This is a genomic window from Portibacter lacus (assembly GCF_021533215.1).
Classification (GTDB): domain Bacteria; phylum Bacteroidota; class Bacteroidia; order Chitinophagales; family Saprospiraceae; genus Portibacter; species Portibacter lacus.
Window position 1 is genome coordinate 1 of sequence record NZ_JAJNKA010000012.1, and the last position, 57,671, is coordinate 57,671.

Genomic DNA, 57,671 nt, shown 5'->3' on the forward strand with positions numbered 1-57,671 from the left:
TTGACCTTTTTTTTCTTAAACGTTTCACTAAATCTTCGACGTTGCCGCTCTGTCTGATTTAATCCAGAATGTTGTTTTCCACTCATAATTCTTTTAATTTGTGGTCAACTTATTTCAGGCAATGACAATAACCCCGAAAGATCTGTAAGCTGAGCGAGGGAGAAGTGTGTGAGGAAAGATTGCAGAGCTGAAGGTGTGCATTCATATGGTTAATATTCGAAAAACATTCATAGCCTCACTAGATGTGAGACGATGAGTTTTTCACAAGCCTGATTAAATGTAACATTCCTAGCCTTCAGTTGGAAAACGGACACGCGCTGAATGTGAGACCATGAGTTTTCCTCTCTTTAAATGTAAAGTAAGATCTGTAAGCTGAGCGAGGGAGATGAGTGTGAGGAAAGATTGCAGAGCTGGAGGTGTGAGTTTTTCTTTAAAATTCAATTCATCACATTTGAAAGAAAATGATATTATCTTCGCAATCAACAAAGCTTTTTTAACGAACTTTGTAAAGCAAAGAGAAATAAATGATTATTAAGTTAATAGGAGATCGTAGCGGCATATCGAGAAGCCAAGTAGAGAAAGTAATCACCCTATTCAATGAAGGTGCAACCATTCCCTTTATTGCCAGGTATCGTAAAGAGCACACAGGTTCTCTAGATGAAGTCCAGATTTCAACCATTCAAAGCGAGTACAAGAAACTTCAAGACCTGATCAAAAGAAGAGAAAGTATTCTTAAGTCCATCGAAGAACAAGGTGAACTTACTGCTCAACTCAAATCCACAATCAACGATTGCTGGGATGAGAAAAAACTCGAGGATTTATACCTTCCCTTTAAGCGAAAAACCCAGACCAAAGCAGCAATCGCTAGAAAAGCTGGATATGAAGGACTTGCTAAAATTATCATGTCTCAGAAATCAGACAACATCAAAGAGCAAGCAAGGAGATTCGGTAAAGTAGAAGAAGCCATAGAAGGCGCTCAACACATCATTTCTGAATGGGTCAGTGAGAATCCATCGGTCAGAGATATCATCAGAAATACATTTTCCAGAAAAGCCATGCTATATGCGAAAATGGCAAAAGGAATGGAAGAGAAAGGAGAAAAATTCAAAGACTACTTTGACTTTCAAGGTTATCTCAATAAAACACCTTCGCATAGACTCCTCGCAGTATTAAGAGGTGAGCAAGAAGGCATTTTGAAAGTGAAAGTCGATGTGGATTTCGAAGACGTAATGGATAGAATCTGTCGATATTATATCAAAAGAAATAGCGATGCTGTTCCCTATCTTGAAGATGCGATCCAAGATGCATTAAAGCGATTAATCTTACCGTCTATCAGAAATGAAGTCCTCAAAGATGCGAAGGAAAAAGCAGATGATGAAGCGATACGAGTATTTACTCGAAATGCTGCTGAATTATTGCTTTCTGCGCCGCTCGGAAGTAAGCGAATTCTAGGAATAGATCCAGGATTTAGGTCGGGCTGTAAGGTCGTATGCCTAGATGATTCAGGAAACTTATTGTACAACACAGCCATCTATCCACATCCTCCTCAGAGTCAGATTGCCGCAGCAGAGGAAGTGATATTGAAATTGGCAAAGAAATATAAAATAGAAGCAGTAGCAATAGGCAATGGTACAGCAGGACGAGAGACCTACCAGTGGCTCAGGAAAACCTCGCTAAATGATAGTGCTGAAATATTCTTGGTCAATGAAGATGGAGCCTCTATCTATTCTGCCTCAGAGGTAGCACGTGAAGAATTTCCGGATAAGGACTTAACCGTTCGAGGATCCGTTTCTATCGCTAGAAGATTGATGGACCCATTGGCAGAATTAGTGAAAATAGATCCGAAATCTATCGGTGTTGGTCAATATCAACACGATGTCAATCAAAAGAAACTTAAAGAGAGCTTAACTGAGACTGTTGAATCTTGTGTTAATAAAGTAGGCATCAATGTGAATACAGCAAGCAAGCATTTATTGAGTTATGTTTCTGGATTAGGTCCTACGCTAGCATCGAATATCATCGATTATAGAACAAGCAAAGGCAAAATTGATAGCATTGAATCTTTGAAAGAAGTGCCAAGACTTGGAGATAAGGCTTTCGAGCAGTGTGCTGGATTCTTAAGAGTAAAGGAGGGGCGAAATCCATTAGATAATACTGGAGTGCACCCTGAAGTATATGGATTAGTACGCAAGATGGTTAAGGACACGGGGAAGACCATCAGTCAAGTAATCGCAAACGAAGAAGTACTGAAATCCATTGACCTAAATAAATATACTACAGCAGAAATCGGACTGCCTACACTGAATGATATTCTGAAAGAACTAAGCAAACCTGGACTAGATCCAAGAGAAAGTGCGAAACCAAGGGAGTTTACAGAAGGACTGGAAAGTATTAGTGATCTAAGATCGGGTCAAGTCGTTAGTGGCATTGTTACGAATCTAACAAAGTTCGGAGCATTTCTAGACATTGGCATAAAAGAATCTGCGCTACTTCATATTTCACAGATTGTGGATCGGTACATTTCGGATCCAGCAGAAGTCTTGTCTATTAATCAAGAATTGCAGGTAAAAGTACTGGAAGTCGATGAATCTCGTAAACGAATTAGTGTAACGGCTAAAGGATTATGACCCAACTTGAGCAATATATTAAAAGTTATTTCGGAATTTCTGAAGCACATCTCAACGCTATTTCTAAGATGTTCAAGGAAGAGCGAATTGAAAAGAATGACTTTTACCTCAAGAAAGATCAGTTCTGCAATAAACTGAGTTTTATCACTGAGGGCAATCTTCGAATCTTCGATATCGCGGCTAATGGAAAAGAAATTACACAATGGATATCTACACCAGGAGATTTTATTACCGATCTATCCGGATTGATTTTTCGAACAAAGGCCCGTCGTGATATTAAAGCATTATCGAACACAAAATTATACACGATTTACAGAACCGATTATGAACTTATAGGAGGTGAAGTTCCAAATTGGGATAAGTTAGAGAAACTATTTATTGCCAAGTGTTTCATCACCTTAGAAGACCGCATCTTTTCTTTTTTGTCAATGTATTCTAAAGAACGATATGAACACCTTTTCGCTTATAAGCCATCTTTGTTTAATGAAGTTCCTCTACAGTATCTCGCTTCCATGCTCGGCATGTCACCTGAAACTTTAAGCCGTATTCGTTCAAATTCTTGATTTATATCAAGAGACCAACCTGAAGATGTCTGCAACTTTGTAAAAAAAGTTATGAGACATTCATTAAGAACAGAAATCAAAATCAATGCAGCGCCATCAAAGGTGTGGGCAGAATTAACAAACACGGAGTCTTACCCAAGTTGGAACCCATTTATCAAATGGATAAAGGGAGATTTGGCAGAAGGAAATAGAATATCAGCCATGATAGGAAATATGAAATTCAAACCAATGATACTGAAGTGTGAGAAAAACAGAGAATTAAGGTGGATAGGTAGACTTTTGATGCCTGGAGTTTTCGATGGAGAACATAGATTTGAAATTATCGATCAAGGTGATGGAAGTTGCACTTTGAAACACAGTGAAAAGTTCAAGGGAATATTGGTGGGGATGTTCAAGAAGAAATTGGATACTGAAACGTTAGATGGTTTCAAGGCAATGAACGAAGCGCTGAAACTAAGATGTGAAGAATAAAACAGCAACTAAGCAGAATCAGTTCTCTGAAGAGGCTCCTTTCGCAACATGTCGTTTGATTTTTCTGGAATCAAATCTGGTGATGCTTTGGTAGTCTCCATTGTTGTACACATGTGACAGTCCCCAATCCATAATACCTACAGGATCATCATCAGAAGTAAGCCCTCGATTAAGACCGATGGCATGTGGAGCGCCTTTGATAGATGCTTTAATGTCGAAATTAATACCGTCGGGAGACCACTGAATGGTATTTTTCTCTGGGCCATCTGTAGTGATTAAAGAAGCGATTCCGCCTTGATATGGCCAGACACAAATTTCATGACCGCTATTGCTGATCGGATTATAAGGTGATTTAACATATGGGCCTTTAGGATGATCAGCAATGGCAACACCGTGGCGGATTTGGCGTCCTCCGAATGTGATTTCTTCACCCATTTGTTCGCCCTTATAATAAAGGTAGAACTTGCCTTTGTAAGGGATGATGCATGGATCATGTACTTTGTGACTATCGAAATCACCTTTCTTTTCTACGGCAAATCTGTTCTGACTTTCGCCTTTCCATACACCATTGTCAGCAGGACTCAAAATGGGTTCTTCACTTTTAGTCCATGGTCCATCAGGAGATTCAGCCCAAGCCAATCCGACTTGATTCTTCACTCTCACATTGTATGGAGATTTTACGGTTTGGTAGCACAGATAGTACATACCTTCGTGCTCCATAATTTCAACGGTGAACACAGATCGATCATCATAACTACCACTTGGGCCTCTTTCGACTGCTGGCCCTTCTTCTTTCCAAGTCCAACCATCCTCAGAGGTGGCATACCAGATATCGCATCTGTCCCAAGGAAATACTTTATCCTTATCGATGTCTCCACCGAAACCTTGAGTGGGCCCAATACTTCTTGAATACCACACATAGTACTTTCCGTTAATTTGTATAAGTGCACTTGGATCTCTTCTCACGATACCTTCCTCATAAGCCAGATCACCTTTTAGCTGCTTCATTTGTCCGAATTCTAAAAACCACTCATTCCCTATATTCGGCCATTTCAATGCTCGCTTAGTCGCTGCGCTTAAATGCTTAGCATCTGTAATTCCAAGTCGATCCATTTCTTCTGGAGTAGGAGTAGATGTTACAGATGCTTCCTGGTTCTTAGAATTGTAGCAGGAGGTAGTCAGTAGAAGGAAGGATAGAATAACGAAGTTTCTCATCGGGATTAAAATCTAGTTTGCCAATATTAAGCGGTTACATTTTTTACTATCATTAAAATAAGAAAACTGTTGATTATTTCTTTTATAATTGGGTCACTAAAGAAAAAGAAACAATTTTCTTTTAAACTTTTAACTTTACTGGACCGTTGAAAAAAGAAACAAAAATGGAAACTACGAGAAGGAAATTTATTCAGTATTCGGGGCTTGGAGTAGCATCTTTGTTATTCGCGCCGAAGGCATTTGCAAGTAGTTTCTCTACAGGTGAATTCAAACTACTTCGTAACAACGTAGGTTATTTTACCGGCAGTGGAGGGACGATAGGATGGTTAGTGAATAAAGAAGGAATTGTGGTAGTTGATTCTCAATTTCCAGATACGGCGAATGAATTGATCAAAGAAGTAAGAAAGCAAACGGATCGTAAAGTTAATTACTTGATTAATACGCACCACCATGGTGATCACACCGCAGGAAATATTGCCTTTAAAGATATCGTAGAGCACGTGTTCGCCCATGAAAACTCTAAGAAGAACCAAGAGCGAGTAGCTAAAGAAAGAGATATTCAGGATAAACAACTTTATCCAGATATGACCTTTAAGAAGGAATGGTCAACGAAGGTGGGAGATGAAACGATTTCATGTAGTTATCACGGTAGAGGACATACGGATGGAGACATCATCACTCATTTTGAAAATGCGAATGTAGTGCATATGGGTGATTTGGTGTTTAATAGAAAATTCCCATACATAGATAAATCGGCGGGTGCACACATCGGAAATTGGATCTCAATTTTGGACAATGCAGTTAAGAAATTTGATGATGATGCAAAGATCATTTGCGGACATGCTGGAGATGGTTATGATATTGTTGTTAATAAAGAGGATATTAAAGCATTTACAAATTATCTTGAGCAATTAATGTTGCAAGTTGAAAAAGGCATAACTGCTGGAAAATCATTAGACGATATGAAAAGTGAAATGTCTATTGTGGCAGGCGCACCTGATTGGAAAGGAAAAGGCATCGGAAGGAGTTTAGATGCTGCATATATAGAATTAACAGAAGAAAAATGACAAAAATAAACATGAAGCGCGTTAATGACAAAGTTCATTTTCGAGCATATAATAGTAGTGGAAACATAGCTTCCATGGATGGATCTCCAGGAATAGGTGGTGAAGGAAAAGGTGTAAGGCCGATGGAATTATTACTGATGTCAATGGCAGGCTGTAGTTCTATAGATATTGTTTCTATTTTAGAAAAGATGAGACAAGGCCTCGAAACTCTAGATGTTCAGGTAGAAGGTTTCAGAGAAGAGGGAGCAGTTCCGGCCGTGTTTACTAAGATACATATCCATTATGTATTAGGAGGAAAGTTAAAGGAAGAGAAGGTGAAACAGGCGATAGATATGTCCTTAGGTAAATATTGCAGTGTTTCTAAGATGCTTGAAAAGGCGGTGGAAATTACGAGTTCATACGAGATTGTCTAGGCAATAACCTGTCGCTTTTAGGAAGGTATCGAGAAAAGTAAAGCTTTCCAGGTGAAATGCAATACGCTCTGTTTTCCTAAAAGACCTTTAATAAGTGGTATCATTTTTCAATGAAGAGGTTATAACTTGTGTAGGAAATAGTGAATTAATTATCTACAGGGAGGTCATATCAAATCATGATAATCTAGAACATTTTGGTAAGCTTATCTTAATCCTTTCCATTTAGCATTCTTTTTAGCGAATCTAATTACAAGAATATCCTTTTTGATGCTTTAGCGTTAGCATTAACATTTTGTAATGCATACAATGTTATCTGGATATTTAACCAATCTTAATTTCATTTAAAAAAAATTGACCACGAGTCAGCTTTTAATTCTTCAAATTGGTCTAAATTAAAAACAAACACTTGCAATGTCATATCAGATATAGAATGTAATTCTCTTTTACATTTCGTCGCCAAATAATTATGATATTTCATAAAAATTTTACTAGTATTGTCCAAGGATTAACACCCATTAGATTTTTACGGATAAAACAAAGCACTATGAAAAACCGCTTTTTGACTAGCATGTTTATGCTATTGTTTGTTTATGCCTCCTTCGCTCAAGTTGGAGAAACAAAATCAATTTCAGGAATAGTTAAAGACCAAGATGGAATTGGGTTGCCTGGTGTAACCATTTATACACTGAATAATATCAGTAATGGAACCATTGCTGATGTTAATGGTGAATTCCAAATGACCGCCGCTGTCGGAGATACCTTGTCATTTTCATTTATAGGGAAGAAAACAGTTACTAAGGTTGTCTCCTCACAAAATGTATATGATATTGAGATGTACGATGATGGAAAACTGTTAGATGAGGTGCAGGTCGTTGCCTTTGGTACACAAAAGAAAGAGAGTGTAATCTCATCTATACAAACTGTTCGGGTCGGTGACTTGAAACAGCCCTCAACCAACTTAACGAACACCTTAGCAGGGAGAGTTCCAGGGATTATTTCTTATCAAACTTCTGGAGAGCCAGGTAGGGATAATGCTCAATTTTTTATTAGAGGTGTAACTACTTTTGGGTACAAAACAAATCCACTAATACTAATCGATGGTTTCGAAGCATCCACTAATGATCTTGCAAGATTAGAACCGGATAATATAGAAAGTTTTTCGATTCTAAAAGATGCCTCCGCTACCGTGCTTTATGGTCCTAGAGGGGCGAATGGAATTATTCTAGTTGTCACAAAATCAGGAGCTGAAGGTCCAGCAAAAATTAATGTAAGGTTTGATTATCAAGTAGCTTCACCTACTAGAACTAACGAATTAATCGATGGTGTTAGTTATATGAAGCTTTATAATGAAGCAAGAGTTTCAAGATATCCATTGCTAGGTACTTATTATAGTGAGCAAAAAATCCAATCTACAGCAGATAATGTTGATCCTAATATTTTTCCAAATGTAGATTGGTATGATGAGTTATTTAAGACTTCTACACAGAATACAAGAGGGAATTTTAATATTTCAGGTGGAGGAAAGGTTGCTACTTACTTTGTAGCAGGAACTGTCCAAAACGAAACTGGACTTCTAAAAGTAGATCCGAAAAATAATTTCAATAACAACATCAACATTAACCGAGTTCAATTAAGAAATAATGTCATTTTTAAATTGACACCAACGACTAAACTGGATACTAGATTACAGGGTCTTTTCGAAAGATATACTGGACCTCAAGCACCGGCAAACGATATTTTTAATATGGTTATGAACTCTAATCCTGTTGATTTTCCAGCAGTTTTTGAGCCGGACTCAGCTAACTTATACACGGATCATATCTTATTTGGAAATACATTTGTAACTGGAAATCTTAAGCAGAATCCTTATGCTGAAATGGTGAGAGGATACGAAGATAGAAATGTTAGTTCTATAACAGGTATGGCGACGCTGTCACAAGAATTAGATTTTGTAACGGAGGGTCTGAAAATGCAGGCGAAAGCGTCGGTTAATACATGGAGTAGCTACAGTAGTACACGTTCATATGATCCGTTTTACTATGATCTAGAGTCTTATAATCAGATTACAGGCGTTCACGAATTGTTTCCTCTTAATGCAACATCAGGAAGACAATATTTAGGAGATGTTAATCCAGGTAGAGATGCAACAGCGCATTATTATTTCGAAGTAAGAGCGAACTGGGCAAGAGAATTCGGAAAGCATAATGTAAGCTTAATGAATGTGGGAACAGCGGAAGAATATTTGTTGACAGGTGGAAATAGTCAATCTATTTATGAGACGCTTCCACAGAGAAATATGGGAACATCAGGAAGAGCTTCTTATAATTTTGATAGTAGATATTTTGTTGAATTTGCATACGGATATAATGGATCTGAGAAATTTAACGGTGACAGACGTTTCGGATTTTTCCCTTCTATAGGAGGTGGATGGATTGTTTCAAATGAAAAATTTTGGACACCACTGAAAGAAGTGATTAATACTTTAAAATTCAAATTGACATATGGTCTTGTAGGAAATGATGCCATCGCAGCAAACGCAGATCGATTCTTCTACTTATCTGAAATTTCTAAAGGTGGAAGAGGTTACCGATGGGGATCGACATTTACCAATGCTTATGGTGGTTTCGAGATCAATAGATATGCTAATCCAGATATAACATGGGAGGTTTCTACTAAGTCTAACTTGGGGATAGAACTTGGCATGTTTAACGGAGACTTGAATGTACAATGGGATGTTTTCAATGATGACCGAAGACAAATTTACCTAACAAGACAAAATTTCCCATCAACGGTTGGTTTAGAAGCAACAATAAATGGAAATGTGGGAAGAGTTGCTTCATGGGGTCATGAGGGTTCTATAGATTATCAAAAATTCCTAAATAAGGATTTATGGATTTCTATAAGAGCTAACTACACTTATGCCGATAATAAGTATGTAGACTTAGATGAAAAGAATTACGCTGATGAATACCTGAAGAGAGAAGGACATTCTATCAATCAACGTTGGGGACTTATCGCTGAAAGACTTTTCGTGGACGAAGAAGAAATTAGAAATTCTCCTAAACAAGATTTTGGTACATACCAGGCGGGAGATATAAAGTATAAAGATATCAACGGAGATGGAATTGTGAACGATAATGATCAAGTTCCGATTGGTCTTCCTGCTATACCTCTTATTCAATATGGGGTTGGGTTTTCAGGAGGATACAAAGGATTTGACGCTTCCTTCTTTTTCCAAGGAAATTCACAAGTTTCCTTATTTATCAACCCAGGAACTGATGATAATGGTATTGCACCATTTGCCAATAGAAGAAATGCACTTTCTATAATTGCTGACGATTATTGGAGTGAGACCAACCCTGATGTTTATGCATTCTGGCCGCGTATTTCGATCGATCCATTGGATAACAATATCCAACCATCTACATGGTGGCTAAGAGATGGATCTTTTGTGAGGCTTAAAAGTGTAGAGATCGGATATAACATTCCGCAAACCTTATATAAATCATCTGCCTTACAAAACTGTAGAGTGTACTTAAGTATGCAAAACATGTTTGTATTCAGCAACTTCGATTTATGGGATCCAGAGATGGGAAGTAACGGCTTAGGCTATCCGCCGAATAAGCTTGTTAACGTTGGCGCACAAATTTCATTTTAATATTCTAAATCATCTGATAGTGAAAAAATTAATAGGATTAATAGTCGTAGTATTTACCATTTTTTCTTGTTCTGATTATTTGGATGTGGTTCCAGATAATACCTTGACATTACAAGATTTATTTAAGCAGAAAGAGGAAGCATGGGATGCTTTAGCAAAAGTATATAGTTATCTTCCTAACATAGATCAGACACATAGTTCTGAATGGATAGCAGGAGATGAATGGTTAGGTCGGTTAGACCTGAATTCAGAAACAGGAAATCTAAGAGGGATTAGACTTATGAGAGGCTTGCAAACGGTTTCAGATCCATTATTAGGATTTTGGTCAGGAACTGGAGGAGCTCAGCCATTATATGCTGGGATTCGTTCGGCGAATATTTTTCTCGAGAACATTAATAATGTTCCCGACATGACTGATGAAGAGAAGAAGAACTGGTCAGCTCAAGTCAAATTTTTGAAAGCGTATTATAGCTTTATATTAGTTCAGCATTATGGACCGATTGTAATCGCTGACGAACTTATTCCACCTGATGCGAGCAAAGACGTATTATTCCAGAACAGATCATCTGTAGATGAATGCTTCGACTACATTGTAAATTTGATAGATGAGTCGATTCCGGATTTAAAAGAAAAGTCAAGTTCTGAAGAATTTGGACAAGTGAATCAACTAGCCGCTAAGGCGATTAAAGCAAGAGTTTTATTGTTTAGAGCAAGTCCATTCTTTAATGGAAACAATGAATACTTCGGAGATTTTGTAGATAAAAATGGAAGTCCTTTCTTCCCACTGAATAAGGACAACGAAAAATGGAAAGCTGCATTAGATGCGGTGAATGAAGCGATCAGCTCATGTGAGTCTAGCGGAGTTCAGTTGTATACTTATGATAAAGAACCATTTCCATTCGATGCAAGCGCATATAATTCGAATAATGAGGCAATGCAAACATTGTATGACCTGAGAATGGTCATTACAGATCCTTGGAATGAAGAATTGATCTGGGGTTATTCTAATATCAATATTTACGGCCAAGGAGAGTTAGCTCATTCATCTAATATTAGACTTCCAGAAGGTTATGGAGGTGGTGTGACTAATACTCCTTCATATTCATGGCAGTGGATGGGAGCAACTTACCGAATGGCGGAAAGATATTATACGAAAAATGGACTTCCTATAGATGAAGACAAGACTTATAACCTAGAAAGGAAGTGGGATATTGTAATCACTCCTGGTGTAGAAGATTCCACTTATAAGTCCTTAGATGGCTACATGCAACCAGGTTCTGAAACCATTAATCTTTACTTAAATAGAGAGCCTAGATTTTATGCAAATTTAGGGATAACTGGTGGTTACTGGAGAAGTCACGGTGTTCGAATTAACACGATGATGTATGGCGGAAGTGACGGTGGATATAATTCATCCCAACACTCTACGGATTTTATTGCAACTGGAATCGGTGTGAAAAAATTCGTTCATCCTGAATCTAAATCTGGAGCATGGCAAAGAACGATTAAGTTTCCATATCCGATTATCAGAATGGCTGATCTATACTTAATGAAAGCAGAAATACTCAATGAATACAATGGTGGACCATCTCAGGAAGCTTATGATGCAATTAATAAAGTAAGGAGAAGGGCAGGAATTCCAGATGTAGAAGCAGTATGGTCTAATAATGATTTGGTTAATACATTGAACAAACACACCACACAAGAAGGATTTAGAGACATTGTTCTACAAGAAAGAGGTATAGAATTAGCTTTCGAAGGTCAGCGGTTTTGGGATATGATAAGAACGAAAAGAGCAGTATCGGAATTCTCATCTGCTGTATGGGGATGGACTCATACTGGAGAAACAGGTAGTTCTTTTTTCAATTTGGAATTAAAGCAGCAAAGAAAGTTCAGTATTACAGAGAATCTGTGGCCTATTGACTTAAATGAAATTAACACAAACTCGAATTTAGTCCAAAACCCAGGGTGGTAATTTAGGACAGAAATTATTTGATAAATGAAAAACAAATCAAAATGAAACATTCTATTTATATCGTATGTGTCATGCTCTTAATAGGAACTTTGTTAGGTTCTTGTTTTAAAGATCCGGAGATAAATAATCCCGATAGCACTCCACCGTCGCCTCCTACTGATATTACGTATAAGGCGTTATTAGGTGGTGCGAGAATATTCTACACTATTCCTAATGATGAAGACTTACTAAGTGTAAACGCTTCCTATACAAATGCGGGTGGTAAGAAATTTTCATTTTCAGCTTCCTATTTTAGAGATTCTTTAGATGTTATAGGATTCGGAGATACGGCACCTAAGAAGGTCGAAATTTTCTCTTTAGACAGAGCAAATAACAAATCTGAAGTTGTAACCTTAGAGGTGGTTCCATTAGAATCTGCTATTTCTAGAGTTGCTAATTCTATTGAACTCAAACCTGCATTTAGTTCTTTTTTCATTGATTGGGAAAACGAGCTGGAGCAGAGTATAAATGTTTATGTAAAATTCAACTACAACGATGGCGGAACAAACAGAGAATTTACTTCTGTTTTCTCTTCTAATTTGCCTGTTGAGCGAAGATTTATAGACAACTTGAATTTGCCTGAAAACGAACAAGTTAATGTCAAAATTCAAGTTGCAGATATCTATGGGAATTTTTCTGATTTTAAGGACTTCGGATCTATTTCTCTTCTAAGTGATGATGAATTACCTAAGTCGGGTTGGTATTTGCCGCAAGCGAACGACTCGATAGGAGGTGTTCCACAAGGCTTTGGTGATGGATTAGAAGGAAGACTAAGATATTTAGTAGATGGGATTATCGATAGAGGTGATAATTTGAATTTCATGCATACACACAGTAGAGGAAGAACAGGAAACTCAGCTGATGGTAACATGCCATGGAACGTAATCATTGATCTAGGTGCTGAATATAAATTGAGCAGAATTTTAACCCATCAGAGACACTCTGGAGGTGTCGAAAATATTAGTAGGGGACAGTATTATCAGTCAGAAAATGTCGGAATATATGAAATGTATATCTGGGATGAAGATGCTCAAGCGTGGGAATTAATTACAGAGCACAAGATCCCTGTTCCTGTTGGAAAAAGTGAGCTGGAATTTGTTAAGCTTGGTGAAGCAGGTGACTTAGCTTATATGTTTCCTGATGAGCCTCAGTTTACAAAGCCTACCCGTTATTTCCGCTATAGAGCGATGAAAAGTTTTAACGCTAATTATACAAGAGAAGATGCAAATTGTCTTTCCGAAATCACACTTTACGGTAAGAAAGTAAATTGACATTTAATTAATAAATAAGTATTTAAAAATTATGAACAAGGTTTTATATTTTACGGTTGGATTAATTTGTGTGTTATTTTCTTGTGAAGATATTTATGATGAGCATGCTGAATTTCGAGGAGAAGTAGTTTATCCAGCGAGATACGACACAATCATCGGTAACATCGGATATGAAAGAGTCGAGCTTGACTTATTTAAAGCAGGTAGAATTCCAAGTAGTCAACTCAATCTGGGTAAAGCGGTTTCTACAAGAATAGAGTATGAAGATAAAGAGATTCTCATTGATTCTTTAGTTTCTTACGTTAACATCAGTGGTCTGACACAGTCTAAGTTGTATAGATTTGATGTATTTACGGTTGATGAATTTGGAAACAATTCTGTGCCTCAGAATATAGCATTAATACCATATACTAATGAGGATCTAAATAATTTAGTAGTTGCTCCACCTAGAATTGTAGCATCTCCTTCTGCAGCTGTAGTAGAATGGCCATTAGGCTTGTCTTCTGTTCTGATGGAATACTTGAGTTTAGAATATTCGTACGTGGATAATGATGGTGTTACGAAAAGTGGCACAGCTGGAGAGACACCAAGATTCTTTATTGGAAACATAAAACCAGGTCAGCCTATAGATATTAATATGACTTACCATGTAGTTCCTAGAATAAACCAACAGAATATATTAGATACCATTGCTTTCGATGACGTAATTACGATTAATATGCCGCTGGAAACAACTGAGTTTTCACCTGCAGAAAGACAGATTCTAATTGATAATGGAATTACAACATTTACAGCTCAGGCGATTTCGTCAGTTGAAAAATTAGTGTATCCGGTTCATACCAATTCACTTCAAGATATTTTCTATTTTCCTAACATTAAAGAAATTGACTTAACAGGTGGAGATTTATTTGATCTTCCTAGTTTGATTTATGATAGAAATGATGTTGTAGATGAAGTAGGTGGCGGAAAGTATGTTCCATTTATCAAAAAATCAGGTGGAATTAGTGTAAGTGATTATCAGGTTTTAATCGATTTTTTAGATGCTGGTATTTTAGAGAAAGTAACCTATTATGCTAATTCTATGGGATTAGATGAAGCTCTTGCACCTTATGTGGAAACTGGAATAGTTGAAATTATCGAAAATCCAGCAGAGTCCTTAATTCCGAATGAATTCCATCTAGATGGAATTGTACAAGATCATAACTGGAGCGTGGAAGTGGATTACCCAGTTACAGATGCACCTAATCCGAATGGAGCAGACTTAAGTGAAGTGTACAAGGTAAACTTGAGAGCGAGGAATGCAACTTTTGTATTTGCATTGCCAGCGGAATATGAATTTAAAACGGATGATTATAAGTATTTGAAAATGTCAGTTCTTGCGCCAGAGAAATCATTTTTTGCTGGCAAGTTTGAGCCTTATCAAAGATTGTGGCCTAGATTTATGAATAACATGTGGTCATTCGGTCAGAATAGTAATTTTGGTCAGGAATATTGGGCTAAGGATCCATTTTATATTCCAGATGAGGCTTTGAATACTTGGCATGAAGTAACGATAGATTTAGCAGATGCAGTAGGAAAGCATAACAGAGTAATTGTTTTAAATATCGGGGGAGAGCCAGGAGGCATAGGAGACTGGGATCCACCTGCAGATATTGTTTACTACTTTGCTAATATGAGATTTACGAAGGAGTAGGATGATGAACCTCAGGCAGCATTGCGAGAGGAAATTAGACATTGGATTTTAGTCCGAGAGAAGAAATAAACAGATGGATTAGCATTCACAATTATATTAGGTGATTGCTAGTCCATTTCTATTTTATTTTCATTTGTAGAATTAAGATTTTCGACCCTGAGAGTGTAGCCCTAGAAATACATTTTATATTAATTGAATGTGGTTAATTTACTTCGTTTACTAGTTAATCGTAGTATTCGTACTCATAATTCGTGATGAAAAAGAGCTGGTCATTTACAAATTCCTTAAGCTCAATTACAAGACCACTTTCACCACGTTGCACTTCCATTTTATAGTGATCTCCTTGCTTCAGAAACAATTTTTCAGATAATCTATAACCCTGTTTTTGAACAAAAATCTCCTTTCCAGTAAATAGACCTTTTTCATTATAAGATTGTATCTGATTGAGTGCCCAATCTTTCTTTCCTTGTGAGACAAAGAAAGACATCGTATGAATAGATGGGTCAAATTCTATTTTAAGATTATTTTCTTTCGTTTTATTTCTTTTTCTCTTTCCATTGATCCACGTTTTGGATTCAGATTGTAGAATATGTTTACCATTTCTCATGGACTCTTTATATGAATATTCATATTTAAAGTACATACTAGAATTGGTTTTCTTCTTAACTTCTAAAGAACTGTCAAGAGAATCTTTATTATCGTGGAATGTTGTATCATATTTAGCAACATGATAAGCAACCAAAGGTTTGCGCTGTTTATCAAGATCGAAGGGAGGTTTCATTACCGCGTAGGTAGTAGGTGTGAATCCATTATCTAAAGTTTTATACAATTTATTATCATCTTCAGACCATACGAGATCGTAGCAATTTTCTATAAGATTACTTGGAATAGAAGTGCAGACACGAACCTTAGAATAAAGTGAACTGTATTGATAAGTGTGGGTTACTGAAGCTTGACCATCAACATATTGTGTATTGGATTGCTCACGACCATCCTTTCCATATGTCCTAATGACAATACCATCGTTTTGTAAAGAATCGATGGGACTTTTAAATGAAAGCGTTTCCTTTGCGACCTTATTTTTGCTAATGACTTCCATTTTTTGACCAACTGTAATAAAGTCAAAGGGTTTGGAATTTTGTGCGAAGCATAGATACGCATTGACAAGAAAAACAATAAAAATCTCATATTTTAGGTGAAAATTCATGTGTTTGAAGTATGAATTTGAATTATCGTATAGTCCTAAAAGTGTTTCCAGCCTTGAGCTTTCATTGTATGAAGGTTTCCACTAGTTGTTTTTAGCTTGATTCCACCTTCAGCTTCCACCATTTCTCCAATGATGAAAATATCATCCATTGTTCTCACTTTTCCTAAGTCGTTAGGATCTATCGTGAAAAGCAATTCGTAATCTTCGCCTCCGTTCAGTGCACAAGTCACTGGATCCAGTTGAAATTTCAATGCCATCGTTTCCGTATCTGGATGAAGCGGAATTTTTGATTCCTCTACGATTGCTCCAGTTTTCGATTGCTTACATAAGTGAAAGATTTCAGAAGCTAAACCATCTGATACATCGATCATAGAAGTAGGAATAAGTCCTGAATCTCGGAATGCTTTTATAATATCCCACCTTGCTTCTGGTTTTAATTGTCGACCTATGATATATTGCTGGTCCTCTAGATCAGTTTTCAAGTTCGGATCATCAAGAAACAATTGCTTCTCACGTTCTAGAATCTGGAGTCCTATATATGCTGCACCCAGATCACCTGAAATACAGATTAAATCACCTGCTTTTGCTCCATTTCTATACACTAAGTTTTCTTTAGGCGCACTTCCTATGGCCGTTACAGAGATAACCATTCCTTTCGGAGAAGAAGTCATGTCACCACCGACTAGGTCTACTTTATAATATTCGCATGCAGCCAATATTCCTGAATATAATTCATCTAATGCTTCTACTGAAAAGCGGTTAGAAATAGCAAGAGAAACCGTAATCTGTCCTGGAACTGCATTCATTGCATAGATATCAGATAGGTTCACAACAACAGCTTTATATCCAAGGTGCTTTAACGGACTGTACATTAAATCGAAATGTATTCCTTCGACTAGCATATCTGTAGAAACCACTGTCGTTAGATTATTATTATCGATCACGGCAGCATCATCGCCTACACCTTTCACGGTTGTCGGGTTCTGATCTACGAAGTATTTAGTTAAATGTTCTATAAGGCCGAATTCGCCAAATTCGTTTACGTCTGTTCTTGTTTCCATTTCTCGTATTTATTTTCGCCAATTTCTGGAAGAATTTCCTTAAATGCTTCCCACACAGGTTCATTAGGAATAGCAGCTTGTAATTTTATCAACTCATTATCGTAAAGAAGATGAAAAGACAATTTATAAGAATGAAGGTTGATGCTTCTATCCTTATTTCCTCTACGTGCACCATATTTCACATCTCCTTTAATCGGAGAACCGATAGATGATAATTGGGCTCTAATTTGATGAAACCTACCAGACTCTAAGGATACTTCTAGTAAGGTATAATTTTCTATTTTGGTCAATGTTTTATAGGTCAATGTTCCAATTTTCGCTTGCTTATTAGCTTCCTTGGAAATAAAACACTTTTTCAATTTTGTATCATGGTAGAGGTAATTCGTTAATTCACCTTCAGGTTCTTTAGGTGCGTTCTTAACTGCAGCAAGGTATTTTTTCTCGGATCCTTTCTGCGCCATTAATTTACTAAAATGAGCAGCTGCTTTGTTTTTCTTAGCAAAAACCATTACTCCACTAGTCGGCCGGTCAAGTCTGTGAACGACGAACAACTTCTTAGTGCTGAAAGCTTCTAACAATTTATGAAATGATTCACCATCGCTCAGGTCATCTTGAGCACTTATACCAGCAGGTTTATTAGCAATTAAAAAAGATGCATCTTGATAGATGATACAGTCTTGTATTTCTTTATTTGTCATTCTAATTCTTCATAATCTGTGAAATCTTCCAATTGCTCTTCTTTCACCCTTGGTTCAGGGAAATCACTTACCCTTTTCTTTCTTTGATCTTGCTTATTATAAAACTTATAAATAAAATAAATGATACCGATTAAAAGAATGTACTTCATAATGTAAATGATTGCTGTAAAGGTATAACATAAAAACTAGGTAATAACAATTTAGATTGAGAATGTTCATTCACCATAGAAACACAAAGTCCACAGATCCCTTTTATTGGAGACTGCGGACTTGGTTATATTATTCTTGAAACTTTGTTAAGCTTGTTGATGTCTTTTTTCTTACTGGACAACCACTTTTTTAGTAATAACACCTTCTTCAGTATTTATTTTAACGAAATAAACGCCTGATGGAATGTCAATGTTAATTTTTGAGCCTAATCGAGGAGTATCAAAATTAGAAACAATCTTGCCACTCACACTTAAAAATTGGATGCTGTTTATGTGTAGGTCGTTTTCTGAAGTGACCATAAAGTAACCATCGGAAATCAAACTTGGTTGAATAGAAAGATTACTTGAAATCGTATTTGCAACAGAAGATACACCTTCTAAAGCAACCACTACTTCACCGTCATCGCCTAGAACAACTTCCATTTCCGTGCTTTCTCCATCCTTGGTTACCGTAATTTTATGTGTACCTCTGAAGGCTCTTAATTCTGCAATACCATTCTCATTAGACTGAACCGTTTCATCCGTCCACCATTCTACGAAAACTTTATCAATAAAGGCTTGTCCGGAAGGCTTTAGATTCCAGTTCATGTCAAACATTGGCGCATTTCCTTTCCAGTGATTTCCATCCCAGAAACCCCACATGATGAATGCGTCCATAGATGGATGACTGAAGGTTATCGTCAAGAAATCCGCTAAGTATTTAGCCTGTATTTCAGGATCTACTAAGTCACTGATGTCATATTCTGTAACACTTTGCCGCGTACCATATCTTTCATAAAAATCATCGAATACACTCTTGATTTTTGGAATTGATGTCGGTGTGGAGCCAATGTGACCTTGGAATCCGATTCCATCAAATGGCTGATCACTATTATAAATTTCGTCTAAGTATTCTTTGTATCGGTTAACAACACTTGTACTTGTTCCGCCACCTGAAAGGACTACGTAGTCATTAATGTATAATTTTAGATCAGGATCTAACGTCCTAACATCCTTGATTATTTCTTGGTAAATTTCTCTGCCAGTTGTAAAGTTTGGATCTTCATCGAAGGCAAATTCCAGATCTCTATTTTGAGTAATTTCATTGAAAATATCCCATTCTCTGACAATAGGAGCCATAACAGGATGATTAATCATTTCATCAATTCTTGTCGCAATTCTATTTCTAAGATAGTTAAGATCAGTCTTGTTCTCTTGAATATCATCAGGCATTTTATCATATCCTGGCCAGAATAATGTGTGACCTCTCATTTGAACACCATTATCAGAAAGGTATTTTACGGCTGCAGCTGTTTGGTCAGGTGTACCGATCCATTCTTCTTCCCATCCGTCCCACTTCATTGCATTTTCGGTTACACCTGCATTGAAGCCATGACCTTTTCCATCTAGATCGAATATTTTGTTAACGTATTTTGAGTTATAACAACGATTTCCTTGAAACCTGCAAGTTACGAAAGCAGAACCAAATTGGAATTCATGAGATTGCATTTCCACGTGTACTTCTGCGTCAGGTAGTGGATTCCCATTCATATCTTGCACAAGAATTTTTAGATTTGATTTTCTTATACTTTCTATACTTTCTGCTGCTTCTGCTCTCCATGGAGCATCTTCTTCCACACCTTCATATCCACCGGTACTAAAGCTAGAAGGAACAGATTCTATGTCTATTTGACCAAAATTAAAAGCAGTAAATCCTGCTAGTTCGAAGTCTTGTGCAATGCCTGCTAAGTGAAAGCCTGCTACTAGTTTTGCAATACCATAATCTTTAGACGCAGTAATGGCAATGTAATATTGATTCCAGTCAGGTGAAAAGCTGATGGATTGGTAGAACTCCTTTTCATAAGTTCCAGTATCTTCTATAAAAAAATGGGTTTCAGAATTAGTACTTGACTTTCTGGCCCAAAAAGTGAAAACAAGCACATCATTCGTTTTCACACTTGTTTTACTATTAATTCCCGCACCGGAGTCCCAGGCATTAGCACCAGCAGTAGGAATGGAGAATGAAGTTTGACGTTCGAAGTCAAATCCTTCTACGGTTTTAGTGGAAATCGAAGTGGTTCCATATATATACATTCTAGAAAGATTAGCCGCTTCGTTATCTAAAAACAAATATGCTGGTGCTTCCAGATTATAATCTTCTTGAAAAGAAGAAAGTAGCTCAAGATGATAATTATCTTGTGTATAGGCGTTGCCTAAAAATAATAGGAAAAAAAAGGTAAGGATTCTACTCATTATTTGATTTTACATAAAAATAAGATGGATGCCCGAAAGCACCCATCTCTATTAAAAATTACACTTATTTAACAAACACTTTCTGGTAGAAAGCTTCTTTATTCGCAATGGTTATTTTTAGGAAATACATTCCTTCTACTAATTGATCAAGTCTTACTAATTTATGGTTACTACCTTTCGTTGCATTACCTAGAGACTGAACTTTAACAGTTTTTCCAGAAATGTCAATGAAACTTGCTACCATATTTCCAGCAACCTTAGCATCTAGTTCAAGGTAGAATTCTCCTTTTGCCGGATTAGGATAAACTTTAGCTGTTTTAACAACTTCCGTTTCTAATACACTAGAAGTAAGAGGTTCTCCGAATGAAATCCAATCAATTTCTAAGTCACCAGCATAGTTTCCTTCACCAGCATCAATATAAAGTTGGATATGTGAAATCCTTTCTGGATCTACATTACATGGACCACTTTCACAAGTAGTTCCGCCGTATCCACCATCTTTATATTTTCCTGTGAAGTCATATTCATATACTTCGAATTCAGTACTCAAAGTTTTCTCAAGTCCAGCTTGAGTTGTGTGGTAACCTCTATTGTCATTAAGATCTACTCTTAATGTTGTCGTATCTGTGCTAGCTTTCATTCTGATGAAAACTTTGTTATCGTTATTTGCAGCATTTACAATTAATGAATCTACGCCATCATTGATCGTATAACTAGTCGGCGCATAAGCACCAGAAGTTCCATCTCCAGATATTTTTAAAACACCATCTGTTGCACTTAATGCATTTCCTTCTCTTGTGCTTAAGAAAGCTAAGTCATTCGTCGTGAATTCCTCAGCAAAGTCATCTATACCTGCAGGACCTAGATCAACAGTATCCGTTTCTAGAGGATCAATTGTACTAATCCAGTCAATAGAAATCTCTCCATCAAACATGCCCGTTCCTGGCTCGATAAAAAAGCTAAAAGAACTAATTTTTGTTCCATCTACGGCACATGGTTTGTTTTCTTCATTACATGAAGTTCCACCATAAGCACCATCTGTATACGTTCCAGCGAAGTCAAACTCTATGATCTGATATTCCTCCGTTATAGAAACAGAAGTTGCTGGCTCAGTAGTTGCGAACCCATCAGAATCTTTTAAATCTAATCTTACTGTAACTGGAGTAGTAGATTTCGCTTTCATGTAGATTTTATCTGTAGGTGTGATGTCTAAGATATAATCTTCGAATGTCTCCGCATTGTGTGGTGTGTATACCATTGCTGCCCATGCAGATGAAGTTCCATCACCTTTCCATGTCATTACGCCTTCCGACTCTGTAATTTCTACACCAGTAGCCATTGTTATTTTAGAAATGTCTCCATCTTCGAATTGGTCCGCATATTTAAATTCTACAACTTCCTCTCCTAATGGCTTTCCGAAAGAAATGTAGTCAATTTCAATAGTTCCTGCGAATCCTCCATCTGCTGGATTAGGATATAAGTACATCGTCTTAATTGCAGTTCCATCTACATCACATGGACCACTTTCACAAGGAGTTCCTCCGTAACCTGCATCGGTGTATTGATTAGAGTAGTTAAGTTCGATTACTTGGAAGTCTGTGCTCAATACTCTTGTAAGAGAAGGTTGTGTAGTTGAGTAGCCTACTGAATCTAATAAGTCTACTCTTAGAAGTGTGTTAGGTTCTGTTGATCTTGCTTTAATAAATACTTTATTGTTACCAGTTGCATTAATTGCTATACCAGTTTCTTCATCATTTAAACTGTACGCGATGTTAGAATAAGCAACATCTTCTCCACTTCCTGTAATAGAAAGAATAGAATTTTCTACTGCTATTTCATATGTTCCACTAGAAGATACATAGTCAGTTGTTGCACTAAAATGATCTCCATATACTAATTCATCATTTGTATCTATGATCTCTAAAGCAGTTCCTACAGAAATATAATCGATCGATACTTCTCCAGCGAATGCTTCAGTTCCTGGATTAATAAAGAAGATCATATTTGCTATTCTTTCTGGGTCTACATCACATGCTGGTCCGCCTTCTGTACATCCTGTTCCACCATAAGCTAAATCTTGGTAAGAACCTGCATAGTTGAATTCATATGTCTCAAATTCATCAGTGATTACTTGAGTAATACTTCCTCCTGTTGTTGCAAATGAATTAATATCTTGGACATCTATTCTAATCGCAGTACCAGGAACTGTAGATTTCATTCTCACAAATAGTTTATTTTCACCATCAGCAAGAGAGATATCTACGGTGTCTTTTGTTGCTGGATTAAATGTAAGCATACTTACTACATCCCACATTCCATTAGTACCGTCACCTTTGATTTTCCATTGAGAATCTTCAAGGGTATTCGTGTAACCAGTTGCTTCAGTCATGATAAAACCTCTATCTTCTGGATCATCAAAATGTACTTGAAAAACATCTGACATAGGACCCACTTGAGGTTCAGAACCTACAGAGATGAAATCTAGAATCACAGTACCAGCGAAGCCTCCTTGATCAGCATTGATGTAAAATTGGAATTCAACGATTTTTGTTGGATCTACATCACAAGGCTTTGTATCTTCAGTACATGATGTACCTCCATAACCTCCATCTTGAAGTTTTCCTGAAAAGTCAAATTCATAAACGGTGTAATTAGCAACCATAAATTTGTTAAGACCTGCAAGAGAAGTGGTATAACCATCAGCATCTTTTAAATCCAGTCTAAGCTGAGTCCCGTTATTACTCGCTTTTACTCTAACATAAATTTTGTTGTTTCCTGAAACATCCAGTGCAGTAGGTACTCCGTCTGCATCTCCTGGAAGGTAAGCGAAGATGCTGTATGCTCCTGCTGTACCGTCCCCTGTAATGGTCCATTCTCCATCAGCAACGGAGCTAGTGTAACCATCACTTAACCAGAATTGGCCTTCAATGTCTTCATCGAATTGCTCGATATATTCCTGACCAAATGTCATAAAACACATGGATAGGAATAAAAGTGTAAATGTAATCTTATTCATAATTAATTTAATTGATTTGAACGAATTTTAAATTGTCAACATTAACCTGAAGCCTTTTAGTTACTCCTAGTTCGTTGTATAAATGTAATTTTATGTTTTTTATTTTACTGGGGTCAATGCTTGCGCCTGAAACGTCGTTGAACCTGTTTAAAGGCACACTAAATTTCTGCCAGCCATCCCAATCCACATGAATTGTTTCTGTGAAATCATTAGGGGAACCTCCTCTTTCTGTAAGCACGATTATCAGATAAGTATCTTTCGCATTGTTGCTATTAAGATCCATTTCGAAGAAGGTGTTATTAATGTTGCTCTCGATATTGAACACATCGAAAACATCCACATCATTCGCATTGCTTTCAGTTCCTCCGATCCATATAGATCCTGGGTCTACACCTGATATTTTAAGGAAATTACCGTCTATCGGCGCTGGATTCGACTGATGAATAGCGCTTCCTGCATTCTGGTCTATGTTTCCGTAAAATAACCATTTATCTGTTTCTGAACGAACGCCATTTCCATCAAAATCATTGATCAGTATGTTTTTCGTCGTAAAGAATACTTCAGATGTATAAGCATCTCCTCCATTTGCTTTAACTTTTAATCTACCCTTTGTAACACCAGCAGGAACTTCTACTTTAATGGAATCAGGAGACTTAAAAATGATGTTTCCTGGAATACTATCAAAAAATAGTACTTCTAGCGGTTCGAAAAAATTCTCTCCTTGAATGGTTACAATATCTCCAGTATTAGCTGAAGTAGGTCCGAATTTTGTAATTTCTGGTGGCTCTAAAGTCACTCTGAATGGGAAGTGTGTTTCACCGTCCAAGGTAACGATCTTAACCATGTTCTCACCTAAGGGTGCCTTTTCAGGAACTCTAAATAGTAGCGCCGTCTCTGTTCCATAAGATGGATTAAAATCAGCAGGCACATCATCATTAAAGTTGATAGCGATCACATCATCAAAATTCATTCCTTCGACAACTATAAGCGTCTCTTCAAACCCGAAATCTGGTTCAAAAGTAGTAACTACTGGAGGTTCTCCTTTGCCACAGCTGATCAGAAGAACAAGTAATACGATATAATTTAAATTTTTAGTCATATTAGTACCCTTCATTTTGTGTTAAATTTGGATTAATCGCCAGTTCCTGTGTTGGAATAGGGAATAGTATATTGTGATCTTGCATTTGCTTTCCATGAAGTTGCATTGTTTTCTGGATATTTCCTTCTCTGAGCAAATCGAACCATCTATGATTTTCGAATGCGAATTCTAGTCTTCTTTCTTTGTACACCATTTCAGTTGTAATGACTTCTTCTTTGCTTAAGCCAGCTCTTTCTCTTACTTGATTAAAAGCACTTACTACTTCTGGCGTGACACTTAATCCACCATTTCTTTTGCAAGATGCTTCTGCTAACATGAGTAGAACATCAGCATATCTAATGACATGGTAATTCTGAGGTGTGCTCATAAAGCAGACATCATTTCCTCCACCGATTACATATTTCTTTATGTTCACTTGTGCTCTAGAGGCTCCTTGAGATGGGTATTTATATCCTCCTTCAGAAGGGTTTATCATTGGATACTCATCTCCCGCAGTCATAATCGAATGGTACTTTCTTAAATCCTCCGATTTGAAAGCATCCTTAATCGTTGTTCCCGGATTATCTATCGTAGGTGCTGTAGGAATCTGAGATCCCCATCCATCAGAATTTTGCGTAATTCCTTGTCCCCATGGAGCGAAGAAAGCTTGTAGCGCATTTCCTGTTCCAAGTGGTCCACAACCGACGTATTGCACTTGCCATATAGCTTCTGCATTGTTATCGCTGACATCTCTAAGCCAGTTATCTGCAACCGGCACTAACTTATACTGATTCGAATTGATTATATCAGTACATAGTGTTATGCTTTTATCATATTCCCCTGTAGTTAAGTAAACTTTAGAGAGGATTGCTTTAGCTGCGTAAGATGTTGCTCTACCCATGTCAGATGAAGGTCTAGTGTCAGGCAAGTTTTCTGTTGCAAACAATAAATCGTCTATGATTAATTGGTAGACTTCTGAAACAGGCGATCTCGGTATTAAAAGATCTTGACCTAATTCTGGAAGTGTGGTAACAATAGGAACATCGCCATAAATCCTGACCAAGTCAAAGTATGAAAATGCCCTCATAAAATATGCCTCTGCTAGATATCCAGATTTTATTTCTTCATCCATTTCAATTCCAGGAACATATGTTAAAACTTGATTCGCTAATGTGATCAGTTTATAGTGTTGCTGCCAATATTGAGTATTAGGTGAGTTATCAGCGCTAATCGTAAAATTGTCTATCGGTGAAAAATCTGGATCATTTCCACCTACTGTGGTATTATCGGTAGGAATTTCAGTAATCATCCACGATAATCCAAACCAATTGATACTTCCTGTGACAGAATACATCGATATAGTAGCAAGATTGGCGTCTGAAGCGGTCTTGTAAAAATTACCTTGTGTAATTTGGTCTAAAGGTTCTTTATCCAAAAAATCTGAACAAGAAACACTTAAAAAGACTAGACTTAATATTATAAGTTTTCTCATTTCTTAAAAATTTATGTTTGCCCCACAAGTAATAGACCTTCCGACAGGGAATCGGCCATTATCTACACCATTAATAAGTGGGTTTTGATTAAAGGATCCAATTTCAGGATCATAGCCTGAATATTTAGAAAATGTAAATAAGTTTTGGCCACTAGCATATAGCCTTATCAGCGATATTTTATACTTATTCGTAAGTACTTTGGGTAGTGTATATCCAATGCTTGCATTTTGTAATCTGATGTAAGACCCATCTTCTACAAACCTAGAAGAAATCCTTCTGTTTGAATTAGGGTCATTACCATTTGCTCTTGGAACTTCTGCGTCTAAGTTGTCAGTAGTCCATCTATCCAGAACCACTTGTGATTGATTAACCCAAGCTCCAGTTCCTTCTATATCTCTTGCAAGCATATTAAATACTTCATTACCGTAAACACCGCGTATGAAAATACTAATGTCAAAGTTTCCAATATTGATATCGTTAATAACATTTACCGTGAAATCAGGATGTGGACTACCTATAAATGTTTTATCAGCATCATTTATAACACCATCACCATTTATATCTCGAAATTTAATGTCACCAGGTCTTGTACCTGTTTCTTGGAAAGGCGCTTCAGCGATTTCTGATAAATCATTAAAAATCCCATCAGCAATATGGCCATAATATTGACCTATAGGAAGACCTTCTACTGTTCTGGTAATAGGAAGTTGTTGGATAATACCCGTTAAAGAACCAGTAGAGCCAAGATTAACCACTTCATTTCTATTGATAGAGAAGTTTGCAGAAGTTTTCCAATTCGTTTTTCCTGTTAAATTTTGAGTGTTTAATGTTAATTCTAGTCCATTATTTCTCATCTCTCCTATATTGATAAATGGAGGATTTAAACCTCCCGCTGTCGCAGGCAAAATCGCTGGCAAAAGCATATCTCGAGAAGTTTTATTGTAAATGTCTACGATGAATTCTATTCTATTGTTAAAAAGACCTAAGTCCATTCCGAGGTTGAACTGAATAGAGCTTTCCCATTTCACATCTTCATTCGCAATGTTATCTGGTGCAAATGCAGTTAATAATTGGTTACCGATTACCGCATTAGTCGCTCTTAAATTAGAAGCAAATGAATACAATCCGATTTCCTGGTTTCCTACAGCTCCATAACCGACTCTAAATTTCAAGTTAGAAAGTTGCTTAACATCCTTTAGGAAATTTTCTTGAGAAGTTCTCCATGCGAATGCTAAAGATGGAAATAAACCATACTTATTATTCGCTCCGAATCGGGACGAACCATCGGCTCTAAGTGTACTTGTTAATAGATAGCGATCTGCGTAACCATAATTCAATCTCCCGAAATATGATAGTAACGCCCAGTGTCCAGCTCCTCCGTTCACTACTTGTGTACCAGCATCTCCTAAGTTTAATTCCATAAGATCATTCGATGGTAAGTTTTCTCTCGAAGCACTTAACCATTCATAAGTCCCTTCTTGAGCTTCGAAACCTGCCAAAACTGTTACGTTGTGATCTTTCGCTATGGTTTTCTGAAAAGTTAACAGATGTTTGTTAAGCCAGTAAAGACTGTTGTTGTTATTTCTTCTAACTTTTGATTTTCGGCTTACTGTTCCTCTATCGTATGCTGGCCAGAATGTATTATGGTTAGTATACAATACGTCTGTAGCTAACTCCATTCTGTATTTTAACCAACTCGTTACATCGAACTCAGCATAAATACTTCCTAGAAGTCTAGATTTTCTATTGATATCTTCTATTTCTACCGCGTTAGCAAGTGGATTGTCAAACTGGAGTACAATGTTATTCCCGTCTGGTGGAGCACCAAAATTACCGTCCAATGTTTTCGCAGGCACTAATGGTGGAGTAAGTAAGGCAGTGTATATAACACCATTACTATTATCATTAAAGGTTATGTTCTCCTTCGTTCTAGAAGCTAGAATATTTGCTCCAATTCTGACCTTCTTATTAAATGAGTGATCAACGTTTAATTTGGTTGAATTTCTTGAAAAATCAGATCCGATGACGATTCCATTTTTCTTATGAACGCCAGCCGTAAAAGAAAATCTTGTTTTTTCAGAACCACCTGTTAGTGAGAACTGATTATTACGCATAAATGCATTCCTGAAAATAACATCCTGCCAGTCCGTTCCAGGTCCTAGTAAATCTAGATTCTCAAACTCTTCTACATTTGTTCCAAGCCCAATATCTTGAAGATACTCTGCATATTGACGCAAGTCCATAACAGGGATCGTCTTATACAATTGTTGCATTCCGACATAGCTGTCAAACGAGATAGTCTGAGAACCACTAGTTCCTTTTTTCGTAGTTATTAAAACAACTCCGTTAGCGGCTCTTGCTCCATATATTGCAGTTGCTGATGCATCTTTTAGGATTTCTATAGATTCAATGTCATTCGGATTAATCGTTGTAAGTGCACTGCTATATTGTCCACCGCCATCTCTTTCGAACGTTGCCGATGTTCCTTGATTATCATTTACAATCGGAATTCCATCTATTACATATAATGGCTCTGCAGTTAAAGTAGATCCCGTTCCTCTAATTCTTACACTCATTCCTCCACCTGGAGCACCACTATTCTGTGTGATAAAAACTCCAGCAGATCTACCTTGTAATGCTTGTTCTAATCCAGTAGAAGGCAGTTGCTCTAACTCTTTTAGGCCAATGCTAGAAACAGCACCTGTAAGGTCACTTTTCTTTTGCGATCCGTATCCTACGACGACTACTTCATCCAGTATTTTAGCACTTTTAGAAAGAAAGATGTTCATCTCTCCAGCGCTTTTTGCAATTACTTCTTTAGATTCATAACTGATATAACTAACATCTAGGACTGCGCCTTCTTCTACTGTCAATTCATAGTTTCCATCTATATCGGCGATGGTTCCTTGTTTAGTTTTCGCTTCTATGATATTCGCTCCGATTAAAGGTTCTCTTGTTTCGGAATCCATGATGACACCATAGATTTTAATTTTTTCTATTTTCTTAATTTCAGTTGTCTTGTTTGAAATAGAAGTCGAACCATCTTTCTTTAGTTTAATGACATAAGTCTGGTCGTTTAATTTTTTATAATCTAGTCCAGTTGTTTTTAGAACTTTCTTCAGAATTTGGTCAATAGGTTGGTCGTAAGATTGTTTTTCTACCATTAACTTGTCGACTTGTTCCGCGTCGAAGATTATTCCTACACCATAATGTTTCGAAATTTCATTAAGCAGATTACTCAACTTAACTTTTTGTGTGTCGTTTTGGGTAGAAACATATGAAGTTTTACCTAAGGCGAGGGAGATATTTTGAGAACTACTTATTAAGCCTAGAAGGATTAATAAAAATATATTTTTAGTAATTTTTTTCATACTATTTTAAAACGATTTTACCATTTTGATGAATGAGTCTAATGTTATATATCTCAGCTATTGCATTAAGAAGTAATAGCGGATCATTTTGATTTATGGTCGTTGTGATTTTTCTGTCCTTTAGTTTGGGGTTACCAAGGCTAACATCTAATTCATAAGAATTATTTATAGTATTAATTACCTCCTGTAGGGGCATATTTTTAAAAGCCAGCGAATTTTTCATCCAAGAATCAAAAATTTGGATATCATTATTGGATTGCATAGCTACTTGGCCATTAGATAAAGTAAGCAAATCACCAGGTGCCATTTCAAAGGTTCTGTCATTGTTCTTGAAATTGATTTTGCCTTCTTCTAGAATTACTCGAGTATAGATGGAATCTGACTTAACAAGAAACTTAGTGCCTAGTACTGTAATGGATCCATTCGGCAGATTCACAATGAATGGTTTACTTTTAGTAACTTCAAAGTAAGCTTCCCCGGTTAACCAGAGTTCTCTTTTTTTACTACCACTCCACGATTCTTTGTAGGTGATGGTTCCTCCCTTTCTTAGATGAACTTGGGTTAGATCAGAAAGGTGAACTTCTAAATTCTGAAAAGTTGCTTCTTTCGTGATCATTGGGTAATCCTCCTTTAAGTACTGATTAAAAACAGCTACTGTTCCTAATGCGAATACAAAGACAGCGCAAATTTTCAAAAGAGGATAAATTTTTCTTTTCAAAAGTGATGGCTGTGTTACCTTGCTCTTTGGCGTGAACATCATTACCAAGAATTTAGCGTCCATTATTTCATCTTGCAAATGGGGATACCTTTTTATAATATATTCCCATTTTTTAACGGAGGATCTAGGACTTCCCTGACAGTATTCCTGGAAATCTTCTTTTGCAGCAATCTCTTCTGCAGTAGAATTTTTTCTAATAAAATGCTTTTTTCGTAACATTACTATTATAGAGCATCTCAGAATTGTTTTTTACTATAGAATCAAAATTTATTTTGTAGATAAATTTAGTAAGCTTTAATAAGTCTTTGTTTATAGCCGTTTCAGCGAATAATATTTTTTAAGAGCTAATCTGGCTTCGAGGAGGTTCTAATCGTGTAGTTATAGCTTGTAGATGTGCTACTTGTACTAGAAATAGTATAAGAGTTGTTGCTAAGCTTAGGATCTTGATTTGGACCTTGCTTAGGAAGTGACTTCGGAAGTGGAGTGACCACTTTCTTCAGTCGGAAGTGAATATTTATTTTTTTCTGAAAACCAATCTTTTTCTTGTACGACTTCGGAACTTCATATTTAAGATTAGAAACTATTCTGATAGCTTCTTCATCACATCCATGACCGATACCAGAAATCACTTTTACACTATGTACTTTGCCCTGATAATTGACATGAAACTTTAGATTGACCGTCCCTTGGATTCCTTCTTTTTTCGCTAATTCAGGATATTGTAATTCATTTTGTATAAAGCGTTTTAAGGCCTCCATGCCGCCTTTGTAAAACGCTCTTTGTATAAAATGTTTTTCTTTTTTTGATCTTTTCAAGTTTCGTTATTAAACATCAAATTCAATGGTATCTCCAGTATTTAAATCATCATCCTTTTTTGGTGGATCTACACTGCCGAATAAGTCAACCTGCTTCGGTTCTTCTTCAGATTTATTATCTTCAGATGATGTATCTTCTACTATAATTTCAGGGGAAATATCTTTGGTCGATAATAATTTATAATCTCCTAATTTATTTCCAAGTGCCTTCCATCCTTTAATATCGATAAATTCTTGAAGAACAAGATCTTCTTCGAATTTCTCATTTTGGGACTTATAGGTATAATGTAATGTTGCTTGAGGATGAGTACTTACATAGAATAGTTTAGAAGACCTATGTTCTGTAATAAAATGGAACCTTGTGGATAAGGTAGAAGTTTCAATCTGAAACCGCTTCACCATAGTCCATCCTTTTTCACCTTCATAATAAACGACACTTACGGGAGCATCCGGATTAAATTTCTCGATGATTTCTAACTCTTTTACATCATACTTAAGAAATTCGTCTGGCTCCTTAAGCTCGTAACTTCCATCTTTGTAAATAGCTAAAATTAAGTCTCCAGTATCAAATTGACCTAAATACTTACCTCTTTCTTCTTTATTAAGTCTTCCACTTACTTCGTCCATGTAGTATTTCAATGCACCTAACGAAGATTTACCAACTTCAATTTGCGTAACTTTCTTAATCGGATATTTAGTAACGATATTTCCACCTGCTCCTCTTCCTTTAATCGCAATATCATTAAAATCAAATTCGAAAACCTTCTTTTTCGCACTACAACCAGGAGAAAGTTGAACAGAAACGGTTTCTATTTCACCATTAGGATTGCTTGTAAAATATAAGACTTTAGAACCTTCGCCGCCTTTTGTAAGGTCGTATGATTTATCACGTGTGATGCTCTGAACTTGGAATCTTTTCGCCATGGTACGGCCCGTTTTCGAGTCCACATAGAACATATTATAGGTAGTCCGGTCATCACCTTTTTTCCATACGGCTGCGTGGATGATATTCTTCCCTACGAATACTTTATCACTTACTCTTGAAACCTGGAAGCTTCCATCTTTCTTGAATGCAATGATGTCATCGATGTCTGAACATGGTCCGATAAATTCGTCCTTCTTTAATCCTGTTCCAACGAAACCTTCTTTGTAATTCACATACAATTTCGCATTATTCGCTACTACCTGACGTGCTTCTATCGTTTCTAAAGTGGTAATGGTTGTTTTTCTTTCTTGATCCTTGCCATACTTAGACAAAAGTCTTTCGAAATAAGCGATCGTATATTCCGTCAGTGTTGCAAGATTCTGCTCCACCTCACTAAGCTCTTGCTCAATATTCGCGATCAGTTCGTCCGCTTTGAACGTATTAAACTTAGAAATTCTCTTGATTTTTATTTCGGTCAATCTAAGAATATCGTCTTCCGTAATATCTCTTGTTAATCTAATCTTCCCTGCAGGATCGGCATCCGTCATTCCAGGTGTGATGATGTATTTCTTAAGTCCGACATCGATTGCTTCGATAACTTCCTCCCAAGTTTCACACTCTTCTATATCTCTGTATATCCTATTTTCAATAAAGATCTTCTCAAGACTAGCAAAATGCCATTTTTCTTCTAGTTCACCCTTACGAATTTCCAGCTCTTGTCTAAGTAAGTCCTTAGTGTTAAACGTCGAAGTCTCTAGAATTTCCTCAACGGTTAGGAAATGGGGTTTGTTGTCAATGATTACACAAGCATTAGGTGAGATACTTATTTCACATAATGTAAATGCATATAAGGCATCCATGGTGACCTCAGGAGAAACGCCTGAAGCTAATTCTATTAAAACCTCTACATCTCTTGCGGTATTATCTATAACCTTCTTGATTTTTATTTTTCCCTTATCATTCGCTTTGATAATACTGTCTATAAGGGAAGTTGTTGTGGTTGCATAAGGCAACTCTTTTATCGCAAGGAAATTTTTATCTGTTATTTCAATTTTAGATCTTACTTTAACTTTTCCACCTCTTTTCCCGCCATTGTACTCTGAAACATCTATCGATCCGCCTGTATCGAAGTCTGGGTAAATGTTTACTTTTTTCCCTTGAAGAATTTTTATAGAAGCTTTTATTAATTCGTTAAAATTGTGGGGAAGAATTTTTGTAGATAATCCTACTGCAATTCCATCAGCTCCTTGTGAAAGAAGTAGTGGAAATTTAACTGGAAGGTTAATCGGTTCTTTATTTCGACCGTCATAACTTAATTGCCAGTTTGTTGTCTGGGCATTGAAACCAACTTCTAGGGCAAACTTTGTTAATCTTGCTTCTATATACCTTGCTGCGGCTGCAGAGTCACCAGTCCGAGTATCTCCCCAGTTACCTTGGCAATCGATCATCAAGTCTTTCTGCCCTAGCTTTACAAGTGCATCTCCGATTGCTGCATCACCATGCGGGTGATACTGCATAGTGTGTCCGATGAGGTTAGCTACTTTATGATAACGGCCATCATCTTTTTCCTTCATAGAATAAAGAATCCTACGCTGAACTGGTTTCAGACCATCATTAATCGTAGGAATTGCTCGTTCTAGGATTACGTAAGATGCGTAATCCAGAAAATAATCTTCATACATTCCTGAAATAGAAACGATATTTTCATCAGAGTTTGCTTCGCCTTTAAGGTTACCGTTGTTCTTATCTTCTTCCATACTTGCTTTAGTGGTAGCTGCAAAAATATGAAAGATTATTTACATATATTAATTACTTGGGATTATAGCAGTAATTACTTAACAAAATTTTAAGAATAAGGGCAGATTAAGCAGCGTAGGTTGTTAAAAAAGCGTTATGGAAATAACTTTAATTAAATAAGTTGGAGCTAAATGGTTAATTTAGTAGCATGGATGTAGTATTGGATTTACAACATAATGAAGAAAGCTTTATACAGGCTTGTGTTCGCAATGAAAAGTGGGCACAGAAAAAGCTGTATGAGGACTACTATGGTGCTATGATGCCGCTTTGCATGCGATATACGAACAATAGGGAAGATGCGCTCGATGTTTTGCATGAAGGATTTATTAAAGTATTTAGAAATATCAGCAAGTATAAGCCTGGGACATCATTAAATTCTTGGATAAGAAGAATAATGGTCAACACATCCATCGATTACTATCGAAAGATGTCAAGAAGGAGAACAGAAGATCTAGATGCTGTTTTTGATGTGTCGTCTAGTGATCCAGATGCACTGAGCGAGATGTCAGCACAAGAGATTATTGATGCGCTTCAGTTGTTAACTCCTGCTTATAGAACAGTATTTAACCTTTATGTAATAGAAGGTTATCCACATAAAGAAATTGCAAAAATTCTAAATATTACAGAATCAACCTCCAGATCAAACTTAGTTAAAGCAAGAACAAAATTAAAAAATATACTATTGGCGAAGTCCAAGATCTATGGAGAATAAGTCATTCGACGATATCATCAAATCAAAATTGGAATCCTTTTCTTCGGAAATAGATCCAAATGCTTGGGATCTGTTCCAGGAAAGTGAAGCTGATGCTACATTTGATGAATCTGTTGCGAGCAAGCTTGATGCATTTGTATTAGATGAAGTTCCTGCAGAATTTGATTTCTTAAATGAGGAAGTGGAAGGTCCAATTAGTTTCGATGCTTTAATCGGAGCTAAGCTTGCAGGACTCAGTGTTAATGATAATTCTGATTGGGATCAATTCGAAAAAATATTAGATCAAGACCTTGCTTTTGATCAAGAGGTGTCTAACAAGGTTGCCGGCTATGAAGCTCCTTTAAGCGAGAGTCAATGGCCTAAACTAGCCGCTCATCTGGAAAAAGTAGAGAAGAGAAGAAGACGTATCGTTATTACTAAACTAATAGAAGCTGCTGTCTTTATTCTGTTCATTCTATCAATAATGCAGCTGTATCCTATCCATAATATTACTAAGAAATCAGTATATCGAACGCATGGAGTTGTTCAGGATTTAAACAATAGTAAGTCTAATGCACTGGATGCAGTTAATTCTGAAAAAGAAGAACTACTGGTCAGTCATTCGAAAATAAACGCTAACAATATAGCAAATGATGTTATTGCAGCATCAACGGCTTCAAATATTTCTTTAGAAGGCAGTAATAATTCAGCTAATATCGTTTCAGCAGAAGGTGCAAGTTTTACTGGTATGAATGGACGACAGGCTATTGTTATGTCTCAGCCATTAGCAAAAAGAAATATAGCCTCCTTAGTTTACACAAGAGATGAAGAGGTTAGTTTTAGACAGAAAGAGTCGAGTAATTACATATCCTTAATTGATATTCCTGAAATTCCGATTTTGGAAAGAGTAATTGCAGCACCAAGTTTCGATTTAGGAAAGTCTGTTAAGAAAGATCAGTATTGGTTTAATGTATACGGATCTCCTGAATTGAGCATAATCAATACTCCATACGATAAGTCATATAACGATGATCGGTTTATTAATACAGAGACACAAGATGTAGAAGCGTATTCGCGCATTACAGATAGTTATAGTTTAGGAGCTAGTGTATCTAAAGAAACTGCAAATTGGGAAATAGAAGGTGGAATCGAATATACCTCTCTTAATTATTTTCCTAAGCAAGTAAAGGAAGTAACAGGAAAGGCAAGTACTGGATATAAAACAACATTACTAAAAGAAATAATTTTTGATATTGTTGAAATCCCTGTTAATCTAAAGTATAGTTTATTTAGGAAGAAGGGGTGGAAAGTATATGGTACAAATGGTTTTTCAGCAGGTATCGTTGCATTTGCTAACTATGACATAGATGAAGATCCTTCTAAGCCATTATCAGCGGCATTAGCATCATCAGGTTTCCAAGGAAGAGTTGTAAGTGAAGAATCATTTGTAGATCGTAAGACATTCGATGAGGGATTTTTAAAGACAGAAAATTTCAAGGAGAATATTTTTGCAAGTGTTAGTGCTGGGTTTGGTGTGAGTAAAGAAATATCAGATAAGATAGCTTTCTATGTACAACCTACTTATCACTATAATCTATCTCAAAGTGGGCTAGGCCCTAATAATGATGTTCATCACAGGTTAGCTCTTCAGTTCGGAACAAAAGTTAGAATCTAGTTATTAGTTTCTGGTTTTTTGTTTTTAGGGATAAAAGAATTTCAAGCTCATTATGGTAAGAGGACATTGGACTTTAGTCCGAGCGAATTGGGTAATCATGGATAAGTCATTCTGAAATAAAGCATACACTCATGTTGTCAGTTTCCCCCTTTTCAAATAAAACATTCACAGGCTCCGGGCAACTTCTTTAGTAATCCACGTTCTTAATCTTTTCAGCTTTATTATTCCAAAGCGTAATTTTTCCTTGACTACTAGAAGTGATGACCTGTTTTCCATCCGGTGACCAATCAACACCCCACAAGTAATCTTCGGAAGAAATAGATGCGTTTATAAGTTCGCCATCTTTAGTGTAAATACCTAACTTATCCGTTGCAGTGGCCAACTTATTGCCATCAGGGCTCCACCTAATATTTCGGTACTCACCTTTGCTTCCAGTGACTTCATGAAGTTTTTCTCCTTTAACATTCCAAAACCTTAATGCTTTATTTTCTGCTTTCTCAAGGTCTCCATAATCGCCGATGACAAAGAAGTCACCGCTAGGATGCCATTCAACACAAAGCATGAATATTTCCTTTTCTGTTGGATAAAATGAATTGAGTGTATCACCTTCTAGATTGTAGATTCCTATTTGCGAACCGACAGCTACCAACTCATTTTTCAAAGGGTGCCAATCCAGGTCAGTAACGCCCTTTTTATCTCCCCTAAAACTGCTTATGAGGTTTCCTGAGGTATCAAATATGGAAACAATCCCTTCTAAATCAGAAACAGCAAGATATTCACCAGTATAGTTCCAGTCTACGGCGCGAGAAGCACTGTTTAGTCCAGAAAGTGCTGTCCATTGATCATGGTCTAAATCTAATATTTTAGCCTTGAATGTTGTGGATTGTGTGATAACGGCCAATTTATTTTGAGTCGGATGCCATTTCACTCTGCTGAGAATTACATCTGGGACTTGATAGGTTTTTACTGTTTCTAGCGATTGGGCATCTAGTATCGTTAATACGTCTTGATAACCGCCTGTTGCAATGTACTTTCCATCGGGGCTGAACATAATGGTCCAAAGTGTTTCTTTCGGATTTTCATTTTGGCTAGATAAAAGTACGGGGAGTAATAAGAGAAAGATTGACTTACATAAAATCTTCATTTTTTTTTGTTAAACCTAAGACGAAATCTCATGATCATAGCAATCAGAAATGCAAAAAGAATGTAAAATATGATGATTACATTTAATAGTGAGATCGTCGAGCCCAAGAAAAGAACGAATAATCCTGAACTCAAAAATCTATAGCTTAATTAATGTTAACCGTTCGATCAGCATCAACATCTTTAAATTCAAACGAAGGAATATGTAGGCTGATTTTTTCATAGAAATAGTAGGTCTCTGTATCTTCATTATATTCAATAATATAACGATGATGAATATTAACTGGAATATTGAGTTTTTTCCCATTCGGAAAAGTTATGGCCTCGTCTGAAATGGAAAATTCTTGTGCAGATATCCCAATAGATAAGAGTAGAAAGAACATTAATTTCGCTTGTTTCATTTGCTTTATTTTTACTTGCTAAGTAAATACAAACATAATGGTTAAACCTCTATTTAATCATAGGTTTTCACTCAGAAACCCAACTTTTAAATTGACCGATAATATCCCTGTTTGCTTCACCCGTCAGATAGCGAAAACGCCCATCCTTGCCTATTATTTCGTAAAGAGGAATGGAGGAAATGGGATATTTTTGAAACAAACTATCTTTAGGAACAATGGTATTTACCCCATTTAGATCCAACTTCTTAACCGCTTCCTTCCATTTTTCAGCTGAGTCATCGATAGAAACATTTAGCAAGACAATTCCCTCGGATGCTAATTGGGATCGTATCTCTTTATACTTTTTAAAGTTTTTAATACATGGCCCGCACCAGCTAGCCCAGAAACTAATGTAGACTACGTGATCTTTGTAATCACTTAAGCGAGCAGTACTTCCATCCTGAAATTTCATTTCAAAATCTGGGGCATAATCAGTCTGCTGGGCGGCAACATTGAAGGAAAAAAAGAAAAATAAGATGTAGGTTATGACTTTCACTTACTTGCTAATTGACGAAGCTTAATTTTAAATCCTGCGAAAATTAAGGTCATAATTGGACTTAACCAATTGAAAATTGCAAATGCAAAATACTCACCGACACCAACACCGAGCACCCCCGATTGATATGCACCACAAGTATTCCATGGAATCAATACAGAGGTAACCGTCCCGGAATCTTCAAGTGTTCGACTTAAGTTTTCAGGTGCAAGACCCTTGTCCTCATACGCTTGTTTAAACATTTTTCCAGGTATAACAATGGCTAAGTATTGATCGGAAGCGATGACATTTAATCCAAGGCAGCTCAAAACAGTGCTTGAAAAAAGTCCGAAAACAGAGCTCGCTACAGAAAGTAAGGCTTTTGTAATTCTTGATAAAGCGCCGATTCCATCCATAATCCCACCGAAAATCATGGCACATATAATTAGGTAGATGGTCCAGAGCATTCCTTTTATTCCACCTGCTGTAAACAGATCATTCAATGTTTCATTGTCCGTTACAATAGCGGTATCTGTAAATATTGCATTAATAATTGAAGAAATTTTAGAACTAGATAGCTCACTTAATATATCTGACTGAAAAATAACAGCAAATATTGCAGCCACAACTACTCCTGCACCTAAGGCAATCAACGGTTTGGTTTTCATAACTATTAAGGCAACTACTAAAAGTGGAACTGCGAATAACCACGGATTGATATTGAAAGTAGTATCCATCGTCTGAAGAAGACCACTTATATCGGCACTTCCACTGGTCTCAATATTTAAACTAAAAAAAGTAAAGACCATTAAAGTTATTAGAATAGTAGGCACTGTCGTATAAGTCATGTACTTGATGTGCGTGAACAAATCCGTACCGGCCATCGCCGGAGCAAGGTTTGTTGTATCACTCAATGGAGACATTTTATCTCCGAAATAAGCTCCTGAAATAACCGCACCAGCAATCATGCCTGTAGGAATTCCCAGTGCAGTTCCGATGCCTATCAAGGCAATACCTACGGTCGCAGATGTAGTCCATGAACTTCCAGTTGCAATAGAAATAATGGCCGCAATCACTACAGAGGCAGGCAAAAAGATTCCTGGACTCAATACTTGCAATCCATAATATACCATTGCTGGAATAACGCCACTTACTAACCAAGTTCCAGCAAGGGCTCCTACCAGAATAAGGATGCAGATCGGAATGAGTACACTTTTTAAGTTCTCGAAGACCTCGCTTACCATGGTGCTTACTGTAGATTTATTAAAAAATCCAACAATTGCTGCAATGGCACCACCGATTAGAAGAATAATCTGGTTCGAATAGTCACCGAGCCATGCACCATCTTTAAAGAATATATTGTAGGCAAGTAGTCCCATTAAGAGAATTACTGGAATCAGTGCTTCCCAAAGATTTAATTCTCTATTATCAACGATATGTTCATCGGTTCGGAATTCATTACTTGCCATTACTTCAAATTTGGTAGACTGTAATAATACAATTTTAGGATTTCGTTTGCAAGTAAAAAAGAATGGAAGTAAATCAGACCTAAATGTATAAGCCTTGCTGAAATGGGTTCATTGAATTACTGTAAGTGGTATCACGAAGCATAAATTAATCCCATGGATCAAAAGATGTTTTAAATAAAATAGCTTCCTCTGGAGCAAAATGGTCTACTCCAAAGGTACCAGGTGATTCAGTTAGTTTCCACTTAATCTGTCCATCACCATAAGGCTCTATTGTAGCTTTTCCTTTTTTCATCGCATAGCAACTCACAACTTCTAACTCGAGAATTTTTTTGCCCACTAAGTATGGACTTTTCAGATAACACATGTTCACCTCATCTTGGGTGCCACAATCTATCCTAGAAGCATCTTCATTCATCGCGCAATATTGGCCAGAGACATAGCCGTCCTCCACATAAAACCAAGTACCGAAAGAGAACCCATTTTGATCTTCAGCTTCCCATTTACCAGAGATGAAATCTGGGTCAAATGGATCCATATACGTATTTGGTTCCTCCATAACGGCTACAAATTCTTCTGCAGCATCTGTAGTTTCTTTTTCACTTTCAATGTTTTTATTTTCGCTTGATTGTAATCCATTTTTAGGTGAATTGCAACTCATGCACAACAATAAAGAGAGTACAAAGAGGGAAATTAATTGATTCATATTGCTTGGTTTTTATTTCTTCTAAAAATATGGATTACGACCTTTATCCTGACAAGTGGATTCGTAGTTGTACATTTCCAATGAGCAAATGACACTATCTGGATAAATCTTTAATCATGTCTTTGTTGCTTCGACTTACAGGGATATTAGAGTTGTCTTCCAGGATAATCTGACCACCATTCCCACGGATATATTTTTTGATAAATTGAAGGTTTATGATATGCGAATTATGTGGTCTTATGAAAAGCTCTTCAGGCAACTTCGCAGCAATTTCCTTCATGGTTTTACTAATCAATAATTTACCACCATCAGCAGTATAGACTTCTGTATAATTGCCGCTAGATTCTAGCCTAAGAATATGTTCTGCTTCTATAAATTCAAGACCTTCTGCTGTGGGAAGTGCGACTTTATTGAACGAGTACCCAGAATTGCTAAGTTTGGCGACTAGTTCTTCTAATTTTTCTTGTTTAGAATCGTAATTGAGCATTTTCTTTACCTTTTCTATTGCTTCAGTAAGTCGTTCTTCGTCGATGGGTTTTAGCACATAATCAATTGCATTCGCATCAAAAGCTTTAATGGCATACTCATCATAGGCAGTGACAAAAATGACTTGAAATTTTCGATCCTTGATTTTATTGAGCATATCGAAGCCAGTCATTCTAGGCATTTCGATATCTAGAAAAACCAATTCGGGTTGATGTTCCAGAATTGCAAGCAATCCTTCTGTAGCGGAAGAACAGGTATCAATGATTTCCACTTCTTCTGCTACCCAAGACAATAGCTTGGTTAAGGATCGCTGTGCATGTTCTTCATCATCAATAATGATGGATCGGATGGTTTTCATAGATTATACAGGGTCATTTAGTTTTGCCATAGGTGCCGTTTTCTATTCTAATCTCTTTGATTTCTAGATTGTTAAATTTACCCATTTTGTCTGTGATCAAAAATTTATTCGCCTCGAAATATTTCTTTAATTTTTCAGGTTCATGGGTAGGAATCCCGAGCACGATTTCTTTTCCCGACTGGAAGACAACAAGAAAACTTCCCCACCCTTTATATTTTTTACCTGGTTGATACCGGTCTCCGAGGCTGATCATCGGACTTTTTAATTCCTTACTTTTGTTTCCTAATTTTGAATGAACTGGAGTAAGTCTTAGCGAAAGAAATGGCGTATCAGCAATAATCTTATTAAGATCGTTAAACGACTTAATGGAATTAAATTGTTGAACAGTCATAGATTCGGGAGCTAAGGACACACTTGCTTTAATGTCCGTATGTTTGAACTCTGGTGAGATAATCCACATTTCTTCAAAGGTAGACAGACTGCTGCTTTGAGCAAAGCCTGAAATAGATATTCCTAGTGTTAATAATACCATTAAGATTTTCATTTTTTTTGTTTTTTGTAAGATGCATTTGGTGGGATTGTTCTTAAATGGCATCTAGGTTATAAAAATGGTTCGTTAGAGATTTTCTTAAGTTTTAAAGATTTAGGAACTAGGTGATCTTTCCCATATTCTCCAGCAGATTCGACTAATGTAAGCACGATGATGGAGTCTTGTCGCTGGATTTCGCCTTTGCTGACTTCAGCAGTTATGCAGCTTTCCATACCTATTTCGATGTTTAAGGAATTTAATGGTCCTCTGACAGAACAATATTCACCTCCGTCATCTCCTGCACAATCTTCAAGGAAAAACTTAAGTGCTTTGGAGCAGTATTCACCAGCGACGAAATCTTTGTCTACATTCAGATTAAGAATGAAATTGATGTCTTTATGGTCAATGTTTTGCCAAGTGCCAAGGATGAACTCTTTGTTCATCCGAGTTTCAACAGGAGTTTTTGCTTCCACAATTTTTTCAACTTGAACTACTTGCTTTTCTGCGATTTCGCTGTCAGATTCAACCGTCTGAACTTGCTTGCAAGCGCTAAAAATTAGGATTAATGTCAATATTTTAAGGACGACTTTCATGTATGTCTTGAGTTTAAGAAGTTATTTTATTGCTAATGAATTCTGCTGTGCTTCCTGTAATGCCTTAATCTGTTTTCCTTGCATTTCTACTATTTTCATGAGCTGTTCGATCTGTTCTTGTTGCTCTTTTACAGCATTAACAAGCATAAAACTAAGGGAGTGATAATTCACAGACTTATAAGTTGTGGATCTTTTATGCTCATCCACATGATCCCATTCAGAAACCATGAATGGTGCAACTTTCTCTAAGTCCTGTGCTACAGTACCAACAGTTGTTCCTTCTGGAATGCCAGCAGCGCCTGTGTAAGTGAACCAGACTGGGTTAATCTGTTGGATGCTTTTTAGACCTTGATTGAATGGTTTGATATCTCGCTTTAGTCTCCCGTCGGAGGGTACTTCCCAAGTAGATGTTCCTGGCTTCATTGCAGAATCTGAACCTAAATGTAGAAGTCTCTCAGGTGCATAGTTTCCAAATCCTATCTTACCATTATCAACGGTCATTACATGATCATATTCATCAAGAATAGTAAAAACATTATCATCCGGACTATAATTTAAAGAGAAACCCCATTCGCCTTGATTCTGAAACCTAATGGCTTGATTGTAACCCTCTAAAACTAAAAAAGTACCATTTCCACGTGAAAAGTCATAGTTTCCTATTCTTATACCTTTACCTGTATCATTGAGACTAATGTCTAATGCATACTCTGGACTGTTCCTATTAATCCCAGTTTTCCCATCCTTTTTAATTACAAAGGCATTATTAGCGCCAAATAAGCTTGAGTTCCCATTCCCTATGCTGAATGCATTGTCATCAGCCATCCATTCTGTTTCACTCCCTCCTGTAGCATTATAGCGCCCTAAGGCAAGTTCACCAAAAGAATGAGCTCTAGCATGTGCGCCAATGGCCATAGAATAATTACCCTCTGCAGAAGATCTATAACCAGTAGCTGTGGCGGCTCGTCCAGAAACAGAATTGTCATCCCCCCAAGCAGTCGCATAAGCTCCTGTTAAGAAATTACCATTCCCCCAACTGGTAGTTAAGGAATCACGCAGGTTATTGTTATTTCCCCAAGTAGTAGAATTATATCCAGATACTTTGTTGCGGGTTCCCCATGCAGTACTTAAACTATCCGCACTGACCGTATTATTTGAACCCCAAGCGGTAGCAAAGTGTCCACTTACAAGATTCTCCTTTCCCCATAATGTACCAAAACTAGAATTTTGATCAGATGTATTGCCATACCCCCAAGTTGTTGAGTAATCCCCATTCGGCCTATTTTCAAAGCCCCATCTTGTTGTATATTTTCCTGTAGGAGTATGCTCGCTTCGATCCTTTCCCCATGAAAGATGACCATTTCCACCTTCATATTGAAAATACCCAATAGTACTTACGGCTGATCCTATCGTAAAACTGGTTCCTGTTGTAAGGTCAAGACTATTTTCATTCATTTTTAATGATTTCCCACTATCATTAGATAATGCTAGAATCCTTACTTGGTTTCCATTCGAGATATCTAATTTGTTATTAGTCGTTCTGAAGAGGAGCGTCTGAGTTGCATCTCCGACCTGCTGATCAATTTCAGACCTTAGATCAACCCAAGAAGTATTTCCCTGAGCATCTGACTGAAGAATTCCACCACTCATCTGTGTTCCATCTTCTATTTTAAAAGCTGGATCCGAATGATAAGTTACCATAATTTGATCTAAGTAAGTCTCTGCATTTTGGCTGTCTTTTAAACCCGAAAGTTTGAAATAGATGATGGATTGAGAAGAACTAGCAATAAAACTAGAGCTACCTATTTTCCAGGTCAATGTATGGCCGATTTCTTTTGATTCACTAGGCGTGAAGATTTCGAATTTAACCTCATTGTTAGAATGATCATGTTTATAAGCAAAATTAACGCGAATATCCTTTCCTACTGGAGTGTTCAAAGTGATTTCAATAACCGCTTCTTCATCTGTCAGAAGTTTTGTTGGTGCTTGGGCGCTATAATTACCATCATAAAATTCCACATTATTAATTTGCCAATTTTGATCGCCCATTAAATAGGAAGGAGGAATAACCCCTTCATTAAACCCTTCATTTTTAATCGAAATGGTATTGTTATCACCCTTTACGTGTAACTTAGCAGAAGGATTACTGGTTCCTATACCCACATTTTGCCCAATAAGACTAATTATACTTATAAAAATCAGGATGATAGTGTAAAGGATTGCTTTCATTTTAAATGGTTAATTAGTTCTATCCAAACATAAGTTGAATAAGTCATGCTGTCAAAGTCCAGCGACTGGATGGTCAGTTTCGATGAGTGGATGGTAGCTTTTTACTTAGAGCCTCTACCTTTGCCTTAAGTTCATCTAATTCAGATTCTAAGTTTTCTACTTTGCTTTTATATTCAATAATCTGTTCTTGCTGCTCTTTTATCGCATTGACCAATATAAAATCCATTGCACCATAATCAACAGCCTTGTATTTTTCTCCGTCACGCTCCCAATCAGTTACCATGTAAGGCACTACTCGTTCTAATTCTTGTGCGATGGTTCCCACGCCTGTTTCTTGTGGCATGGATGCTCTTCCATTATAAGTGAACCACACAGGATTAATTTTCTGAACGAGGTCAAGACCTCCCTCGAAAGGCTTGATGTTTTGCTTTAGTCTTCTGTCAGAGGCAACGATCCAAGAGGAAGAAGAAGGTTTTGCAGCGGAGTTGTATCCTAAGTGGAGGTCATAGCTTGGGCTTGATTCATTTATTCCAATTTCACCTGTTGATGTAATTGTTAGAATATTATCGTCATCATTTTTGACATAAAGTTTTTCAGTATCTGTATTATGCAAAATTTCAAAATCACGAAAACTGTTTTTTGCATCTAAAATTATAGATTGTCTTTCCCCTACTAACTTAATAATTGCTCCAGAAGTAGAATTTCCATTATAGTCGTTAGTGATTCGAATTCCTTGATACCCTTTTTCATCAGTTTCGATATCCAGAAAATAAGCTGGAATATTTTTGTTAATTCCAACATACCCGTTTTTAAGTATTGATAATGCATTATGTCCATATTCTTTTCCGTAGCCATTACCTACACTTAGTAGCATATCATTACTGTCCCAATAATTTACACCTTCGACATTTCTTCTTGCATTATTATAGCCAAGGGCTATTTCGCCGAATGATTCGGCTCTTGCATAATTTCCGATGGCGGTTGAATATTCACCAAATGCTTCAGCTTCATAACCTGACGCAAATGAATTAGTACCATAAGCATAACTTTTATAACCAAATGCGCTAGCAAATTTTTTAGTAGCGGTATTATATTGCCCCCAAGCAGTCCCATAATTTCCGAGAACTTTATTGTTATTCCCCCAAACCGTTCCAAAACTATCAGATTCTATTGTATTATTACTACCCCAGGCCACCGATCCATATCCTGCAACACTATTGTCCGTGCCAGATACAGTAGCGTTCTTTCCAGTGAATGTGATGATATTATCCTGCCCCCAGACACTACCATATTCTGCATATACTTTATTATTCTTACCCCATCTAACGGAATGTTGAGCATTCGTTATTGAATTACTGATCGGATCAATTCCCCAAGACATACTTCCTCTATCTGCATCATAATGGAAGTTGGACTGGTCATTCTGTGATGCAGGAATTTTAAAATGCATTCCTGGAGAAGAAATGATTGAATCAACCGATAATGTAAGTTTTTTCGATTGAAGATTTGAAAGGCCAGGTAGGTTTATAATATTTCCATTTTCTATGCTAAGTCTGTTCGTTGATGTTATAAATGATAAATCTTGATTAGATTGATTAACCTGTTGATCAATTTCTGATCTTAGATCCACCCAAGAGGCGTTACCAAAAGCATCAGACTGTAATATTCCCCCACTCATCTCAGAACCATCTTCGATCATTAATGCTGGATCTGGGATATAGGTAACTTTAATTTCATCGAGAAAAGTCTCTGCAAATTGTACATCTTGCTCTGCTTCTAACTTAAATTTTATGGTCGATGGATTGGTGGTTGCTATGAAATTAGTGGTATAACTTTTCCAAGATGGTTGGTGGTCTATGTAGAATGTGCTGCCTGGCTTTACTAATGTGAAGCTTAAATAACCTCCTGGATCATTATGATTAGCACTAAAAGCGATTCGAACGTCTTTGCCAATTGGAGTATTAAAAGTGAGTGAAAGTATGGCTGTTTCATTATTTAACATTGCGCTTGGAGCGCCTACTCCATATGAGCCAACAGGAGGATCATCGGTGATAATCTGCCATTTTTTATCCCCCTCATGATATGCTGAGTTTATAACTCCTTCATTAAATCCATCGTAGAAAGCTGTTACTAATCCTTGATCTGATTTTACATGCAACTTGGCTTTTGGGCTGGTGGTCCCTATTCCCACATTTTGAGCATTAAGTCCGAGTAGGCTAGCTAATAAAACACAGAAGGAAATTGTAAATGCTTTCATTTTAGATAGTTAATTAGTTCTATCCAAACTTAAGCCGAATTAGTCATGCTGTCAAAGTCCGTCGACTGGATGGTCAGTTTCGATGAGTGGATGGTAGTCGACTCCTGATGTTATCGCTTTCCGCGATGACATCAATATTGCAAGTAGAGATCAAACATCGCTAAAAAAGCGCTGTCAGATCAAAGAAAGCGGTGTCAGATCAAAGATGAGTGGATGGTAGTCGACTCCTGATGTTATCGCTTTCTGCGATGACATCAATATTGCAAGTAGAGATCTAACATCGCTAAAAAAGCGCTGTCAGATCAAAAAAAGCGCTGTCAGATCAAAGATGGCGCTGTCAGATCAGGAGAAGCGGTGTCAGATCAGAGTTGTGCATTAGATTTGGAAAACGATGCTGTTAGATCAAGAAAATGTTCCTGCATCATCTGAAGTAGAGGTGTCTAAGTTTGTGTATCTTCGCCAAAAACAAGATAGATATGTTATTAAGGATTTGCGCTTTTTTTATAATACTTAGTTTTTCTCAAAATTTATTTGCGCAGATTGACTCTTCAGAGGTCACGACAAACCCTTACACCGTTATTTATAATCATCTCTACTACCTTCAGTCTGATAGTTACGATCCTGGCAGAGCAGCACTTTCTCTTCCCGAGAATGTAGCTGATCGTGTAGAATTAAGCATCAAGTTGAAGCAGATCCTGGATGGAAAAGGGTTATACATTGACCTAAATAGAATTCCACAGAATGAACTTTATACCGATACAGTCAGGCAAGAACAGGTTTATTTTCTAAGCAAAACAGAACCGTTAATATACGTAGAACGGATCAATGGAGAATGGAGATATTCTCGGACGACGGTAGAAGCTATACCTGAATTACATAAAGGCGTTTACCCTTTTGGGACGCAAATAATCAGTTACTTTCATGCTCCATTTTGGCAAGTGAAATTGCTGACTATTAAGTTGTGGAAGTGGTTAGGAATCTTTGTGCTTGGGATTCTAGCATGGATTGTTGCCGGCTTAACCAGTAAGCTTTCTCAAGGAATTTTCAGAAATTTTATTAGGAAGAGAATTGATCTAAATGAAGTCGTAGAAAAAGCGATACATCAGCTTGCTAGAATCATCTCTATTCTACTTGGAATCCGACTGTTTTTATTTCTAGCACCGATGCTTCAGTTAGCGCCTTTAAAAAATGCTTACATCATCAAAGGGCTAAATATTCTAAGTCTATTTTTGATTATTCTTGTCATTAAGAATATTGCAAATATCGTATTTCAGTTTTTCAAAAAAGCAGCTGCAAAAACGGAAAACACACTTGATGACCAATTGTTACCTGTAGCGGAGAAGTTGGTCATGATCATATTGTGGTCATTTGGAGTTATTTACATTCTTGACTATCTGAATGTCAATGTTACAGCATTATTGGCAGGGATATCTATCGGTGGTCTTGCATTAGCATTAGCTGCTCAAGACACTGTAAAGAATTTTTTCGGATCTATTATGATCTTTCTAGATCGTCCATTTCAGATTGGTGATTGGATTCACTTTAAAGATGTAGATGGAACGGTAGAGGAAGTTGGGATAAGATCTACAAGAATTAGAACGTTTGCGAATTCACTGACATACGTTCCTAATGCTTTGTTAGCCGATAGTGTGGTGGATAATATGGGACTTCGGGTATATAGGAGATTCAAAACGGACATTGGAATCACCTATGATACAAAGCCTGAAATTATAGAAAAATTTGTAGAGGGCATCCGAGAAATTATTAAGATGCATCCAACATCTCGAAAGGATTACTTCGAAGTTCACTTGAATGGATTCGGAGCAAGCTCTATCAATATTCTGATTTATATGTTTTTCCAAGCGCCTTCATGGACTGATGAATTACGTGGTAAGCATGAAGTTCTGTATGCAATCATTAAGCTTGCGGATCAACTAGGTGTGCGATTTGCATTTCCTACTCAGACAATACACATCGAAGAGATGCCGAATGCTGGCACAAGTTCGACTCCGAAACCACAACAGGATAAAGAGGCTCAAGCTAACCTAGATCAATTCTTACTAGAAATTAAAGATTACTTCGGAGTAGATCGAGATAGTAAGGATAAGATTAAACCAATAGGTGGGGAGTAAAAACAATTAGATCACTGAGCCAGGAGGAACGACAGGATCATTGACCTGACTTGAAAAGATTCACAAAACAAGCTCGGCGATCTTTCCACTGCGTTTTTAGCATAACGATCTATAAAAAACAACGCTTAATTTCTTCTGGCATCGCCATGCTTAAAAAGCATCGCATTATATCTACACTTTCATCCTTACTTCTACCCTCGTTCCTCCTCCATTTTCTAAGTCTATAATCTGAACCTGGGCATCTATATCATGGATTCGATTCAGTAAATCGATTCGATCAGATGTGATGTCCATACCATGAGATTTCCGAGCTCTATCTTTGTGATTCTTCAGGCGCATAGCTTCTTTTCTGCCGACGCCATTATCTGTAATGTCAATTTTAAGTTCTCCATCCTCTTGCCGAACCCATATTTCTAAGTTTCCGCTTTCCCTTTTATTTCTTAATCCATGCTTAATCGCATTTTCCACATAAGGTTGCAATAGCATCGTTGGAATTTTAATGTTATCGAGATTCAGTTTCTGGTCTACTTTTAATCCAAAATCAAACTTCTCCTTGAACCTGAGATTTTCCATTTCTACATAGAGTTCAAGCGCATTTAATTCCTCTCTCAGCGTAATCATCTTCTCCTTCGAGTTATTCAGGATTGTTCGCATGAGTTGCGAGAACTTTGTAAGATACTTTGAGGCGAGACGAGGCTCTTCATGAATGATGTAATCGTTAATAGAATTAAGACTATTGAATAGGAAGTGTGGATTCATTTGAGAACGCAAAGCAGTGAGTTCTTTTTCCATAACTTGAAGTTCAAAGCCTATCGCTTCTTCCTTTTTCTTTTGCTCCAGAAGGAGATTTTTTTGTTTTTGATTTCTATACGCGAACCATACAAGTGTAGCTAACAAGCCTAAAACCAATAAACTAAAAATTAGTTGATTCTGTCTTCGCTTACTTTTTGCTTCTGATAACTCCTTTTCAATTTGTAAATTTCTATTCTCATTTTCTTTCACAAACAGATCATAGGCATTCTTACTCTGCTCAGTAACTTGCAGACCTTGATCTTTATTATAATTTTCAAGCAGTTCAGCTTCTTTCTTCTGATAGCCATAAGCTAATTCATATAATCCTTTGTCTGCATTGAGCCGCGCGTAGTTCTGATAGAGTTCTTGTCTATAGGATTCTAATTTTGCATTGTCAATGATGAGTTCCGCTTTTTCTAGCCATTCTACATTCCCAGAATACAAACCATATTCAAGACAAGCAGCAACGATGTCGGTTTGCTCCTGATTTTTCTCCCCACTTTCAATAGCCATTTGGTAATACTTGATGGCCTCATTATGCTCGTTAAGTTTAGCTAAAACATTGGCATAGACTAAGAAGTACTTGCTTAATCTAGTAGGATCGCTCCTCTTTTCATCGAGTAAGATGGCTTGTTCTATACTCTTTCTAGCAGCTAAAAACTGGTTCATTTCCAGTTGAGTGAGCGCCTGATAATAATAGCACTTGGGCTCAGACTTTTTATTTTCTACTTCTTGAGAAATCAGGATGCATTCTTCGCAGAGTGATAGGACCGTTTCATAATTACCTGATAGTAAGTATTGTTCCATGAGCATCTGCATATTATAGATCATCCCATGATGATTCTCTGAATTTCGATCTATTTCTAATGTTTTCTCGAAATATACAATCGAGCTATCTCGCATTCCCAGATCTGCATACATCGATGCGAGATTGTAGGTGTGGTCGCTGAGATCTCGAATATCACCGGTGTTCCTGGAAATGGTTAGGTTTTGCTTGATTAGATTTAATGCACCTACTTTATCACCTAATTCAGATAGAACAAAAGCTGCATTTCCTACACCAGATGCAGCTAGCATATTCTCGCCTAGATCTTTAGCTTTAGCGGTCAATGTTAAGTATTGAATTAATGAACTATCTTTTAGTTCATTGTAATACAGTACATCAGCTGCTATGAAATGAGCAATTAATGGATACCTTTTATCTTCTGAAATATAGGTGTCCTTGTTATATTTTTCTAGATAATAGTTGGCTTCGTTTAAGCTAACATTTGCATTGAACTCAATTAATCCTGATAGTTCTTCGTATGCTTCGTTTGGATTAGAAGCGGCTAAGTATTGTTCAACCTTATTTTCTAGCCCTACATTAACTTGAGCGACCATTGACTTGCTAAATGCAAACAAAAATATAGATAGTAAGAACAGTGTTTTATGAAACATGTGGGGCTCAGTCATAATTATTCAAAAATAAGAATAATTGTGAGTTCTTCCGCTTTACTATTTTAAGATTTCAACCTCTGTAATGCTGCACAGATCACAGTAAAATACTTGTAAGAAGTAAATGTAAGTATCATTATCAATGATATTAGCACCCGTTTGTGCTAGAGTCGTTTGAGTAAATAGTTGATGAACATCTAAAGGAGTATCAGATGCATCTATTCGATAAATAGGAAGAATAGAATTTTCATTTCCTGTAATTTTATTCATTCTGTACACTCCGACAAATGCAGTATTATGGACACCTGAGCTTCCAGTCTCATTATTATCTTTTATCAATGCTTTAATTCCGGTAAGTATTGTTCCGTTTTCGAAATGAACTCCGTGTCTAAGTCTTGTATAATTACTAAAGACATCCTTTTCTGCAAATTCATAACGATTGAAAATCAGTTGATCTGAAGAAGTCTTAATCAGTTTGCCATTATTGTCTACGGAAAGATTAGAAGTACCTGTTCCTCCATATTCTGGAAGCCGAAGTTCTCCATTTTTAATTTCTAGCACATTGGTGTTTTCGTCATCTTCTAAGTAAAAGATATCCAACGATGGGTGGGAATAAAATCGATGAGTATATTGATTCTGCTGCGTATAAAATGTAAGCGAGGGCAAAGGAGAGTTAATGGTCATGGAGTATGCAGAGTGAGATCCTTCTACTGAAAGGTTACTTTTAATTAAAGCACTCCTATCGACGGTTAAATCCTTAGTCACATTAAGGTAGTCGTTAATCCTAACCATACCGGCTCTAAAGTCGCCAAAAATCAAAGGGCTAGAAGAAGCTGTATTTGAAATATATAGTTTGTCGTCCCCTATTTCATTAATACCGGCACTGTACCCTATAAATACATTATTGTTCCCTAGTGCGTTTTCTCCAGCGTATGCGCCTAGAAAAGTGTTTCTAGATCCAGAAGCGACCTTTTTTCCGGCCTCTACGCCTAAGAAGGTATTATCTAATCCTGATAATAATTCACTTCCGACATATCTTCCGATTAAGGTGTTGGTTGACTCAATCTGAATGCTTTTTCCGTCATAAATCAAATCTGCTTTTCCTGTAATTTTCATTCTTACTTCACTAGTTTGGCTATATAATTGACCTGAAAATAGAGCAACAATAATAAATAGGAATAAGGATTTACATTGAAACATATAGCTGTGGGTATTATTTAGAGAACAAATCTGCTAGAAATGAAGGGAGTAGTCCAGTCCAAATTGGTAACTCTGGGAAGTGATTTGGTACTTGGTTATAATTTGCGAGTAAATTGCGCTACATGAAATCAAGGAAGTCATCCTTTCTACTCCTACTCACTGGAATACTTATCCCATCATCCATGATAACCTGCCCGCCGTTTCCGCGAATATATTTCTGGATGAAGTCAGAATTAACTAAGTGGGAGTGATGTACACGGATAAATTTGTCACTATTAATCATTTCGGAAACCTGCTTCAGTGTTTTAGAAAGGTATAGTTTAGGTTTGTTTTTTAAATAGATGTGACAGTAAGCACCATCCGATTCACATCTAATAATATCTGATAAATGGGCAAAGAATAATCCGTCAGATACAGGGAAAGCGACTTTATTTTTCGACTGTCCCGCATTCCAATTTGCTAAAAGCGATGTTATTTTTTCGTTTTGTTGATTTTTGGGAATAGCAACAACCTTAGAAACTGCATTCTGAAGCGCTTCACCATCGATAGGCTTAAGTATGTAATCAATTGCGTTAACCTTGAATGCTTGTAAGGCAAATGCGTCGTATGCTGTCGTAAAGATAATAGCAAAGTCCTTTTTCGAAAGTCTAGAGATTAAATCAAAGCCAGTTCCATCAGGCATTTCTATGTCTAGGAAGGCAATATCAGGTTGGATAGAATCAAAGAGTAAAAGTCCACTATCTACATTAGATGCAGTTCCGATTACTTCCACATGAGGGCATGACCATTCTAGCTGTTTCTGAAGGGACTCCACACAATGTTCTTCATCATCAATGATGACTGCCGTAAGCTTCTGCTTCATTTGTAATTCGTTTCAAGGTCAATGTAACCTTCGTTCCAGGTGTTAAATCTTCTATTGCTAAGCTCGCATTAAGATCGTAAATCTTATTCAATAAATCTATTCTATTAGAACTGATCTCCATTCCATGAGATTTCCGATCAAGATCCTGTTTCGATTTAGATTGTAGGGAATGAACTCTTCCGATGCCGTCATCTGCAATTTCAATATGCAACTGTTCATTTTTTTCAAAGATCTTGATGCTTAAATTGCCAGATGTTTTTTTAGGAAAAAGACCATGCTTAATCGCATTTTCTACATAGGGCTGGATCAGCATGGATGGAATAAGAAGATGACTTATCCGTACTTCTTTGTCAATGTTTAGATCAAATTTGAATTTAGATTTAAATCGGAGATTTTCTAGTTCTATATAAAGTTGAAGGGCTTCTATTTCTTGAGAGAGGCTGACAAATTGTTCCTTAGAATTATTTAAAATGTTTCGCATCAGTTGGGAAAATCGGGTCAAGTACCTCGAGGCTTCTTGAGGGTTTTCCTTCATGATGTAATTGTTGATCGAGCTTAGGCTGTTAAACAAAAAGTGGGGATTCATCTGCGATCTTAAGGCATCTAGTTCTTTCACTAAAAGCTGGTTTTCTAAGGCTACATTTTTCTCTTTGATTTTGAGATCCATGATTTCTTTTTGCTTGAGTTCTAAATACTGCTTTTCTTGCTTTCTGATTTTGTATCCGATCCCTAGCGCGAAACAGACCGTTTCTATCAATATTGCCACCTGCGTATAGTTAAATGGATACCAACCATTCTCTGGAATGGCATAAATATTCCAATTATATCCACCTATAAGGTTAAGGGAAGTATATAACTCAATGAATGAACCAAGCAATAAGACAATCGATCCTACCAGGATATAATAACGTATCGGATTATTAGAATTTCGAAAAATTCCGATCACAATTGCGCTTCCTAGTGCAGCTATAAGTAACCATAAGATCGATAGATAATTTTGGACAAATAAGAAATCTCTCGATAGCCTCATCGTAAATAGAAATATCAAAGAGAAAACAACGGCAGCAATAGCAGTACCATTGACGAATGGGATCATCTTCGGTTTCGTCGTTTTTAATTCTAGAAATACTTTAATGAAGAGGGTGAAAAATGCATAGATAAACATTTGCAAAAATTCATTAACGTAGTGGTAGTAAATTGGATTTTTCGGAAAGATCACAAAGACTTTCAGGAAGGCATCTGCCTGAACCGTATTGTGAATAAGAATAGCCGCTAAGTAAAAGGCGTAGAATTTAAAATCAGGGTTCCCAGTTTGTATCGTTAATCCGATGGTGTACAATAGAAATATACAGATGGCTCCCAAGAAGAACACCGTAAAGAGAAGACCTTTTTTAGATTTAGAAATGATTTCGGTAAAGCTGCTTTCTATTTTTTGGGTAGAAAGCAATGCAGGGTAAATTCCGAAACCAATTTTGGTAAGATTATAAGCTTTTAAGCTGATCGGATTATTCAGCAACAGATTCGTAGGAATAGTAAAGTGCCGATTGTCCCACTTTTGCGTTAGTTTTCGAATGTTTTGATATTTTCCAGTATAAAAGTTTTGATTTCCTATGGTCAAAATTTGAACTTCTGCATCGGAAAGGAAGAGCGTCTGAAATGCTTGGCTGCTATCTAACTCACGTATTGAAAAAGTAAGATTAGCGGTGTCGTTAGCTTCATATTGAATCCCTTCAGTTGCCGGAATAGTATTAAAGTATTCGTTATTTGGATCGAAATGCTGAATAATGATTTGCTGCGAATTGGCAGCAAAAGCAAGAAACAAGAGGATGAGGAAAAGTCCTTTTTTTAAATGCAAATTGGATATTTTAGGTAACCTAATGTCAATATATTGCTTTTCTAGCTGTCATACTTGAAAAGGTAACGTATTTTGCTTCGGAGGAAGGAAGATTGCATGGAGATCCGTTTTTCGATTAATGTGCTTTTCAAACGTAGAGATTATATTAGAAAGATGGTAAATAGGATTTTTTTAAATAGATTTAGTGAAATGAAAAGAAGTGTAATTTATTCAGTCGTTGCCATGTTTGTATTTTGGAGTCAAAGTGCAAGTGGTCAAAACATCATCGATTATAAGGTTACGATTGCGAGAGACTCCTTTGGTGTTCCGCATATTTTTGGAGAAACGGATGAAGATGTTGCTTATGGAATGGCTTGGGTTCAATGCGAAGATCAGTTCAAAACCATGCAAGAAATTCTTGCTGCATGTCGAGGGGTATATGGTGAAATCAAGGGAAAAGATGGCGTAATCGCTGATATTGGTATCCAATACATGGGTCTTAAGGATTTTGTAGATGAGAATTATGATAATGATGTAAAAGGAGACTTCAAGGGATATCTGGAAAGCTATGTTCAGGGAGTGAATGATTATGCCGAAAAGCACCCAGAACGTGTTCTACTGAAAAAGCTATTTCCCATTTCTGGAAGGGAAGTGCTGGTAGGATATATGCTAGGGAATGTTGAAATTTCAGGAGCTGGAAATGATCTGAAAAGGATCCTGAACGGCAGAGTGAAAAGGAGTCGGACAGAAAAAAAGACCAAGGAAAAAGTGTCATCTGATGGCATCAATAGTGATAAAGGTTCGAATGCATTCGCTTTTGCTCCCTCTAAGACCAAGGATGGAAGTACTTACCTAGCGATCAATTCCCATCAACCATTAGAAGGGTGGTATTCTTGGTATGAAGCACATCTTCACAGCGAAGAAGGGCTCAATATTATTGGAGGTACATTTGCAGGTGGTGCATCGATATTTCTAGGAGCAAACGAACATTTAGGTTGGGCACATACCGTTAATCATGCTGATTTTTCGGATGTTTATGAACTAACCGTGAATGAGGATGGAACAGCGTATCTCTATGATGGAGAATGGCTCCCATTGACAAAGAAAAAAGCAAAGGCTAAAGTGAAAGTGCTTGGTTTTATGAAAATTCCCATCAAGCGAGCTTACTACGAAAGTGTATATGGTCCCACATTTAAGACGGATTCAGGATACTTCGCATGGCGGTTTATGGCTGGTCAGACACTAAAGATGGCTGAGCAATGGTGGAAAATGAACAAAGCGCAGAATCTAGAAGAGTTCCGGGAAGCGTTGGAGATAAGAGGGATCATAAGTACGAATATCGTTTATGCTGATCGGGAAGGAAACATTTATTATGTGAGTAATGGACGAATACCAGAACGAGACCCTGCTTATGATTGGAATGGTGTGCTTCCAGGGAATACTTCTGAAACATTGACCGATAATAATTTAATCCCTTTTGATTCTCTACCTCAAGTATTGAATCCGAAAAGTGGTTGGGTTTTTAATACCAACAATACGCCTTTTACCGCTTCAGCATCTGGCTTTTCACCTCGGGAGACGAAGTTAAATGGGGTGATGAGCTACCAAGAATCTGGTAGAGAGAACAATAGAAGTGTGCGGTTTTTAGAATTAATGGAAGGAAGGGGGAAGTTGACTTACGAAGACTTTAAGCGGATAAAGTATGACGATCAGTATCCTAGTAACCTGAGAAAGGTTAGTGGTGTGGATGTCAATGTTTTGTTTCGAATGGATCCGAAATCTTATCCTGAAGTTGCTGATGCGCTTGAGATAATACAAAATTGGGATAGAAGAAGCAATGTTGAGAGTGAAGGTGCGACCATGTTTTTGGCAACAGCGTATGCGATGAAAGCGATAGGAGGCAGGCAACTCCAAAGAGAAGAAATGGCTTTAAAAGGCTTAATAGATGCGAAATCTAAGCTGCTGGAGAAATATGGTACGTTGAAAGTTGCGCTTGGTGATTTTCAGCGGCACATAAGAGGTGATGTAAATTTGCCAATGGCGGGTGCTCCAGATGTATTGGCTTCGATTTATAGTGTTGCTCAAGAGGATGGGACTTATAAAGCAGTTGCTGGGGAGTCTTATATTGAATTGGTCCGATTCAGTAAGGAGGGCGTAGAAATCGAAAGCATTAATGCCTATGGGAACTCAGAAGTTGATGGAGATCCGAATTCAACAAACCAAATGGAATATTTTACGACACAGCGATTGAAAAAAATGACCTTTGACAAAGAAGAAATCCTAAGCAAAGCGGTCAAGGTTTATAATCTGAAATAGCCTAGTTTTTCTAGTCCAAGATTTGGTGTCTAGATGGTAATTTTCTTAATTCGATCGAGTTCGCGTTTGTTATCTCGTTCTTTGATTTGGTCACGTTTATCGAATGACTTTTTACCTTTTGCAAGGGCTATTTCGAGTTTAGCGAACCCGCGATCGTTAAAGTATAATTTATATGGAACGATGGTATTTCCTTTCTCCTCAACCTTACGAAGCATCTTTTTAAGCTCGGACTTTTTCAGTAGCAACCTCCTAACTCTTCTGGTTTCGTGATTGTTAAGGTTCCCAAATTTATATTCACCGATATACATGCTGTGTACTTCAAGATTGCCATCTCGAAAGATACAATAAGCATCAGAGAGGTTAGCATTTCCTTCACGGAGTGCTTTGACCTCTGTCCCTACGAGTTTTAGTCCAGCTTCATAAGTGTCGATAAAGAAGAACTCG

Annotated in this window: 41 protein-coding genes (1 of these 41 running past the window's edge); 13 read left to right on the forward strand and 28 right to left on the reverse strand. The window is 37.0% G+C overall.

Annotation, left to right across the window (positions count from 1 at the left end; genetic code table 11):
- Positions 1 to 524 precede the first annotated feature (524 nt).
- Genes L2586_RS18120 through L2586_RS18130 form a run of 3 tightly spaced genes read left to right on the forward strand, consistent with a single transcriptional unit; the run spans position 525 to position 3,661 of the window.
- Positions 525 to 2,627, forward strand: coding sequence for a Tex family protein (locus L2586_RS18120; RefSeq protein ID WP_235294355.1), 2,103 nt, complete (start codon positions 525 to 527; stop codon positions 2,625 to 2,627).
- Positions 2,624 to 3,190 (forward strand): Crp/Fnr family transcriptional regulator, encoded by a 567-nt coding sequence (locus L2586_RS18125; RefSeq protein WP_235294356.1) that lies wholly within the window; start codon positions 2,624 to 2,626, stop codon positions 3,188 to 3,190. Before L2586_RS18120 ends, L2586_RS18125 begins: the two co-directional genes overlap by 4 nt.
- 51 nt (positions 3,191 to 3,241) lie before the next feature.
- A complete protein-coding gene (locus tag L2586_RS18130; RefSeq protein ID WP_235294357.1) occupies positions 3,242 to 3,661 on the forward strand; it encodes an SRPBCC domain-containing protein in 420 nt (139 codons plus the stop codon).
- A gap of 18 nt (positions 3,662 to 3,679) precedes the next feature.
- On the opposite strand, the gene L2586_RS18135 is transcribed toward L2586_RS18130, so the two are convergent.
- Entirely contained in the window at positions 3,680 to 4,774 is a 1,095-nt protein-coding gene (locus L2586_RS18135; protein ID WP_348535563.1) for a glycoside hydrolase family 117 protein, read from the reverse strand.
- Between the two features lie 266 nt (positions 4,775 to 5,040).
- On the opposite strand from L2586_RS18135, the gene L2586_RS18140 reads away from it, so the two are divergent.
- From L2586_RS18140 to L2586_RS18165, 6 genes are all read left to right on the forward strand, one after another.
- Positions 5,041 to 5,943, forward strand: a complete 903-nt coding sequence (locus L2586_RS18140) for an MBL fold metallo-hydrolase (RefSeq protein WP_235294359.1) — start codon at positions 5,041 to 5,043, stop codon at positions 5,941 to 5,943.
- Complete coding sequence (locus tag L2586_RS18145) at positions 5,940 to 6,356, forward strand: OsmC family protein (RefSeq protein ID WP_235294360.1); 417 nt, start codon at positions 5,940 to 5,942, stop codon at positions 6,354 to 6,356. Before L2586_RS18140 ends, L2586_RS18145 begins: the two co-directional genes overlap by 4 nt.
- Positions 6,357 to 6,900: 544 nt before the next feature.
- Positions 6,901 to 10,014 carry a SusC/RagA family TonB-linked outer membrane protein gene (locus L2586_RS18150; protein WP_235294361.1) on the forward strand — a complete coding sequence of 1,038 codons (3,114 nt, stop codon included), beginning with the start codon at positions 6,901 to 6,903 and terminating at the stop codon, positions 10,012 to 10,014.
- Positions 10,015 to 10,033: 19 nt separating this feature from the next.
- A complete protein-coding gene (locus L2586_RS18155; protein ID WP_235294362.1) occupies positions 10,034 to 11,989 on the forward strand; it encodes a RagB/SusD family nutrient uptake outer membrane protein in 1,956 nt (651 codons plus the stop codon).
- Between the two features lie 41 nt (positions 11,990 to 12,030).
- Entirely contained in the window at positions 12,031 to 13,299 is a 1,269-nt protein-coding gene (locus L2586_RS18160) for a DUF4959 domain-containing protein (RefSeq protein ID WP_235294363.1), read from the forward strand.
- A gap of 31 nt (positions 13,300 to 13,330) precedes the next feature.
- On the forward strand, positions 13,331 to 14,992 hold the full coding sequence (locus L2586_RS18165) for a DUF4998 domain-containing protein (protein ID WP_235294364.1): 1,662 nt from the start codon (positions 13,331 to 13,333) through the stop codon (positions 14,990 to 14,992).
- A 223-nt stretch (positions 14,993 to 15,215) separates the two neighbouring features.
- Here L2586_RS18165 and L2586_RS18170 read toward each other — a convergent pair whose 3' ends face one another.
- The 12 genes from L2586_RS18170 to L2586_RS18225 all read right to left on the reverse strand — a co-directional run bounded on the left by L2586_RS18170 (position 15,216) and on the right by L2586_RS18225 (position 33,572).
- Positions 15,216 to 16,199 (reverse strand): hypothetical protein, encoded by a 984-nt coding sequence (locus tag L2586_RS18170; RefSeq protein ID WP_235294365.1) that lies wholly within the window; start codon positions 16,197 to 16,199, stop codon positions 15,216 to 15,218.
- Between the two features lie 35 nt (positions 16,200 to 16,234).
- On the reverse strand, positions 16,235 to 17,260 hold the full coding sequence (gene thiL, locus L2586_RS18175; RefSeq protein WP_235294366.1) for a thiamine-phosphate kinase: 1,026 nt from the start codon (positions 17,258 to 17,260) through the stop codon (positions 16,235 to 16,237).
- On the reverse strand, positions 17,239 to 17,958 hold the full coding sequence (locus L2586_RS18180; RefSeq protein ID WP_235294367.1) for an RluA family pseudouridine synthase: 720 nt from the start codon (positions 17,956 to 17,958) through the stop codon (positions 17,239 to 17,241). Before L2586_RS18180 ends, thiL begins: the two co-directional genes overlap by 22 nt.
- Positions 17,955 to 18,107 (reverse strand): hypothetical protein, encoded by a 153-nt coding sequence (locus L2586_RS18185; RefSeq protein ID WP_235294368.1) that lies wholly within the window; start codon positions 18,105 to 18,107, stop codon positions 17,955 to 17,957. The genes L2586_RS18180 and L2586_RS18185 overlap by 4 nt, the downstream gene beginning before the upstream one ends.
- Positions 18,108 to 18,278: 171 nt before the next feature.
- Positions 18,279 to 20,399 carry an endo-1,4-beta-xylanase gene (locus L2586_RS18190; protein ID WP_235294369.1) on the reverse strand — a complete coding sequence of 707 codons (2,121 nt, stop codon included), beginning with the start codon at positions 20,397 to 20,399 and terminating at the stop codon, positions 18,279 to 18,281.
- Between the two features lie 64 nt (positions 20,400 to 20,463).
- Positions 20,464 to 23,415 (reverse strand): T9SS type A sorting domain-containing protein, encoded by a 2,952-nt coding sequence (locus tag L2586_RS18195; RefSeq protein WP_235294370.1) that lies wholly within the window; start codon positions 23,413 to 23,415, stop codon positions 20,464 to 20,466.
- Positions 23,416 to 23,422: 7 nt separating this feature from the next.
- Positions 23,423 to 24,529, reverse strand: a complete 1,107-nt coding sequence (locus L2586_RS18200) for an IPT/TIG domain-containing protein (RefSeq protein WP_235294371.1) — start codon at positions 24,527 to 24,529, stop codon at positions 23,423 to 23,425.
- Positions 24,516 to 25,985 carry a RagB/SusD family nutrient uptake outer membrane protein gene (locus L2586_RS18205; RefSeq protein ID WP_235294372.1) on the reverse strand — a complete coding sequence of 490 codons (1,470 nt, stop codon included), beginning with the start codon at positions 25,983 to 25,985 and terminating at the stop codon, positions 24,516 to 24,518. The genes L2586_RS18200 and L2586_RS18205 overlap by 14 nt, the downstream gene beginning before the upstream one ends.
- A 3-nt stretch (positions 25,986 to 25,988) precedes the next feature.
- Positions 25,989 to 29,357, reverse strand: coding sequence for a SusC/RagA family TonB-linked outer membrane protein (locus tag L2586_RS18210; protein ID WP_235294373.1), 3,369 nt, complete (start codon positions 29,355 to 29,357; stop codon positions 25,989 to 25,991).
- A 1-nt stretch (position 29,358) separates the two neighbouring features.
- Positions 29,359 to 30,294: a FecR family protein gene (locus L2586_RS18215; RefSeq protein ID WP_235294374.1), complete on the reverse strand. Its 936-nt coding sequence runs from the start codon at positions 30,292 to 30,294 to the stop codon at positions 29,359 to 29,361.
- Positions 30,295 to 30,419: 125 nt separating this feature from the next.
- A complete protein-coding gene (locus L2586_RS18220) occupies positions 30,420 to 30,890 on the reverse strand; it encodes an energy transducer TonB (protein WP_235294375.1) in 471 nt (156 codons plus the stop codon).
- A 9-nt stretch (positions 30,891 to 30,899) separates the two neighbouring features.
- Positions 30,900 to 33,572, reverse strand: coding sequence for a DNA gyrase/topoisomerase IV subunit A (locus tag L2586_RS18225; RefSeq protein ID WP_235294376.1), 2,673 nt, complete (start codon positions 33,570 to 33,572; stop codon positions 30,900 to 30,902).
- Positions 33,573 to 33,760: 188 nt separating this feature from the next.
- Here L2586_RS18225 and L2586_RS18230 point away from each other — a divergent pair, with 188 nt between their 5' ends.
- Both L2586_RS18230 and L2586_RS18235 read left to right on the forward strand, forming a co-directional pair.
- The gene (locus tag L2586_RS18230; RefSeq protein ID WP_235294377.1) at positions 33,761 to 34,324 is read left to right on the forward strand and encodes an RNA polymerase sigma factor; all 564 of its coding nucleotides are present in this window, start codon (positions 33,761 to 33,763) and stop codon (positions 34,322 to 34,324) included.
- Entirely contained in the window at positions 34,314 to 35,978 is a 1,665-nt protein-coding gene (locus L2586_RS18235) for a hypothetical protein (RefSeq protein WP_235294378.1), read from the forward strand. The genes L2586_RS18230 and L2586_RS18235 overlap by 11 nt, the downstream gene beginning before the upstream one ends.
- 187 nt (positions 35,979 to 36,165) lie before the next feature.
- Here L2586_RS18235 and L2586_RS18240 read toward each other — a convergent pair whose 3' ends face one another.
- The 10 genes from L2586_RS18240 to L2586_RS18285 form a co-directional block, all read right to left on the reverse strand.
- Positions 36,166 to 37,122, reverse strand: a complete 957-nt coding sequence (locus tag L2586_RS18240) for a WD40 repeat domain-containing protein (protein WP_235294379.1) — start codon at positions 37,120 to 37,122, stop codon at positions 36,166 to 36,168.
- Positions 37,123 to 37,267: 145 nt separating this feature from the next.
- Complete coding sequence (locus L2586_RS18245) at positions 37,268 to 37,522, reverse strand: hypothetical protein (protein ID WP_235294380.1); 255 nt, start codon at positions 37,520 to 37,522, stop codon at positions 37,268 to 37,270.
- 67 nt (positions 37,523 to 37,589) lie between these two features.
- A complete protein-coding gene (locus L2586_RS18250; protein WP_235294381.1) occupies positions 37,590 to 38,057 on the reverse strand; it encodes a TlpA family protein disulfide reductase in 468 nt (155 codons plus the stop codon).
- Positions 38,054 to 39,505 (reverse strand): Na+/H+ antiporter NhaC, encoded by a 1,452-nt coding sequence (nhaC, locus tag L2586_RS18255; protein ID WP_235294382.1) that lies wholly within the window; start codon positions 39,503 to 39,505, stop codon positions 38,054 to 38,056. The genes L2586_RS18250 and nhaC overlap by 4 nt, the downstream gene beginning before the upstream one ends.
- A gap of 145 nt (positions 39,506 to 39,650) precedes the next feature.
- Complete coding sequence (locus tag L2586_RS18260) at positions 39,651 to 40,208, reverse strand: hypothetical protein (RefSeq protein ID WP_235294383.1); 558 nt, start codon at positions 40,206 to 40,208, stop codon at positions 39,651 to 39,653.
- A 94-nt stretch (positions 40,209 to 40,302) separates the two neighbouring features.
- Positions 40,303 to 41,052 (reverse strand): LytR/AlgR family response regulator transcription factor, encoded by a 750-nt coding sequence (locus L2586_RS18265; RefSeq protein WP_235294384.1) that lies wholly within the window; start codon positions 41,050 to 41,052, stop codon positions 40,303 to 40,305.
- A 13-nt stretch (positions 41,053 to 41,065) separates the two neighbouring features.
- Positions 41,066 to 41,596, reverse strand: coding sequence for a hypothetical protein (locus L2586_RS18270; protein ID WP_235294385.1), 531 nt, complete (start codon positions 41,594 to 41,596; stop codon positions 41,066 to 41,068).
- A gap of 56 nt (positions 41,597 to 41,652) precedes the next feature.
- Positions 41,653 to 42,174 carry a hypothetical protein gene (locus tag L2586_RS18275; protein WP_235294386.1) on the reverse strand — a complete coding sequence of 174 codons (522 nt, stop codon included), beginning with the start codon at positions 42,172 to 42,174 and terminating at the stop codon, positions 41,653 to 41,655.
- 21 nt (positions 42,175 to 42,195) lie between these two features.
- Positions 42,196 to 44,400: a tail fiber domain-containing protein gene (locus tag L2586_RS18280; RefSeq protein ID WP_235294387.1), complete on the reverse strand. Its 2,205-nt coding sequence runs from the start codon at positions 44,398 to 44,400 to the stop codon at positions 42,196 to 42,198.
- Between the two features lie 73 nt (positions 44,401 to 44,473).
- Complete coding sequence (locus L2586_RS18285; RefSeq protein ID WP_235294388.1) at positions 44,474 to 46,657, reverse strand: tail fiber domain-containing protein; 2,184 nt, start codon at positions 46,655 to 46,657, stop codon at positions 44,474 to 44,476.
- Between the two features lie 476 nt (positions 46,658 to 47,133).
- Here L2586_RS18285 and L2586_RS18290 point away from each other — a divergent pair, with 476 nt between their 5' ends.
- Positions 47,134 to 48,789 (forward strand): mechanosensitive ion channel family protein, encoded by a 1,656-nt coding sequence (locus L2586_RS18290; protein ID WP_235294389.1) that lies wholly within the window; start codon positions 47,134 to 47,136, stop codon positions 48,787 to 48,789.
- Between the two features lie 171 nt (positions 48,790 to 48,960).
- Here the strand turns inward: L2586_RS18290 and L2586_RS18295 are convergent, their stop codons facing one another.
- The 4 genes from L2586_RS18295 to L2586_RS18310 form a co-directional block, all read right to left on the reverse strand.
- Complete coding sequence (locus L2586_RS18295; RefSeq protein ID WP_235294390.1) at positions 48,961 to 51,018, reverse strand: tetratricopeptide repeat-containing sensor histidine kinase; 2,058 nt, start codon at positions 51,016 to 51,018, stop codon at positions 48,961 to 48,963.
- Positions 51,019 to 51,075: 57 nt separating this feature from the next.
- Positions 51,076 to 52,215, reverse strand: coding sequence for a hypothetical protein (locus L2586_RS18300; RefSeq protein ID WP_235294391.1), 1,140 nt, complete (start codon positions 52,213 to 52,215; stop codon positions 51,076 to 51,078).
- 118 nt (positions 52,216 to 52,333) lie between these two features.
- Positions 52,334 to 53,077, reverse strand: coding sequence for a LytR/AlgR family response regulator transcription factor (locus L2586_RS18305; RefSeq protein WP_235294392.1), 744 nt, complete (start codon positions 53,075 to 53,077; stop codon positions 52,334 to 52,336).
- The gene (locus tag L2586_RS18310) at positions 53,046 to 54,932 is read right to left on the reverse strand and encodes a sensor histidine kinase (protein ID WP_235294393.1); all 1,887 of its coding nucleotides are present in this window, start codon (positions 54,930 to 54,932) and stop codon (positions 53,046 to 53,048) included. The genes L2586_RS18305 and L2586_RS18310 overlap by 32 nt, the downstream gene beginning before the upstream one ends.
- 189 nt (positions 54,933 to 55,121) lie before the next feature.
- Between L2586_RS18310 and L2586_RS18315 the strand changes: the two genes are divergently transcribed.
- A complete protein-coding gene (locus tag L2586_RS18315) occupies positions 55,122 to 57,227 on the forward strand; it encodes a penicillin acylase family protein (RefSeq protein ID WP_235294394.1) in 2,106 nt (701 codons plus the stop codon).
- Positions 57,228 to 57,256: 29 nt separating this feature from the next.
- Here the strand turns inward: L2586_RS18315 and smpB are convergent, their stop codons facing one another.
- Positions 57,257 to 57,671, reverse strand: partial view of an SsrA-binding protein SmpB gene (gene smpB / locus L2586_RS18320; protein WP_235294395.1) — the 3' portion only. Its footprint extends 47 nt past the window's final position; the window shows 415 of its 462 coding nt (coding positions 48–462); its start codon lies off the right edge, out of view; its stop codon occupies positions 57,257 to 57,259.

What these genes read in the sequence shown, in the direction of transcription:
- L2586_RS18120 (WP_235294355.1), top strand. Translation starts at nt 525, where the DNA reads ATGATTATTAAGTTAATAGGAGATCGTAGCGGCATATCGAGAAGCCAA.
- L2586_RS18125 (WP_235294356.1), top strand. Translation starts at nt 2,624, where the DNA reads ATGACCCAACTTGAGCAATATATTAAAAGTTATTTCGGAATTTCTGAA.
- L2586_RS18130 (WP_235294357.1), top strand. Translation starts at nt 3,242, where the DNA reads ATGAGACATTCATTAAGAACAGAAATCAAAATCAATGCAGCGCCATCA.
- L2586_RS18135 (WP_348535563.1), bottom strand. Translation starts at nt 4,774, where the DNA reads ATGGATCGACTTGGAATTACAGATGCTAAGCATTTAAGCGCAGCGACT.
- L2586_RS18140 (WP_235294359.1), top strand. Translation starts at nt 5,041, where the DNA reads ATGGAAACTACGAGAAGGAAATTTATTCAGTATTCGGGGCTTGGAGTA.
- L2586_RS18145 (WP_235294360.1), top strand. Translation starts at nt 5,940, where the DNA reads ATGACAAAAATAAACATGAAGCGCGTTAATGACAAAGTTCATTTTCGA.
- L2586_RS18150 (WP_235294361.1), top strand. Translation starts at nt 6,901, where the DNA reads ATGAAAAACCGCTTTTTGACTAGCATGTTTATGCTATTGTTTGTTTAT.
- L2586_RS18160 (WP_235294363.1), top strand. Translation starts at nt 12,031, where the DNA reads ATGAAACATTCTATTTATATCGTATGTGTCATGCTCTTAATAGGAACT.
- L2586_RS18165 (WP_235294364.1), top strand. Translation starts at nt 13,331, where the DNA reads ATGAACAAGGTTTTATATTTTACGGTTGGATTAATTTGTGTGTTATTT.
- L2586_RS18170 (WP_235294365.1), bottom strand. Translation starts at nt 16,199, where the DNA reads ATGAATTTTCACCTAAAATATGAGATTTTTATTGTTTTTCTTGTCAAT.
- thiL (WP_235294366.1), bottom strand. Translation starts at nt 17,260, where the DNA reads ATGGAAACAAGAACAGACGTAAACGAATTTGGCGAATTCGGCCTTATA.
- L2586_RS18180 (WP_235294367.1), bottom strand. Translation starts at nt 17,958, where the DNA reads ATGACAAATAAAGAAATACAAGACTGTATCATCTATCAAGATGCATCT.
- L2586_RS18185 (WP_235294368.1), bottom strand. Translation starts at nt 18,107, where the DNA reads ATGAAGTACATTCTTTTAATCGGTATCATTTATTTTATTTATAAGTTT.
- L2586_RS18190 (WP_235294369.1), bottom strand. Translation starts at nt 20,399, where the DNA reads ATGAGTAGAATCCTTACCTTTTTTTTCCTATTATTTTTAGGCAACGCC.
- L2586_RS18195 (WP_235294370.1), bottom strand. Translation starts at nt 23,415, where the DNA reads ATGAATAAGATTACATTTACACTTTTATTCCTATCCATGTGTTTTATG.
- L2586_RS18200 (WP_235294371.1), bottom strand. Translation starts at nt 24,529, where the DNA reads ATGAAGGGTACTAATATGACTAAAAATTTAAATTATATCGTATTACTT.
- L2586_RS18205 (WP_235294372.1), bottom strand. Translation starts at nt 25,985, where the DNA reads ATGAGAAAACTTATAATATTAAGTCTAGTCTTTTTAAGTGTTTCTTGT.
- L2586_RS18210 (WP_235294373.1), bottom strand. Translation starts at nt 29,357, where the DNA reads ATGAAAAAAATTACTAAAAATATATTTTTATTAATCCTTCTAGGCTTA.
- L2586_RS18215 (WP_235294374.1), bottom strand. Translation starts at nt 30,294, where the DNA reads ATGTTACGAAAAAAGCATTTTATTAGAAAAAATTCTACTGCAGAAGAG.
- L2586_RS18225 (WP_235294376.1), bottom strand. Translation starts at nt 33,572, where the DNA reads ATGGAAGAAGATAAGAACAACGGTAACCTTAAAGGCGAAGCAAACTCT.
- L2586_RS18230 (WP_235294377.1), top strand. Translation starts at nt 33,761, where the DNA reads ATGGATGTAGTATTGGATTTACAACATAATGAAGAAAGCTTTATACAG.
- L2586_RS18235 (WP_235294378.1), top strand. Translation starts at nt 34,314, where the DNA reads ATGGAGAATAAGTCATTCGACGATATCATCAAATCAAAATTGGAATCC.
- L2586_RS18240 (WP_235294379.1), bottom strand. Translation starts at nt 37,122, where the DNA reads ATGAAGATTTTATGTAAGTCAATCTTTCTCTTATTACTCCCCGTACTT.
- L2586_RS18245 (WP_235294380.1), bottom strand. Translation starts at nt 37,522, where the DNA reads ATGAAACAAGCGAAATTAATGTTCTTTCTACTCTTATCTATTGGGATA.
- nhaC (WP_235294382.1), bottom strand. Translation starts at nt 39,505, where the DNA reads ATGGCAAGTAATGAATTCCGAACCGATGAACATATCGTTGATAATAGA.
- L2586_RS18260 (WP_235294383.1), bottom strand. Translation starts at nt 40,208, where the DNA reads ATGAATCAATTAATTTCCCTCTTTGTACTCTCTTTATTGTTGTGCATG.
- L2586_RS18265 (WP_235294384.1), bottom strand. Translation starts at nt 41,052, where the DNA reads ATGAAAACCATCCGATCCATCATTATTGATGATGAAGAACATGCACAG.
- L2586_RS18270 (WP_235294385.1), bottom strand. Translation starts at nt 41,596, where the DNA reads ATGAAAATCTTAATGGTATTATTAACACTAGGAATATCTATTTCAGGC.
- L2586_RS18275 (WP_235294386.1), bottom strand. Translation starts at nt 42,174, where the DNA reads ATGAAAGTCGTCCTTAAAATATTGACATTAATCCTAATTTTTAGCGCT.
- L2586_RS18280 (WP_235294387.1), bottom strand. Translation starts at nt 44,400, where the DNA reads ATGAAAGCAATCCTTTACACTATCATCCTGATTTTTATAAGTATAATT.
- L2586_RS18285 (WP_235294388.1), bottom strand. Translation starts at nt 46,657, where the DNA reads ATGAAAGCATTTACAATTTCCTTCTGTGTTTTATTAGCTAGCCTACTC.
- L2586_RS18290 (WP_235294389.1), top strand. Translation starts at nt 47,134, where the DNA reads ATGTTATTAAGGATTTGCGCTTTTTTTATAATACTTAGTTTTTCTCAA.
- L2586_RS18295 (WP_235294390.1), bottom strand. Translation starts at nt 51,018, where the DNA reads ATGTTTCATAAAACACTGTTCTTACTATCTATATTTTTGTTTGCATTT.
- L2586_RS18300 (WP_235294391.1), bottom strand. Translation starts at nt 52,215, where the DNA reads ATGTTTCAATGTAAATCCTTATTCCTATTTATTATTGTTGCTCTATTT.
- L2586_RS18305 (WP_235294392.1), bottom strand. Translation starts at nt 53,077, where the DNA reads ATGAAGCAGAAGCTTACGGCAGTCATCATTGATGATGAAGAACATTGT.
- L2586_RS18315 (WP_235294394.1), top strand. Translation starts at nt 55,122, where the DNA reads ATGAAAAGAAGTGTAATTTATTCAGTCGTTGCCATGTTTGTATTTTGG.